This is a genomic window from Amycolatopsis sp. TRM77291 (assembly GCF_054166285.1).
On sequence record NZ_JBSZHF010000001.1, the window covers coordinates 5,954,796 to 6,010,996 of the forward strand.

The 56,201-nt window shown below is 69.6% G+C and carries 54 protein-coding genes and 1 other RNA gene (2 of these 55 cut by a window edge); 19 read left to right on the forward strand and 36 right to left on the reverse strand.

Annotated features, from left to right (window positions below):
* Positions 1–693, forward strand: the 3' portion of a protein-coding gene (gene gabT, locus ACXIZN_RS27280) for a 4-aminobutyrate--2-oxoglutarate transaminase (protein WP_457957772.1). The gene continues 639 nt to the left of window position 1, outside the view; only the last 693 of its 1,332 coding nucleotides appear in the window; its start codon lies off the left edge, out of view; it ends in the stop codon at positions 691–693.
* Positions 690–2,120 carry an aldehyde dehydrogenase family protein gene (locus ACXIZN_RS27285; RefSeq protein ID WP_457957774.1) on the forward strand — a complete coding sequence of 477 codons (1,431 nt, stop codon included), beginning with the start codon at positions 690–692 and terminating at the stop codon, positions 2,118–2,120. Before gabT ends, ACXIZN_RS27285 begins: the two co-directional genes overlap by 4 nt.
* Positions 2,121–2,157: 37 nt before the next feature.
* Here the strand turns inward: ACXIZN_RS27285 and ACXIZN_RS27290 are convergent, their stop codons facing one another.
* Together ACXIZN_RS27290 and ACXIZN_RS27295 are read right to left on the reverse strand one after the other, a co-directional pair.
* The gene (locus tag ACXIZN_RS27290) at positions 2,158–2,919 is read right to left on the reverse strand and encodes a helical backbone metal receptor (RefSeq protein WP_457957776.1); all 762 of its coding nucleotides are present in this window, start codon (positions 2,917–2,919) and stop codon (positions 2,158–2,160) included.
* A complete protein-coding gene (locus ACXIZN_RS27295) occupies positions 2,916–4,325 on the reverse strand; it encodes an RNB domain-containing ribonuclease (RefSeq protein ID WP_457960605.1) in 1,410 nt (469 codons plus the stop codon). The genes ACXIZN_RS27290 and ACXIZN_RS27295 overlap by 4 nt, the downstream gene beginning before the upstream one ends.
* A gap of 134 nt (positions 4,326–4,459) precedes the next feature.
* On the opposite strand from ACXIZN_RS27295, the gene ACXIZN_RS27300 reads away from it, so the two are divergent.
* A complete protein-coding gene (locus tag ACXIZN_RS27300) occupies positions 4,460–5,425 on the forward strand; it encodes an ATP-binding protein (protein WP_457957778.1) in 966 nt (321 codons plus the stop codon).
* A 126-nt stretch (positions 5,426–5,551) separates the two neighbouring features.
* Here the strand turns inward: ACXIZN_RS27300 and ACXIZN_RS27305 are convergent, their stop codons facing one another.
* From ACXIZN_RS27305 to ACXIZN_RS27370, 14 genes are all read right to left on the reverse strand, one after another.
* Positions 5,552–5,749 (reverse strand): hypothetical protein, encoded by a 198-nt coding sequence (locus ACXIZN_RS27305; RefSeq protein WP_016331585.1) that lies wholly within the window; start codon positions 5,747–5,749, stop codon positions 5,552–5,554.
* 34 nt (positions 5,750–5,783) lie between these two features.
* Positions 5,784–6,914: a hypothetical protein gene (locus tag ACXIZN_RS27310; RefSeq protein WP_457957780.1), complete on the reverse strand. Its 1,131-nt coding sequence runs from the start codon at positions 6,912–6,914 to the stop codon at positions 5,784–5,786.
* A 102-nt stretch (positions 6,915–7,016) separates the two neighbouring features.
* Complete coding sequence (locus ACXIZN_RS27315) at positions 7,017–8,015, reverse strand: C40 family peptidase (RefSeq protein WP_378445187.1); 999 nt, start codon at positions 8,013–8,015, stop codon at positions 7,017–7,019.
* Between the two features lie 4 nt (positions 8,016–8,019).
* Positions 8,020–8,616: a hypothetical protein gene (locus tag ACXIZN_RS27320; RefSeq protein ID WP_457957782.1), complete on the reverse strand. Its 597-nt coding sequence runs from the start codon at positions 8,614–8,616 to the stop codon at positions 8,020–8,022.
* Between the two features lie 3 nt (positions 8,617–8,619).
* Complete coding sequence (locus tag ACXIZN_RS27325; protein ID WP_457957784.1) at positions 8,620–10,785, reverse strand: magnesium transporter; 2,166 nt, start codon at positions 10,783–10,785, stop codon at positions 8,620–8,622.
* Complete coding sequence (locus ACXIZN_RS27330) at positions 10,782–13,739, reverse strand: ATP-binding protein (RefSeq protein ID WP_457957786.1); 2,958 nt, start codon at positions 13,737–13,739, stop codon at positions 10,782–10,784. Before ACXIZN_RS27330 ends, ACXIZN_RS27325 begins: the two co-directional genes overlap by 4 nt.
* Before the next feature lie 3 nt (positions 13,740–13,742).
* Positions 13,743–14,219, reverse strand: coding sequence for a hypothetical protein (locus tag ACXIZN_RS27335; RefSeq protein ID WP_091597802.1), 477 nt, complete (start codon positions 14,217–14,219; stop codon positions 13,743–13,745).
* 9 nt (positions 14,220–14,228) lie between these two features.
* Positions 14,229–14,498: a hypothetical protein gene (locus ACXIZN_RS27340; protein ID WP_126736535.1), complete on the reverse strand. Its 270-nt coding sequence runs from the start codon at positions 14,496–14,498 to the stop codon at positions 14,229–14,231.
* A 443-nt stretch (positions 14,499–14,941) separates the two neighbouring features.
* Positions 14,942–15,805, reverse strand: coding sequence for an SCO6745 family protein (locus ACXIZN_RS27345; protein WP_457957789.1), 864 nt, complete (start codon positions 15,803–15,805; stop codon positions 14,942–14,944).
* Positions 15,806–16,161: 356 nt separating this feature from the next.
* Positions 16,162–16,560, reverse strand: an RNA gene (gene rnpB / locus ACXIZN_RS27350) — RNase P RNA component class A.
* A 14-nt stretch (positions 16,561–16,574) separates the two neighbouring features.
* The gene (locus ACXIZN_RS27355; protein ID WP_457957791.1) at positions 16,575–17,096 is read right to left on the reverse strand and encodes a COG4315 family predicted lipoprotein; all 522 of its coding nucleotides are present in this window, start codon (positions 17,094–17,096) and stop codon (positions 16,575–16,577) included.
* Complete coding sequence (locus tag ACXIZN_RS27360; RefSeq protein WP_457957793.1) at positions 17,017–18,300, reverse strand: NAD(P)/FAD-dependent oxidoreductase; 1,284 nt, start codon at positions 18,298–18,300, stop codon at positions 17,017–17,019. Before ACXIZN_RS27360 ends, ACXIZN_RS27355 begins: the two co-directional genes overlap by 80 nt.
* Positions 18,297–19,115 carry a ferredoxin gene (locus ACXIZN_RS27365; RefSeq protein ID WP_457957794.1) on the reverse strand — a complete coding sequence of 273 codons (819 nt, stop codon included), beginning with the start codon at positions 19,113–19,115 and terminating at the stop codon, positions 18,297–18,299. Before ACXIZN_RS27365 ends, ACXIZN_RS27360 begins: the two co-directional genes overlap by 4 nt.
* Positions 19,112–19,762, reverse strand: a complete 651-nt coding sequence (locus ACXIZN_RS27370; protein WP_457957796.1) for a DUF4142 domain-containing protein — start codon at positions 19,760–19,762, stop codon at positions 19,112–19,114. The genes ACXIZN_RS27365 and ACXIZN_RS27370 overlap by 4 nt, the downstream gene beginning before the upstream one ends.
* Positions 19,763–20,008: 246 nt before the next feature.
* On the opposite strand from ACXIZN_RS27370, the gene ACXIZN_RS27375 reads away from it, so the two are divergent.
* From ACXIZN_RS27375 to sfnG, 4 genes are read left to right on the forward strand one after another with little or no spacing between them, the layout of a single operon-like run.
* Positions 20,009–20,563: a sigma-70 family RNA polymerase sigma factor gene (locus ACXIZN_RS27375; protein WP_457960606.1), complete on the forward strand. Its 555-nt coding sequence runs from the start codon at positions 20,009–20,011 to the stop codon at positions 20,561–20,563.
* A complete protein-coding gene (locus tag ACXIZN_RS27380) occupies positions 20,560–20,943 on the forward strand; it encodes a zf-HC2 domain-containing protein (protein WP_126736540.1) in 384 nt (127 codons plus the stop codon). Before ACXIZN_RS27375 ends, ACXIZN_RS27380 begins: the two co-directional genes overlap by 4 nt.
* 31 nt (positions 20,944–20,974) lie before the next feature.
* Entirely contained in the window at positions 20,975–23,809 is a 2,835-nt protein-coding gene (locus ACXIZN_RS27385) for a BREX system ATP-binding domain-containing protein (protein WP_457957797.1), read from the forward strand.
* A gap of 33 nt (positions 23,810–23,842) precedes the next feature.
* A complete protein-coding gene (gene sfnG, locus ACXIZN_RS27390) occupies positions 23,843–24,934 on the forward strand; it encodes a dimethylsulfone monooxygenase SfnG (protein ID WP_457957799.1) in 1,092 nt (363 codons plus the stop codon).
* A gap of 43 nt (positions 24,935–24,977) precedes the next feature.
* Here sfnG and ACXIZN_RS27395 read toward each other — a convergent pair whose 3' ends face one another.
* The 4 genes from ACXIZN_RS27395 to ACXIZN_RS27410 form a co-directional block, all read right to left on the reverse strand.
* On the reverse strand, positions 24,978–26,714 hold the full coding sequence (locus ACXIZN_RS27395) for a hypothetical protein (protein ID WP_457957800.1): 1,737 nt from the start codon (positions 26,712–26,714) through the stop codon (positions 24,978–24,980).
* Positions 26,715–26,828: 114 nt separating this feature from the next.
* Complete coding sequence (locus ACXIZN_RS27400) at positions 26,829–27,950, reverse strand: bifunctional RNase H/acid phosphatase (RefSeq protein ID WP_457957801.1); 1,122 nt, start codon at positions 27,948–27,950, stop codon at positions 26,829–26,831.
* Positions 27,947–28,684: a zinc ribbon domain-containing protein gene (locus tag ACXIZN_RS27405; protein WP_192746495.1), complete on the reverse strand. Its 738-nt coding sequence runs from the start codon at positions 28,682–28,684 to the stop codon at positions 27,947–27,949. The genes ACXIZN_RS27400 and ACXIZN_RS27405 overlap by 4 nt, the downstream gene beginning before the upstream one ends.
* A gap of 16 nt (positions 28,685–28,700) precedes the next feature.
* Positions 28,701–29,522: a Nif3-like dinuclear metal center hexameric protein gene (locus ACXIZN_RS27410; RefSeq protein WP_457957803.1), complete on the reverse strand. Its 822-nt coding sequence runs from the start codon at positions 29,520–29,522 to the stop codon at positions 28,701–28,703.
* A gap of 31 nt (positions 29,523–29,553) precedes the next feature.
* On the opposite strand from ACXIZN_RS27410, the gene ACXIZN_RS27415 reads away from it, so the two are divergent.
* Positions 29,554–30,108 (forward strand): chorismate mutase, encoded by a 555-nt coding sequence (locus ACXIZN_RS27415; RefSeq protein WP_457957805.1) that lies wholly within the window; start codon positions 29,554–29,556, stop codon positions 30,106–30,108.
* 371 nt (positions 30,109–30,479) lie between these two features.
* On the opposite strand, the gene ACXIZN_RS27420 is transcribed toward ACXIZN_RS27415, so the two are convergent.
* A complete protein-coding gene (locus ACXIZN_RS27420) occupies positions 30,480–30,800 on the reverse strand; it encodes a hypothetical protein (protein WP_192746498.1) in 321 nt (106 codons plus the stop codon).
* Between the two features lie 130 nt (positions 30,801–30,930).
* Between ACXIZN_RS27420 and ACXIZN_RS27425 the strand changes: the two genes are divergently transcribed.
* The 3 genes from ACXIZN_RS27425 to ACXIZN_RS27435 are packed head-to-tail and all read left to right on the forward strand — an operon-like array spanning position 30,931 to position 32,912.
* On the forward strand, positions 30,931–31,392 hold the full coding sequence (locus ACXIZN_RS27425) for a low molecular weight protein-tyrosine-phosphatase (RefSeq protein ID WP_126736548.1): 462 nt from the start codon (positions 30,931–30,933) through the stop codon (positions 31,390–31,392).
* A gap of 23 nt (positions 31,393–31,415) precedes the next feature.
* Positions 31,416–32,237: an SURF1 family cytochrome oxidase biogenesis protein gene (locus ACXIZN_RS27430; protein WP_457957806.1), complete on the forward strand. Its 822-nt coding sequence runs from the start codon at positions 31,416–31,418 to the stop codon at positions 32,235–32,237.
* A gap of 54 nt (positions 32,238–32,291) precedes the next feature.
* The gene (locus tag ACXIZN_RS27435) at positions 32,292–32,912 is read left to right on the forward strand and encodes an FMN-binding negative transcriptional regulator (protein WP_457957808.1); all 621 of its coding nucleotides are present in this window, start codon (positions 32,292–32,294) and stop codon (positions 32,910–32,912) included.
* Between the two features lie 319 nt (positions 32,913–33,231).
* Here ACXIZN_RS27435 and ACXIZN_RS27440 read toward each other — a convergent pair whose 3' ends face one another.
* Together ACXIZN_RS27440 and ACXIZN_RS27445 are read right to left on the reverse strand one after the other, a co-directional pair.
* Positions 33,232–34,173, reverse strand: a complete 942-nt coding sequence (locus tag ACXIZN_RS27440; RefSeq protein WP_457957810.1) for a cobalamin biosynthesis protein CobD/CbiB — start codon at positions 34,171–34,173, stop codon at positions 33,232–33,234.
* A gap of 52 nt (positions 34,174–34,225) precedes the next feature.
* On the reverse strand, positions 34,226–34,921 hold the full coding sequence (locus tag ACXIZN_RS27445) for a FadR/GntR family transcriptional regulator (protein ID WP_457957811.1): 696 nt from the start codon (positions 34,919–34,921) through the stop codon (positions 34,226–34,228).
* Positions 34,922–35,024: 103 nt separating this feature from the next.
* Here ACXIZN_RS27445 and ACXIZN_RS27450 point away from each other — a divergent pair, with 103 nt between their 5' ends.
* Genes ACXIZN_RS27450 through ACXIZN_RS27465 form a run of 4 tightly spaced genes read left to right on the forward strand, consistent with a single transcriptional unit; the run spans position 35,025 to position 37,759 of the window.
* Complete coding sequence (locus tag ACXIZN_RS27450) at positions 35,025–35,519, forward strand: gluconokinase (RefSeq protein WP_457957813.1); 495 nt, start codon at positions 35,025–35,027, stop codon at positions 35,517–35,519.
* Complete coding sequence (locus ACXIZN_RS27455) at positions 35,516–36,883, forward strand: GntT/GntP/DsdX family permease (RefSeq protein ID WP_457957815.1); 1,368 nt, start codon at positions 35,516–35,518, stop codon at positions 36,881–36,883. The genes ACXIZN_RS27450 and ACXIZN_RS27455 overlap by 4 nt, the downstream gene beginning before the upstream one ends.
* A 43-nt stretch (positions 36,884–36,926) precedes the next feature.
* Positions 36,927–37,253, forward strand: a complete 327-nt coding sequence (locus ACXIZN_RS27460; protein WP_457957817.1) for an ArsR/SmtB family transcription factor — start codon at positions 36,927–36,929, stop codon at positions 37,251–37,253.
* On the forward strand, positions 37,250–37,759 hold the full coding sequence (locus tag ACXIZN_RS27465) for an SRPBCC family protein (RefSeq protein ID WP_457957818.1): 510 nt from the start codon (positions 37,250–37,252) through the stop codon (positions 37,757–37,759). The genes ACXIZN_RS27460 and ACXIZN_RS27465 overlap by 4 nt, the downstream gene beginning before the upstream one ends.
* A gap of 64 nt (positions 37,760–37,823) precedes the next feature.
* On the opposite strand, the gene ACXIZN_RS27470 is transcribed toward ACXIZN_RS27465, so the two are convergent.
* The 6 genes from ACXIZN_RS27470 to ACXIZN_RS27495 are packed head-to-tail and all read right to left on the reverse strand — an operon-like array spanning position 37,824 to position 44,602.
* Positions 37,824–38,828 (reverse strand): N-acetylglucosamine kinase, encoded by a 1,005-nt coding sequence (locus ACXIZN_RS27470; RefSeq protein ID WP_457957820.1) that lies wholly within the window; start codon positions 38,826–38,828, stop codon positions 37,824–37,826.
* Positions 38,813–40,078 (reverse strand): 6-phospho-beta-glucosidase, encoded by a 1,266-nt coding sequence (locus tag ACXIZN_RS27475; RefSeq protein WP_457957822.1) that lies wholly within the window; start codon positions 40,076–40,078, stop codon positions 38,813–38,815. The genes ACXIZN_RS27470 and ACXIZN_RS27475 overlap by 16 nt, the downstream gene beginning before the upstream one ends.
* Positions 40,075–40,968, reverse strand: coding sequence for a carbohydrate ABC transporter permease (locus ACXIZN_RS27480; protein WP_457957824.1), 894 nt, complete (start codon positions 40,966–40,968; stop codon positions 40,075–40,077). The genes ACXIZN_RS27475 and ACXIZN_RS27480 overlap by 4 nt, the downstream gene beginning before the upstream one ends.
* Positions 40,965–41,954: a carbohydrate ABC transporter permease gene (locus ACXIZN_RS27485; RefSeq protein WP_192746522.1), complete on the reverse strand. Its 990-nt coding sequence runs from the start codon at positions 41,952–41,954 to the stop codon at positions 40,965–40,967. Before ACXIZN_RS27485 ends, ACXIZN_RS27480 begins: the two co-directional genes overlap by 4 nt.
* Positions 41,955–41,958: 4 nt before the next feature.
* The gene (locus ACXIZN_RS27490; protein ID WP_457957826.1) at positions 41,959–43,341 is read right to left on the reverse strand and encodes an extracellular solute-binding protein; all 1,383 of its coding nucleotides are present in this window, start codon (positions 43,339–43,341) and stop codon (positions 41,959–41,961) included.
* A 10-nt stretch (positions 43,342–43,351) separates the two neighbouring features.
* Complete coding sequence (locus ACXIZN_RS27495) at positions 43,352–44,602, reverse strand: ROK family transcriptional regulator (protein ID WP_457960607.1); 1,251 nt, start codon at positions 44,600–44,602, stop codon at positions 43,352–43,354.
* A gap of 288 nt (positions 44,603–44,890) precedes the next feature.
* Between ACXIZN_RS27495 and ACXIZN_RS27500 the strand changes: the two genes are divergently transcribed.
* On the forward strand, positions 44,891–45,274 hold the full coding sequence (locus ACXIZN_RS27500; protein ID WP_457957828.1) for a helix-turn-helix domain-containing protein: 384 nt from the start codon (positions 44,891–44,893) through the stop codon (positions 45,272–45,274).
* Positions 45,271–45,633 carry a hypothetical protein gene (locus tag ACXIZN_RS27505; protein ID WP_457957829.1) on the forward strand — a complete coding sequence of 121 codons (363 nt, stop codon included), beginning with the start codon at positions 45,271–45,273 and terminating at the stop codon, positions 45,631–45,633. Before ACXIZN_RS27500 ends, ACXIZN_RS27505 begins: the two co-directional genes overlap by 4 nt.
* 172 nt (positions 45,634–45,805) lie before the next feature.
* On the opposite strand, the gene ACXIZN_RS27510 is transcribed toward ACXIZN_RS27505, so the two are convergent.
* From ACXIZN_RS27510 to ACXIZN_RS27535, 6 genes are all read right to left on the reverse strand, one after another.
* Positions 45,806–46,054, reverse strand: a complete 249-nt coding sequence (locus tag ACXIZN_RS27510) for a hypothetical protein (RefSeq protein ID WP_257488993.1) — start codon at positions 46,052–46,054, stop codon at positions 45,806–45,808.
* 200 nt (positions 46,055–46,254) lie between these two features.
* The gene (gene nudC / locus ACXIZN_RS27515) at positions 46,255–47,268 is read right to left on the reverse strand and encodes an NAD(+) diphosphatase (RefSeq protein ID WP_457957830.1); all 1,014 of its coding nucleotides are present in this window, start codon (positions 47,266–47,268) and stop codon (positions 46,255–46,257) included.
* Positions 47,268–48,644, reverse strand: coding sequence for a M16 family metallopeptidase (locus ACXIZN_RS27520; RefSeq protein WP_457957832.1), 1,377 nt, complete (start codon positions 48,642–48,644; stop codon positions 47,268–47,270). The genes nudC and ACXIZN_RS27520 overlap by 1 nt, the downstream gene beginning before the upstream one ends.
* Positions 48,641–49,945 (reverse strand): M16 family metallopeptidase, encoded by a 1,305-nt coding sequence (locus ACXIZN_RS27525; RefSeq protein WP_192746527.1) that lies wholly within the window; start codon positions 49,943–49,945, stop codon positions 48,641–48,643. Before ACXIZN_RS27525 ends, ACXIZN_RS27520 begins: the two co-directional genes overlap by 4 nt.
* Before the next feature lie 21 nt (positions 49,946–49,966).
* Positions 49,967–51,574: a DUF2207 family protein gene (locus ACXIZN_RS27530; protein ID WP_457957834.1), complete on the reverse strand. Its 1,608-nt coding sequence runs from the start codon at positions 51,572–51,574 to the stop codon at positions 49,967–49,969.
* Position 51,575: 1 nt separating this feature from the next.
* Complete coding sequence (locus ACXIZN_RS27535; protein WP_457960608.1) at positions 51,576–53,345, reverse strand: DUF2207 domain-containing protein; 1,770 nt, start codon at positions 53,343–53,345, stop codon at positions 51,576–51,578.
* Between the two features lie 228 nt (positions 53,346–53,573).
* Here ACXIZN_RS27535 and ACXIZN_RS27540 point away from each other — a divergent pair, with 228 nt between their 5' ends.
* Entirely contained in the window at positions 53,574–54,830 is a 1,257-nt protein-coding gene (locus tag ACXIZN_RS27540; protein WP_457957835.1) for a neutral zinc metallopeptidase, read from the forward strand.
* A gap of 255 nt (positions 54,831–55,085) precedes the next feature.
* On the opposite strand, the gene ACXIZN_RS27545 is transcribed toward ACXIZN_RS27540, so the two are convergent.
* A complete protein-coding gene (locus ACXIZN_RS27545) occupies positions 55,086–55,985 on the reverse strand; it encodes an RDD family protein (RefSeq protein WP_457957836.1) in 900 nt (299 codons plus the stop codon).
* A 61-nt stretch (positions 55,986–56,046) separates the two neighbouring features.
* Between ACXIZN_RS27545 and ACXIZN_RS27550 the strand changes: the two genes are divergently transcribed.
* On the forward strand, positions 56,047–56,201 hold the 5' portion of the coding sequence (locus tag ACXIZN_RS27550; RefSeq protein ID WP_457957837.1) for a stage II sporulation protein M. The gene runs 853 nt beyond the window's last position; only the first 155 of its 1,008 coding nucleotides appear in the window; it begins with the start codon at positions 56,047–56,049; its stop codon lies off the right edge, out of view.

Sequence of the window (56,201 nt, forward strand, 5' to 3'; positions counted from 1 at the left end):
GGCGACCAGGTCGCGGCCATCGTGCTGGAGCCGGTGCAGGGTGAGGGCGGCTTCATCGAGCCCGCTGCCGGTTTCCTGCCCGCGCTTTCCCGCTGGTGCACCGAAAACGGCGTCGTGTTCGTCGCCGACGAGGTGCAGACCGGCTTCTGCCGCACCGGTGAGTGGTTCGCGTCCACGCACGAGGATGTCGTGCCCGACCTGATCGCCACCGCCAAGGGCATCGCGGGCGGCCTGCCGCTCGCCGCCGTCACCGGCCGCGCGGAACTGCTCGACGCCGTCCCGCCGGGCGGGCTCGGCGGCACCTACGGCGGCAACCCGATCGCGTGCGCCGCGGCCCTCGGCTCGATCGAGGTCATGCGCCAGGAGAACCTCGCGGCGTCGGCGAAGCGCATCGAGAACGCGGTGCTGCCGCGTCTGCGGGCGCTGGCCGAGGAGACCGGCGTGATCGGCGACGTCCGCGGCCGCGGCGCGATGCTGGCCGCCGAGTTCGTCAAGCCGGGCACCACCGAACCCGACGCCGACCTGACCAAGCGGGTCGCGCAGGCCTGCCACCAGGCGGGTGTCGTCGTCCTCACCTGCGGCACCTACGGCAACGTCGTCCGCCTGCTGCCGCCACTGTCCCTGTCCGCCGAACTGCTCGAAGAGGGCCTGTCGGTCCTGGAGCACGCTGTCCGTACGGAGGCCTCCAAGTGACCACCTTCCCCTTCTGGGTAGCCGGAAAGCCGGTCACCAGCGACGAGACCGTCGTCGTCCGTCACTCCTTCGACGGAAGCGAGGCGGGCTCACACCACGTTCCGTCCACTTCGGACATCGAGACCGCCGTGCAGGCGGCGCACGACGTCCAAGACGAGTTCGCGACGCTGCCCGCGCACGTCCGGGCGGGCGCGTTGGACCACGTGTCCCGAGTTTTGGGTGAGCGGTCCGAAGAGCTCGCGCAGCTGATCACCGCCGAGTCGGGCAAGCCGCTGAAGTGGGCGCGCGGCGAGGTCGGGCGCGCGGCGTCGACGTTCCGCTGGGCCGCTGAAGAGGCCCGCCGGTTCTCCGGTGACCTGCAGCGCCTCGACACCGACCCGGGCGGCACCGGGCGGCTCGCGCTGGTCCGCCGCGTGCCGAAGGGCCCGGTGCTGGGCATCACGCCGTTCAACTTCCCGCTGAACCTGGTGGCGCACAAGGTCGCGCCGGCGATCGCGGTGGGCGCGCCGATCGTGCTCAAGCCCGCGCCCGCGACGCCGCTGACCGCGCTGCTGCTCGGCGAGATCCTCGCCGAGACCGATCTGCCCGCCGGAAGCTGGTCGATCCTCCCGGTGAGCAACGAGGAATCGGCCAGGCTGGTTGCCGATCCGCGGCTGCCGGTCGTGTCGTTCACCGGTTCCGTTCCGGTGGGCTGGGGCATCCGGGACAGCGTGCCGCGCAAGCACGTCGCGCTCGAACTCGGCGGCAACGCGGCGGTGCTCGTCTGTCCTGATTGGACGGATCTGGACTTCGCGGCGCAGCGGATCGCGACGTTCGCGATGTACCAGGCCGGCCAGTCGTGCATTTCGGTGCAGCGCGTCTACGCGCACGCCGACGTCTACGACGAGCTTCGGGCGAAGGTGCTGGAGCAGGTGCGCGCGCTCGGGACCGGCAATCCGCGGACGGACGGCGTCGACGTCGGCCCGCTGATCAACACCGACGCCGCCTCCCGGGTGGAATCGTGGATCACGGCGGCCGTCGAAGCGGGCGGCGAACTGCTGACCGGCGGAAAGCGCGACGGCGCGACCGTCGAGCCGACGGTGCTCGCGAACGTCCCGGAGGACGCGTCGGTGATGGCCGACGAGGTCTTCGGGCCGGTCGTCTCGATCACGCGCGTGGACTCGGTGGAGGACGGGGTGCGCCGGATCAACGACTCGCGCTTCGGCCTTCAGGCGGGCGTGTTCACGCGCGACCTGCCGACGGCGTTCGACGTGTCCGCGAAACTGCGTGTCGGCGGCGTGCTCGTCGGCGACGTGCCGAGCTTCCGGGCCGACCAGATGCCCTACGGCGGCGTGAAGGACTCCGGCGTCGGCCGCGAGGGCCCCGCGTCGGCGATGGCGGACTTCACCGAGGAACGCGTCACCGTCCTGACCGGTCTCACCCTCTGACGACCGCATTTAGTCCTCTGGATGCGCTCTACCGCATTCAGAGGACTAAATGCGTGAGGTGGGAGTGCGCTTCAACGAGCGAAGGGCCGTACCAGGTCAGGTAGCGCCCGGAGACCAAGACGTGCTTCGCGCCGGGGAACGCTTCAGGACCGTCGTCCGCGGTGAACTCGTAAGGCTCGTCGGGCAGCACCAGTAGGTTCGCGTCTCCGGCCGCGAAGCGCGCTTGGAGCTCGTCGAGTTTCGGACGTGGGTAGCGCTCTTCGTGGTCCGCGTAGACGTTGCCGATCCCGACGCGATGCAGGACGTCGCCGCCGAAGGTGTCCCTGCCGAGCACGATCCACGGCTTCCGCCAGACCGGCACGACCGCGCGGAACCGCTCCGGCAGCGTCTCCCGCCAGATCTCCTCCGCCTCGACCAGCCAATCCGGTTCGGCGAGGTCGTAGGCTTGGGTCAGGATCCGCCGGATCGACGCGAGCGCGCCGGGCACGGTCGCCGACGCCTCCATCACCCAGACCGGGATCCCGTTGGCACGTAAGCGTTCGACGTCCTCCGGCCGGTTCTCCTCGGAGTTGGCCAGCACCAGATCCGGCTCGAGTTCCAGCACCTTGTCCACGTTCGGGTACTTCGAGCCACCCACCCTCGGGACGTCCAGCTCCACCGGATGGGTGCAGTAGTCCGTGGCGCCCGCGAGCCTTCCCGGCGCGCTCACCTCGACGGCCTCGGTCAGCGACGGCACGAGCGACACCACCCGCGACGCCGGTTCGCGCAGTGGGACGACTTCGCCGAGATCGTCGATCATGCGCGCTCGAAGGACAGTTTCCGCTTGTCGACGTCCACCGCCGTGAGCCGGACGCGGATCCGCTCGCCTTCCGGCGGCTTCTCGCCCGCGCATTTGCCCATCACCGGCGGATTTTCGATCAGGATCTCCGATTTGGCGTCGTCGGCCCGCAGCACGATCGCGTCGAACTCCTCGCCGATGTGCTCGGCCATGACCCAGGCCTCGACCTGGTCGATGCAGGCGCGTTCGACCTTCGCGGCCAGCGTATCGGACGCGGTCATCTGCTCCGGCACCTCCGCGAGCGCCGCGCGGACCCACTCGGGCACTTCGCGGCCCGCGCTCACGGCGAGACAGATCTCGGTGGCGAACCGGTCGACCAGCCGCCGGATCGGCGCGGTGACGTGGGCATACGCGCCGCCGATCCCGGCGTGTGTGGTCAACGCGGGCAGTTCGCCGTCGAACGCGGTGTACCCGGCGCCGCGCAGAAGCCTGGTGGTGTCGGCGAAAAGCGCCATGGACGCGGGCTGACCGGGGTCGAGCGCGGCCAGGAACTCCGACACGCTCTTGCCCTCGGGCCAGTCGATGTTCAGCGCCTGCGCGGACCGGCGCAGCCATTCGACCGCTTCGGCGTCGGGCTGGGGCAGCGTGCGCAGGACCCCGACCCCGGCGCCGATCATGATCTTGGCCGCGGCCATGCCGGTGAGCAGCGAGATCTCGGCGTTCCAGGCGTCGACGTCGTTGCGCGGCCGCTGGATCAGCGCCCAGCCACCGTCGGGATCGCCGCTGATCTCCTGCTCCGGCAGCTGCAGCTCCACCGCTCCGCGCCGGATCGCGAGCTCGCGGCGCAGACGGCCCAGCTCCGGCAGCGCGGCGACCGAGGGATGCGGGTCGCCCGCGTCGATAGCCGCCTGGACGGTCTCGTAGTCGAACTGTTCGGTGGACCGGACCAGCGCGCGGCGGACGTTGGTCGCCGTGGGCTCGCCGTTCGCGTCGACGTCGATGGTCCACAGGACGGCAGGCCGGGTCTCCCCCGGCAGCAGGCTCGCCGCGCCCTCGGACAACACCGGCGGATGAAGCGGGACGTTCCCGTCGGGCAGGTAGAGCGTCTGCCCGCGGCGGCGCGCCTCCTTGTCGAGCGCGCCACCCGGCGGGATGAACGCGGCCAGATCGGCGATCGCGTAGTGGACCCGGAACCCGCCGCCCTCGGCGCGTTCGACCAGCACCGCCTGGTCGAGGTCCTTGGCGCCGGGCGGATCGATGGTGACGAAAGGCAGACCGGTGGCGTCCTCGCGCTCCCCCGCCGACTCGAGGGGATCGACGACCGCCGCCTCCGCCTCGGCGAGCACGTCGGGCCCGAACGACTCCGGCAGCGAGAACTCGGCCCGAAGGTGACCGAAGTCCCCTCCTGCCGCGTGTGTCCTGATCACGAGTGGAGGCACCACCCAACCCTATCCCGATCCGGCGCCGTTGATCGCCCGTTCGGGTGCGGGCCGGTCGGGTGTACGTTACAGGCCGAAATGAAAACCGATACCCTTTTCAAAACGACAGGAAGGGCCGTGGCGTGAAGATCGCGTTCGTCGGGAAGGGCGGCAGCGGGAAGACCACGCTGGCGTCGCTGTTCACCGCGTACCTGGCCGGCGGCGGGAAACCGGTTCTGGCGATCGACGCGGACATCAACCAGCACCTCGCCGTCGCGCTCGGCGCGAGTGAGGAAGAGGCCATCGCGTGGCCGACGCTGGGCGACAACATGGGCCTGATCAAGGAGTACCTGCGCGGCGACAACCCGCGGATCGCGGACGCCGCCTCGATGATCAAGACGACGCCGCCGGGGCGTGGGTCGCGGCTGGTCCGGCCGTTCGAGGACAACCCGATCTTCGAGGCTTGCTTCCGCGAGTTCGGCGGTGTGCGGCTCGGCGTCACCGGGCAGTTCGACGAGGACGATCTGGGCGTCGCCTGCTACCACTCGAAGGTCGGAGCGGCGGAGCTGCTGCTGAACCACATGATCGACGACGCGGGCGAATACGTGGTCATGGACATGACCGCCGGCGCCGACGCGTTCGCGTCCGGGCTGTTCACGCGGTTCGACGTGACGTTCCTGGTGTGCGAGCCGACCGTGCGCAGCGTCGGCGTGTACCGGCAGTACGCCGACTACGCGCGCGACTTCGGGGTGCGGCTGGTCGTCGTGGGCAACAAGGTCACCGAGGACGAGGACATCGAGTTCCTGCGCGAAGAGGTCGGCGACGCCCTGCTGGGCTGGATGGAGAACTCGCGGCACGTCCGCGCCGCCGAACGCGGCCGCGCGCGGCCGATCGGCGAACTCGAGGCGCACAACCTCGCGACGCTGGGCTCGATGCTCGCGACCGTCGACGGCGAGCAGCGCGACTGGGCGCGCTACCAGCGGCAGGGCGTCGAGTTCCACCTCCGCAACGCGCGGGCGTGGGGCAGCGGGCGGGCCGGGGAAGACCTCACCGCGCAGGTGGACCCGGAGTTCGTGCTCGGGCCGGCGCTGGCCCGGCAGGACGCCTGAGCTTCGACGGCTCCGGTGGACGTGATCGGCGTGTCCTGAAGGGCACCTTGGGGACGTTGATCGTCTCGAAGGTGCCCTTCAGGACCTCGCTTCCTGCCAGGATCGGGCGTGCGGGTTGCGAGAGGGTCAGTCGCCGTTCCACTTGGCGTCTTCGGCGTCGGCCTGCCTCGTGCGTTCCTTGGCGATCTCCAGGGCGCGCCGGGCCGTCGCCTCGTCCGGATACGGGCCCAGGAGGTCGATGCTCCGGCCACGTTCCAGGTGCTCGACCTGGTTCGTCTTGGTGTTGAAGTACCAGCCCTGATCCGGGTTCGGGTCGCTCGACATAGGTCAAGCCTGACATCACCCGGACGTCCTGTCATCACTTGCGATAGCGGTAGGGGATCTCCGTGGGATCGCCGGTCGGGCCGAACTCACCGCCCTCGGGCGGGTCGACCTTCGAGCTTTCCGGCACGTTCTCGCCGAGTTCGTCGAACCAGCCCCGGTGCATCTGGACGCCGCGCGGCGGGGTCGCCGGTTCGGGCGCCACGGGGATTCCCGGCGGAGGCGACACCGGCTGCGTCAACGGAGGAGCCGGGGGCATCGCGGACGACGGCGGCGTCACGGGCGGCTCCGGCTCGGCTTGCGAGGGCGCGGCGGCGGACGGGGCTTCCGGAGTGGCAGGAGGCGCGCTCACCGGCGGCGGCGTGTGGTTTCCGGGCGGCGGCTGTGTCCGGGTGGGCTGAGGTAACGGCGGTTGGGCCGACGGCGCCTGAGGCGCGGGTGCTTGGAGCACGGCAGGCTGCTGGGCCGGTGCTTGAGGCGCAGGTGCTTGAGGCGCGGGAGCCTGCGGAGCCGGTGCCTGCGGCGCGGGCGCTCCCTGATTGCCTGGCAACGGCGGCGTGGGCGGCCCCGGAGGCGGCGCGACCGTACGCCACACCGGCGCGGGCCCGATGTTCATCGGAGCCGGAGCGCGAGGCGGCTGCCCGGTCGCGGGCGGCGCGGCCTGCGAAGGCGGCGGGGGCGCCTGACGCTGCGCAGGCTTCGGAATCGGGTCGAGGCACGAGACGAGCACCGTCGTGTTCGCGGGATCCTCGACCTTCCGGCCGCTGCGCTCGCGGTAGATCATCTCGCCTTCGGTGTCCATCTCGACCAGGTAGCCGGCCTCCGCCAGCTGCTCCTCGTCGAGATCGACGAGCTTTTCGTAGCGCGACGGGACCACCCGGTAGATCGGCCAGGCGAGCCGGGCGTTCTCCTGGTGGAACTGGGCCAGCAGGGCGGCCATCTGCTGCTGCCAGGGCAGCGACATCCCCTCGGCCAGCGAACGCGGCAACACGACGTAGCCGGGATCGACACCCGGCCAGCCCTGGTTCAGCTGGTCGGCCAGCGGCGTGCTCGACGCCGGCCGCGCCGCCTGCCGTGCGGGCTGGGCTGTACCGAAAAGATCGCGAGGATCGACCTCCGGGCCGCCTCCCGCCGCGGGCTTGCCTCGCCTTCCGAATTTCCGTGCCACGTTCTTCATCCTCTGCCAGTGTGCGGCCGCGTGCCGGTGGACAGGCCGCCACTTCGGGTGAATCCGATGGTCCCGCGATCGCGATACCACGCGCTCACCATGCTAAACGCCAGGACGGACCGCCTGCGCGACCACTTCGGCCTCGTCGAAGGAGAAGTCGCGGATGTGCACCGGCACGCCGGTCTGCTGCGCTTCGACGATCTTGCCGTCGCCCAGGTACATCATCACGTGGTGGATGGTCGCCGGGTTCGACGGCACGGTGGCGAGGAACAGCAGGTCACCCGGCTGCGCCTGCCGCACCGGCAGCATCGCGCCCGCCTTGTACTGGTCGCGGGAAACCCGCGGCAGGATGATCCCGGCCGACTCGTAGGCCCGCAGCATCAGCCCGGAACAGTCGTAGCTGTTCGGGCCGGTGGCGCCCCAGACGTACGGCTTCCCCTGCTCGGCGAGCGCGAACTTGATGGCCTGCGCGGCCGCCTGGCTCGGCGGTACGACGCTGCCGACGCTCGTGCCGCAGCCGACGACGTCGACGATCTGGCCCTCGTTCTGCACGAGGAGGGCGGCCATCGGCTCCCAGTTGTGGTACCGGTCGGGGAAACCGGAGCGCTCGACGCGCTGCGCGGCGTCGCCGGGCCGCATGTTCTCCCAGTCCGGCACCGCGAGCAGCACGTCGTAGAACTTGTTGACCTGGTACGGCGGGTCGGTGACCTGGGCGACGGTGCCCCAGCCCATCGACGGCCGCATCTGGAAGATGCCGAGCGAGTCGCGGTCGCCGTAGGTCAGGTTCCGCAGCTTGGACTCGGTCATCCCGGCCTGGATCGCCACCTGCCACGCGCGCGGGGACAGCGACCGCTGCTTGCCGATCGAGATGATCAGCGCGACGATCCCCTTCTGCTCTTCGTCCAGCTTGTTGATGTCCGAAGAGCCGCGATCGGTCTGCCCCGGCAGGGTCGGCCCGATCGACGCGTCGCAGGAGGTCTTGACGACCCCGCCCGACTGCGCCTCCACATGGTCGGTCACCACCTTGGTGACCGTGCTCGTGGTGACCACCGCGGCGAAGACCGCGGCGATCAGCACGCCGACGATGAGCCCGATCTTCATCGGGTCAGCCCGCTTGGGTGAACTTGGTGACCCGCCATCCCGGGTTCGTCTTGACGACGGTGACCCGGACCTTGGGCCCGTCCGTCGGGACGTCGACCTCCATCGAACCGGCGAGCGAGGAGACCACCTGCGGCTCCCCGGCCACCCTGGTCGCCTTGATGTTCGCGGGGTCCACCGTCGTCAGTTCCCCGGCGAGGTACTCCTCGGTGGTGTACGGCTTCAAGCCGCTCAGCCATTGCTCGGTCGTCGTTCCGTCGGGATGGTTCGCCCATGCCGTCACCCAATTCTTGGCGACCCGGATACCGTCCTGGTCGGGTGGCGCGGAAGACGGCGGAGGCTGGCTGGTGAGCCTCGGCGGCAACGTCGACGTCACGGTCACCGGCGCCGCGACGCCGGGGCGTGAGGTGGCTGTCGCCGAGGAACCCGGCCTGTTGGCCGTCTGTCCCGGTTTTCCGATGGCCTTCGGCAGGAGGATGCCCAGCGCGGTGAGCAGCACCGCGAGGATCACCAGCGTGCCGACGAGGTGGCGGGGCGAGCGCAACGGCCAGCCCCACAGTCTGCGGTAGACCGCGGTACGCCCGCGGTTGGTCCGGATCGGCATGGGTCACCGGCCCACTGCGTGGTCCGTGTCGCGGACTTCCTCGCGGACCTCGAGCCCGCGCGACGGCCGGTACAGCACGAAGACCGGCTTGCCCGCGACGACTTCGGGGTCGACGCGACGAGGACGCGGTGTCGACGGTCCCGGTTGCACCGGCACGGCGCCCGACTGGTCGGGGATGGCGTAACCGCCGCCCGCGGAGTTCATCCGCGACGGCACCACGACCGGTTCGGGTTCGTCGCTCCAGCGCCGGTCGGCGACCGGTGAGGTGTCGACCCGGCGGCTCGGCACCTGGATCGGGCTCCGCCCGCCGGAGGTGAACATCGAGTCGCCCGGATTGCCCGCGGACGGGTTGTACTGGCCGAACACGGGAACGCCTCCGCCACCACCGGACGGCAGCGCGGGCAGGCCGCCACCACCGCCGACGGCACCCGGCCAAGGCGCTCCCGACCAGGCCGCCGCGGGACGGATCGCGCCGGAACCGTTGTCGAGCCGCTGGGAGCTGGCGAAGATCGTCGCCTCGGGCCGGAACCGCCCGCCGCCGACCGTCGCGCCGACGGGACCGCGGAGGTCGCCGTCGACGACGTCGTCGGTGTCGCGGACGTTCTGCCAGAACGCGTCCTGCGGGGTCGGCTCGTTGTTCTTCTTGCGGAAACGGGAAAAGAGCCCGCCGCGCGGTGAAGGCATCGCGCCGCCGACCATGCCGACGGACATCTCGACCATCTGCCACAGCCGCCGCACGGGACGGCCGACCATGAACAGCAGGACGGTGATGATCGCGGCCAGCGCCATCTTCGTCAGCAGGGACAGCGAGTTCCCCGCGGTGAAGATCGCCTCCAGCAGGAGGGTGTGCACACCGGCCAGCACCGAGAGCACCATGAGGTTGAAGGCGACCGCGCCGACGACCTTCAGGATGCGCTGCATGATCTGCGGCTGGAGCAGCGCGATCAGGCCGATCAGCGGAGCCGTCAGGACGAAGATCCTGATCAGCACCTGTGCGAGCAGCACCGTGGCCTTGGCCAGCAGCTGGAACAGCGAGTAGAAGATCCCCTGGCCCAGCGAAAGGAAACCGGCGCCGACACGGCTGCCGTCCTCACCGGTGAAGTACCCGGTCGCCGGGCCGAGCTTGGTGGAGATGTCCTTGAACGCCGCCTTCTTGGAGTCGACCAGCGCGGCGTCGGCGTCCCCGCCCTGCTGGATCTGACCCCAGGTGAACGCGCGCGCGTCCAGGAGTGCCGGACCGTACTGGATCGCCTGCGGCGAGTCCGGGCTGCCGAATTCGCCGCGGAGCCAGTTGTCGTAGACGACCCGGCAGTGCAGTTCGGTCGGGACCCGGTCCCACGGCTGGCGCGCGGCCACGGCCTCCGGAGTCGCCTGGCACGGCTGCGCGGCGGGCGGCTGCGGCTGGGACGGCGGCGGGGTCTTGGCCTCGTCGATGAACCCGGCCTGGATGTTGGTCGTGGTCTGCACGATCGCGTTGTCGATCGGATCGAGGAATCTCAGCAGCGCCAAGGAGGACGCGGCCAGCCAGACCGCGGCGAGGCCGTACAGCGCCCGTTTGCTGACCGCCGCGAGATCGCCGCGCCAGATGTTGCGGAACAACATGATCGACATGATCAGCGCGGCCAGCCCGAACAGCTGCGCGTAAATGTTGTTGTAGACCTTCTCGGCCCCGGCCTTGACGGCGTTGTACAGCGGGCTGAGCAGGCTGCCCTGCAACACCGTGTAGTGCAGCGAGTTCGTCGCACCGACGATGTTCTTGCCGATGTTGAACAGCTGGTTGCCCGCCCAGGTGTCGATCGTCGAGTTGGGCGAGGTGATACCCGCGAGCGGGCCGCAGTCGGTTTCGAAGGTGTCCCAGACGTGCCCGGCGTACCCGTAGACGTTGTAGGGGCTGCCGCCTTCACCGCGAGCGGTGGCGGGCGGGTCGAGCGCGCCGACCATGCCCGCGCCCGGCCGTTCCGGGTTCGGGGCCTCACCACAGGCCGCCGCCGACGCCGCCGGAGCGGTCGCCACGGCCTGCAGGCCAAGGATCACCATGACGACGAACATCGTCGCGCGGCGGCTCGGTCTGGTCTTGCCGGGCCGCGGCCCCTCTTTGAGACGGCGGCGCAGCGCGTGCCAGCCGGCGGCGAACGCGAGAACGAACGCCAGGGTGAACACCGTGTTCATGCGGCATCCCTGCCGGTGCCACCCTTGCCGGCGCGCGCGTGCTCGCCTTGACCCCCGCCACCGTTATGTCCATTTTGGACCGCGCCCTGGACCTCGCCCGTCTCCGCGGCGAGCGGGTCCGGGGCGCCCAGCATCTGTTCGTCGGTAAGGCCGACCTCGAGTTCGGCCGCGAGTTCGAGGTCTTCCTCGAGCTCGAAGTCGTCCTCCTCCGGCGGCGAAGCCACGAACGGCTTCTCCGCCGGGACGGCGAGCTCGTTGCCCGGCCTGGACGGTTTGGCGTCGGGCGAACCCGGGGTGGTGTCCATGACCCGGCGCAGGTGCTCCAGGTGCGGGCCGGAGAAGTCGACGCGGATCCGCTCCACGCCGCCGGCGCCGTCACCGAAGATGAACTGCCGCGGCTCGACGTCGCGCTGGAGATCGCGTGACGACCCGGGGCGGCGGCCCAGCGCCGCGACGACCTGTTCGTAGCCGACACCGACCGGGACCTTCAGCAGGCGCAGCGCGTCGGCCTGGGCGTCGTCGTCGTCGAGACGGCCGACGAACACCGAGTCCAGCAGCGCCACGAAACCCTGGATCTTCAGGAAGTCCGCGGGGATCTGCGAGGACAGCAGGACACGGACGTTCCACTTTCGCGAGTCACGCGCGAAGCGGTTCATCAGCACGCGGCCGGTCGGGACCTCGGAGAGGAAGAACGCCTCGTCGATCCAGACGCCCTTGCGCAGTTCCTTCGGCTTCTCGTACACCGACCGCTGCGTCAGCCACGCGGCGAGGTTCAGCATCTCGACGCCGAGGGATTCCGCGTCCGTCCAGTACTCGCGCGGGACGCCGTCCTTGGGCAGGGTCAGCCCCGCCATGGTCAGCACGGTCATCCGGTCGTCGCGGGTCTCGGAGTACGGGTCCGCGTCGCTCTCCGGGATGAGCAGCGCCATCCGCTCGCGCATCTCGTCGAGGAAGTCCGCGACGACGACGGCGTGCTCGTGGTGCTCGCTGGAGTCGCGCCGCAGCGCGTCGATGACCTGGCCCGGGTCGGCGTCGAACCGGCCGCCGACCGCGCGGACGGCGCGCAGCAGCACGATCCGGGTCTGCGCCATCCGCGAGACCTCGTACGGCAGGACGCCGGTGAGGACGTCGAGGACGAGACGGCGGCGCGTCGCGCCCGCGAGGGCCTTCTCCCGCCGCCACGAGCGCTCGGGGTCGTCCTCGTCCATGAAGTGCTCGAGCTGAGGCTCGGCGACCACCCGATACGGGTTGAGGATGCCGGGCTGCGCGTTGAGCAGGTTGATCGGCCGGGCGTACGGACGCAGCTCGGGCAGGTCGCACAGGCGCGACAGCGGGCCCGAAGGGTCGAGGATCGTCCAGTGCGCGCCCGCGCGGAGCGTCTTGTAGACGATGCCGCCGCCGAGGAACGACTTACCGCCACCGAGGCCCGCGACCATCGCCGTCAGCCCGGAACCGTCGCGGATCTCCTGCGCCATCCACGGGTCCCACGCCACCGGGCGCCGGGTCGCGGTCACCGTCTCGCCGAGCAGGATGCCGCGGCGGTCGCCCACCTCGGCCGTCGCCGTCGGCACGGACGACGCCGCCCACACGACCGAACCGCGGCGCATGTACGCGGCCGAAGCCAGCGGCTCACCGGGGATGAACTCGCGGGCCAGCGCGTACTGGGCCTCGGGATGTTCGACGGCGATCTTCGGCTTGTAGAGGTCGAGGAGCTGCTGGGCGAGGCGCAGCGCGTCCCGCTCCGTCGGCCCGGACACCGCGAGCCGCCACCACGACCGCACCCGGGTGGCCAGCGCGGTGAAGCCCGACGTCATCTCGTCGTCGATCTCCAGCACCCGGCCCGCCTGGCGCGCCAGCGACTGCGGCGGCTCCAGTTCGTGCTCGTCGGTGTAGTGCTTGACCTGCGAACGCACCTTGTTCATCTGGCGCTGCAGCTCACCGGCGACCTCTTCCGGGCGCCGGACGTAGATCCGCGCGGACACCTCGACCGCGGCGGGCAGCCGGTCCGCATGCTGGATCCACGGGTCGTCGACCTCGGGGATCTGCAGACCGTGCATCTGGCCGACGGTGAGGACGGCGAGATGCCGGGAGACCCCGGCGTTCGACCCCGTGCGGCCACGGACGGTCACCGTGGGCGCGTACGGCTCGGCGTGGAAATCCGCCGCGTCGGTGAAGCTGGCGAGGTCCTCGGGCTCCCAGGCCGCGCCGGGTACCGCGGGCATGTTGCGCGGCGCGGGCAGGCCCAGCGAGCACGAACGGTGCATCAGCCAGGACATCTCCTCGGCGTGCACCGGACGGCCTTCGAGCCCGGCCGAGCCGATCACCTGGTCGAGGTGCTCGACCTCGGAGTCGAGCGCGGCCAGCTCGGCGTCGACGGCCTCCGGCAGGATCTTGCGCAGCACCGGGGCGGCGCTCTCGACCGCGCGGTCGATCATCCGCCTGGTCTGCACCTGGACGCCGAGGTAGACCTCTTTTTCGGCCATCGAACGGCCCATCAGCTGCTGCTGCTCGCCGATGAGGTAGTCGTCGAAGGACAGGGCGCCCTGGACGTCCTGGGGACGGCCGACGGCGTTGTGCACGTGGGCCTCGGCCCACATGCGGATCGGGTACGGCCGGTTGGTCACGCGCAGGTGCAGCCAGCGGCCCTGGAGCTCCGCGTACTGCCCGGCGATGGCCGCGATCAGGTCGCGGCGCTGCGAGTCCGACCGGAACGACCAGCGCTGCGGCGCGAGCCGGTACCAGGCGTACACCTCATAACCGGTGCGTAACAGGTGCCCGTCGATGCTTCGCGCCGCGATGGACGGGGTATAGGAGGGTATGGCCGCCTCGCCGGGCAGCCGCCTTCCCTTGCCGGCCTTCTTGGGCTGCGCGGAGCGGACCTGCTGGGGCGGGTGCCAGGCCCCTTGCTGCAGATCTCGATCACGTTTTCCTCGGCTTCCGCCGCGACCGAACAACGACTACCTCCCGGCCCGAGCCGCGGGGCGGCTCCGACGCGCTCGTGGTGTTCCCTGAGCTCCGGCGCCGCCGCCGTAGCCGTGGTGCTGGTACTGCCGTCTCCTGCGGTGCTTCGGTAGCGGGCGGTTCGCCCGTACCCGGACGCGGGATGCGCTGGCGGCGCCACCCGTGCCCGTGGTCCGTTCTCTTGGTGTGTTGAGCTCTTTCGCCGCCATCGCGGCCACGGCGCCCAGCGGGCGCTCGTGGCTGATCTTGGCCGTGATCAACCTGGTGATCACAATTGTGGCGACGAAGGCCCAGGCGGTCGAGAAGAACCCGAAGCCCCAGCCCGCCCACCGTTCGACGGTGAGCACGAGCAGGAAGACCGGGATACCGACGAGCCACGCGACGTAGCGGGCTCTCCAGGGAAAAGTCGCTTTCGGCGGGCCGAGCCACACGGCGTCGACCCGGTAAACCTCGTCATCGGTCCGGATACGCAACGCGAGCCCTCAGCCTGTGAAGAGGCCGGCGATCCACTGGCCCACGTTGACTCCGGCGCCGCTCACCGCGAGGCCGATGATCGCCAGCGCGATCACGACACCGGCGAGTCGGCGCATGACACCCGCGTTGTCCCCTTTGCCACCGCCCAGCCACAGCAGGAGGAGCGCGACGGCAAGCAGCACCAGGGGGATGATGTTGTCGATCAGCCAGGTGCGGACGTTGCCGGTGCCGAGCTCTCCGCCCTGGGCCAGCGTGTCGAGGGTGGTCATGGTCATCATCGCATTACTCCCGGTGCGCGGAGAGGGGGATCGCGCGGTTCTGGCTCGGTGGTGCTTCGAACATCATGGCGTCACGAGGCGTAGTGGTCAAAGCGCGCTCTGTAGATGTCGTTTTGTCTACAGTTCACAGAGCGAGGCACAGCACCACGACCATCCTCGGTCTCCATCATCGTTGCAAGGGTCGTCTGGATTAACCCCGGCCACCCGTATTTCGCAGTGTGCTGACGGCCTCACTCGCTTGCGAGGCATCTTGCTCACTGTGAGTACGGGTCGGCCGCGGAGATTTCGGCCTCGACCAGTGTGACATGACTCGTTCGGTGGCTTCTCCCGAGTCCGCTGGGTGAACACGTATTCGACAAAAAACATGAGTGCCGATCAAGCGAAAGTCACGCTTCCGTTACCCAAAGCGAAATCAGGGGCGGCATTTTCACTACATAGCGTGATTATCGGCCCGTGGAGAACACATTGGCGGGAAAAGCGCCCGCTTCGACGGCCTGGCGGCTCAAAGGTCCGCACAGCTCGTGAAGCCGTTTCGTCTTTTCCTCGCCGAGGTGCTCCCAAGGCCCCGTCGACGCCGCGTTGGTGGCGACTTCGAGCCGTTCGCGAAGATCGTTCCCGGCCTCAGTCAGGCCGCCCTCGCCATCGAGGATGCCCTGCTCGCGAAGCTTCGCCGCCGCGTCGTCCCACTGCTCGTCGCTCCAGCCGCGGGACGCCTTTGCCGCGTCGGGCAGGAACCCCTTGCCGGTGGCGGTGTGCGTGACGAGGGCGGCGAGCCCGTCGAGCCCGTTGGCGACCAGCGCGGCGATGTGCCCGTCGCCGCGATGCTCGCGCAAGAGGGTGATGGCGTGCCACAGGACGAGATGCGGCTCGCTCGGCCAGTCGAGACCCGCGTGCCCGGCGAACAGGGGACGGCCGTCGACCTGGCAGCCGCCGGTCGCCTCGCGGGCGAGCTCCGCCGCTTCGGCGACCTCTTCGGAACCGAGCGTCTCCTTGCCGAGCAGCCGGGTGAGCGTCGCGTCGACGGCTTCGAACCGGGCCTCGATGATCTTTTCGGGCGTCGCCAGCGTCCACGCCCGCGGGATGTGGCGGGCGACGAGTTCGGGGTTGAAGTTGTAGAAGGTCGCCGCGACCACGCCGGGTCCCACCGCGCCCATGGGCGCCGCGCGGCCCGCGAAATACGTCATGCGCCCTGGGCGGAGACCCACGCCGGTGAGCGCGGCTTCCGTCTCGGGAGCGAAGTAGGTAAGGGAATGCAGTACATCGAACGTTCCGCGGAACCGTCCCGTGACGCGACTCGCTTCACCCATGAGGGGCAGCCTACCGACAAGTAGTGACGGGCGCAGCGTCCGAAGGAGCGGCGGTGGGAGCAAGGGACCTTTGCTATCGCTTCCGCAGGTCGGGCGCCGGTTTCGCCTGGGTTCATGGGCACTCGCGACCGCCTTGGCCCACCGCTCACCGCCGCCGAAGTCCGTGAAGGCCTCCTTCCTTACCCTCAAGGTAGGTAAGGAGGCCTTCACGGGCCTACCGCCCATCTCGGGGAGTACATGAAGGCCCCCTTCCTTGCGCCTGGCGCAAGGAAGGGGGCCTTCATGTACTTGGGCGGCCACAGGGGCGTGCGTGCCCCTCACGGAACGGCGGCGCCCAGCTGTAGGAGAAAGAAGTACGGACGAGCCGGCGTGTAAGCCGGATCCTGTCCCCGCCCCGCCTTGCGGCGGCACGGGTGGCGGCCATCCATCTAGGCCCGCCGTCGCCGGCGGGCTCGAGCGGCCTACCCGCAGGCTCGGGCGGGCAGCCCTCGATCGCCTGCGCAGGAGCCTCGCGGCTCCCTCTTGGCCTTGCTCCGGGTGGGGTTTACCTAGCCGTCCTGGTCACCCAGGACGCTGGTGGTCTCTTACACCACCGTTTCACCCTTACCCCCGCCCGCGAAGCGAGCGGAGGCGGTCTGTTTTCTGTGGCACTGTCCCGCGGGTCGCCCCGGGTTGCCGTTAACAACCACCCTGCCCTGTGGAGTCCGGACTTTCCTCGAACCGGTTTCCCGGCTCGCGGCCGCCCCGCCGACTCGTCCGTCGGCGAATCCTACTGCACGGGTCCGGGCAGGCAGTTCAGGTTGCGCCGCCCGTCGGGCTGGACGACGAACCACAGGTGGTCGGTGCCCTGGCCGGTCCATTCGCCGGGTCGCGCGTTGGCGAACTTGTAGAGCGGCCAGCCCGCCAACGTCACCTGTTCAGCGCCTTCAGGACGCTTGATGGTGTCGACGAGGGCCGGGTCGATGCCGGTCACCGAGGGCGTGCCGCTGGTCGTGACGGGCGTCCACACGACGGCGCAGTCCCCGAGGCACGCGGAACGGGCCTTGTGCGGATCGTCGCGTTCATAGCGGAAGAGGACGGCGCCGGTCTCGTCGAGGACGGCCTGCCCCATCCGGGTCAGGTAGACGGCGGTGAGCCCCGTGCCGGGCGACGGCACCCGCGGGCCGGGGAAGGCTTCGGTGACCGGAGCCTGAGCCGTCCGCGACGCGGGTTCAACCGCCTGCCACCACATCGCGGCCCCCACGACGAGCGCCGCGATGACGACGAGCATGGTCAACCGCGATCGGCGCATCAGGCGTCTCCTTTCCTCCCGGGTGGTTGACGGGGTTCTGCTCCGCGATCTCGTTGGTCCAGTGGAGGACGGCGGACGGGCTGTCGAGGCCGACGACACCGACCAGCCGCCCCTTGCGGACGAATCCGGTGACAGGCCGTTCACCGCCGACGGGTGAAGCGAGCGCGACGGTGTCGGTGCCGAGCTTCGGGATGCCACCCGCCTGGATCCGCATGCCGTGCTGTTCGGACCAGAACCGCGGCACCGGCGCGAACGGACGTGAGGCCTGCGGGCCGGCGAGCAGGTTCTCCGCGGCCGCCCGGCCCATTTCGACGGCGTTGAGCCAGTGTTCGACGCGTCGCGGTGTCTCGTCGAAGCGCAGGTTCGGCCACTGCGCGACGTCACCGGCGGCGACCATGTTGCCCATCCCGAGCACGTGACAGGTGGGCGAGCAGACGACGCCGTCGTCGAGCGGCAGCTTCGAGCCGCGCAGCCACGAGATCGACGGCACGGTCCCGACGGCCACGACGACACACGAGACGTCCAGGATCCAGCCGTCGGACGAGCGCAGCCGCAGGCCGTTCGCCGTGGTCTGCCAGCTGTCGACGGACGCGCCCAGCGCCAGCCGCACCCCTCGCGACCGGTGCAGCGCCGAGAGTTTCTGCCCGATGTGCTTGCCGACGACCTCGCCGAGCAGATGCGCCGACCGGCCGATGATGGTGACCTCCCTGCCGATCTCGCGCAGGCTCGCGGCGACCTCGCAGCCGATGAACCCGCTGCCGAGCACCGCGACGGGCCCGCTGTCGGCGGCCAGGTTGTCGCGCAGTTCCGCGGCGTCGGCCAGTGTCCTGACCACGACCACCCGCGGATGTCCGTGCGGCACACCGGAAAGGCGCCGAGGTTCGACGCCGCTGGCGATGACGAGCCCGTCGTAGGGCAGTTCCTCCGCCCCGGGCAGATGGACGACCTGGCGACCCGGCTGAAGATGGGTCGCCGGGGTGTTGAACCGCCATTCGGCGTCGATCTCGTCGGGCCGGGCGAGCAGCATTTCCGCCGGATGGGTGGCGCCGGTCAGCAGTTGCTTCGACAAGGCCGGGCGGTGGTACGGCAGCTCCGGTTCGTTCCCGACGATCACCAGTTCGCCGTCGAACCGCAGTTCCCGCAACCGTTCCGCGCACCGCAGGCCGGCCAGCCCGCCGCCGACCACGACGATCCGTTCGCTCATCGCCCTGCCCCCTGTAGACCGCTCAGCCGGATCGCTCGCATCGGACAGGCCCTCGCCGCGGCCTGGGCAAGCGGCACCTGTTTGGCGCCGGGTTTCCGGAGGTACCGCAGCTGGCCGTCTCCCTGCAGTTGGAAGACCTTCGGCGCTTCGGCCTGGCAGATGGCGTAGCGGTGGCATTTCTTGTCGTCGACGGAGATCCGGACCGGTTGCGCCCGGCCGGTGCCGCCTTCGAGCAGCCCCAGCCACACCAGCGCCCGCGGCGGGAGCACCCGGAGCACGGTGAGCACCACGGCGGGGGTGAGCACGGTGATCCCGGCGAGCCAGACCGTCGCGAGGTTCCCGTTCGCGGCCGCGCCGAGCCAGGAGTGGATCGCCAGCAGGCCGACCGCGAAGTAGCCGGCCTGATGGAACCGCTGCCCGCGGCGATCGGTCACGCCGCGGCGCACCGCGGCGGTGATCGAGACGGCGACGAACAACTCCAGCCCGACGACACCCGCCGCGTGCCGCGCGACCCCGCCGCCCGCGAACGGGATCAGCAGCGCGAGCACGCCGAACGAGTCGTCGTCGAGGAACAGATAGGACAGTCCGTGGACGGCGCCGGTGGCGAGACTGAACGTCGCGAACACGACGTGACCGCCGCGCAACGCCTCGTGGCCGGTGACACGCCTGATCCAGCCGGTGGCGCTCAGCACGCCCCACACCAGCGTCAGGCACATCGTCACGTAGGCGAACCGGGCCGACAGGGCGGCGATGTCCCGCACCCCGCTGTCGTGCGGCGACGGGACCGGGATCACCGCCAGGAGCGTGGCCGTCATGCTCGCCCGCCTGACACGCCGAGAAACCGCACCAGCCCGAAGGTCGCCCCGCCGGCGATCCCCACCATGAGCATGCCGAGCGCGATGTCGCCGCCGTCGAGGTCGTCGCCACCGCCCGGAACGACCATCAACGAGGTGGTCTCGGCGATTCCGGTGCTTTCGAGCAGCGTCATCTGCCGCATGACGGTGTCGACGGCGGTCTGGGCGAACGACCGCATCGCGTCGTCGCGGGTGGCGGCCCGGACGTGGGAGGCGAGACCGAAGATGCTCCCGTGCGCGGCGCGGGCGCGGTTGACGTAGAGCCGGTCGAAGTCGGGACCGGCGGCACCGGTGATCTCGTCGGCCCACGAGCGCTGTTCTTCGGTGGGCTCGACGGGCAGTTCGACCCGGACCTTCGAAGCGAGTGCTCGGACCTGTGTGCCGAGACGGTCGTGATCGTCGGCGAGTTCGCGGCCGACTTCGCGGACCCGCTGGGCGCTCCCGCGCTGTTCCGCCTGACGGCTGACCGGGCCTTCCCACAAACCGGCTTGGCGTACCCGGACGAGGAGCTCCCGATCATGTGAGTCGATTTCCGCGAAGGCATGGGCCAGCGTTCCCAGCCATATCACCATGCAGCCGATCGCCACTCCGAGAAGTCGATAGATCATTTCACCCGTCCCCGTCCGAGATATGCCTCACTGGGAGTACGGCGAACCGGAGCGGCCGGTTCGATCTCCACCACGGCACTCAGTGTGATGTGCATCACACGACATATTTAGAACCGTTTCCGGCCGATATACGTACCGGACGGCTAATGGTAAATAGAGCACTACTGCACATGGCCCACGGCGATAGTCTGCGCTACGGTGTACGAACCTGTGAAATCCTCCACCGCTGGGGAGGTTGCGAACTTTATGGAAGCAGTGGGCAGAGAATGCCGGCTCGGCGGCGACGCTCGGTCGAGCGAGCTTTCCGACGAGCTGATCGCGTTGCTGTACAAGGATTTCCGGGAAACCCTGTTCAGCCAGGTGATGTACCTGACCGGCCATGATCAACAATGGACCGAAGACGTCGTACAGGAGACACTGATTCGCGCCTGGCAGCATTCCGACACGTTGAACCGTGAGCCGGGAATGCTGCGCGGCTGGCTGCTCACGGTCGCCAAGCGGATCGTGATCGACGGCTGGCGAAACCGGCGCGCGCGCCCGCAGGAGGTGGAGCTGGACAGTTCCGAAAGCGCCGAAATAGCGGATCGGACCGAGCAGTCACTGTCCGCGCTCGTCATTTCCGAAGCGCTACGCTATCTGGACGGCAAATATCAGGCCGTCATCTACGAGACGTATCTGACCGGGCATACGGTCCGGGAGGCGGCGGTGATATTGGGAATCCCGGAGGGAACGGTCAAATCACGGCTGTACGCGGCTATGAGGACATTGCGACGGTCGTTAGGAGAGCTGGGTCCGCGATGACGAAGCGAAAGGTGAAACACACCGATGTGGCGGCGTACGTACTCGGTGTGCTCGACCAAGCCGAGGCTCACGCCTTCGAAACACATTTGAAGGGCTGCGTGCGCTGCGGCCGCCAAGTCGCGGAATTCGCTTCGGTGGAGGACGCGCTGGCCAAGGCCGACCTGAGCTACCTGTCCCCCGTCGCTTCGCGGCGCTGCGGGCGGCTGTCGCTGATCGCGGCCAACCTCGTGGTGGTCTTCCTGGCGTGCGTCGTCGCGGCCCTGATGTCGTCGCAACGGTCGTCCCGCCGGCTTCGGCGGATCTCGTCGGACGCGCGCATCTCGACCCGTGCTCCCCTCGATGACCAGCGATTACTCCCGATACCGCTTACGTTCGAGTAGTCTGCCGCAACCCGACACGAAGGTCTCTACGGTGCATACCGAAGTAAATCCCGAGAGCCCCTTCGGCGGGCCTTCGGTACCGAAGCGCCGCGCCGCAGGGCTGCTGGGCCGAGACAGCGAACTCGGCACGATCACCGGGCTGCTCCGGGCCGCCCTGACCGGCCGGGCCGTCAGCGCGGTGGTGGTCGGCGAGTTCGGCATGGGCAAGTCGTCGATGCTCACCGCGGCGGGCGAGCTCGCGGAAGCGGCCGGGTTCACCGTCGCGATCGCCACCGCGTCCCGGCTGGAGACGCATCTGAGCGGCGGGGTCGGCCGCCAGCTGATCGAGGGGCTCACCCACGCGCCCGCCGTCCCCGGATCACCGAGGCCGCGTGCCCCGCACGCCACCGAATCGCTGCCGGACCGCCGTCCCCGGACCGAAGACGAACAGACCGAGGCGCTCGACGCCTTCTTCCACGCCGTCCGGCACGCGGCCGAACAGGGGCCGGTCTTCCTCGGCATCGACAACATCCACCTCGCCGACCCGTGGTCGATGCGCTGTCTCGCCTACATCCGCCACCGGGTCGAGCACCTGCCGGTGATGGTCGTGCTGACCTCGCTGGTCGGCCATGTGCAGACCGGCGAGGTCGCGCTGCTGGAGATGTCCGGCTGCACTCCGGCGACGATCCTGTTGCGCGGGCTCGGCGCCCGGCACGTCGCCGAGTTCCTCCGGGTCTCTCCCGGGCGGTTCGCCGAGGAATGCCGCGAGGTCACCGGCGGCAACCCGTTCCTGCTCGGCGCGCTGGGCCGCCGTCTGGTCCCGGGGATGGACCTGGACACCGCGGGTTCGGCGATGATCGGCGAGGTGCTGCGGGTCCGCATGCACGAGTACACCGCCGCGCCGAAAATGCTCGAAGCCGTCGCGATCCTCGGCGAGGACGCGAGTTTCGACCTGCTGGCCCAGCTGTCCGGGGTCGACGAGAGCACCGCGATGGAAGCCATCGACACGATGGTGCGCGTGCACCTGCTGAGCAACAGCCACCGGCCGGCACTGACCTACCGGTTCGTCCGCAACTCGGTGCTCGCCGACATGCCCCTCACCACCAGGGCGGTCACCCAGGCCCGTGCGGCACGGCTCCTGCACGACGCGGGTGCCGCGCCGGAGCGTGTCGGCGCGCATCTCCTGGAGGCGACCGCGATCAGGATCCCTTGGGCGGTCGACGTCCTGCGGCTCGCCGCGCGGCACTCGGTGGTCGAGGGGGACCCGGCGCTGTCCATCCGGTTCCTGTCGCGGGCGCTGGAAGAACGGCTCAGCGAACGCAAGCGGATGGCGATCCTGCTGCAGCTCGCGCACGCGGAATTCCACTGCGACCCGGATTCGGCGCCTGCCAGGGTGCGCGAGGCCATCGACCACATCGACGACCGCGAAACCGCGGCCTTCGTCGCGACGGCCATGATTCTTTCGCTGTGCTGCGGCCCGGACGCACGGCTGGCGATCAACTCCGCCGGCCAGTTCGCCGCCCGGCTCGACACGGGCGGGCCCGACGCCGTCTGGCCGTTGCTCTGCATGACCTATCTCGCCGAGGCGGGCAGCAGGCTCGGGCCGCCGCCGGACTTCCGCGATTTCGAGCGGCAATGGGCGCCGCTGAACGATCCCGCCGCGCAGCAGAGCCGGTCGGGGTTGCTCGCGCTCGACGCGGTGCGCAGCGGGAAGTCCTCGGCGGACGCCGTCCGGCATTTCGGGGAGGCGTTGTCCGGCGAGCAGCCCGAACTGTTCGAACAGCCCTATTTCTTCACGCTCGCGACGGCCGCGCTCGCCGACGAGCCCGCGCTCACTGACAAGCTCTGCCAAGTGCTCGACACGAAACGCCTGCCCTGGGACTTCCACGTGCCGAAGGGGGCGCTGGCCACCCTCGCCCGCGGGATCGCCGTGCAGGCGGGCGGCGATCTGGTGCGGGCGAGCGTCCACTACGAATCGCTGGTGCGGCAGTTCGACGAACGCGGCGCCCTCAGCCGGTGCCCGATCGCGGTGCTGTGCGCGGCGAGATTGATCGAGGTCTCGGTCGACCTCGGCCGCCACGACGTCGCGAACGCGGCGCTGGGCAAAATCGATTTCGCGGCCACACAAGCACTTTTCACGCACAACTACCTGCTCTACGCCCGCGGCAGGCTCCGCGCGGCCACCGGCGAGCCGGAGCTCGGCTACGAAGACCTGCGCGGCTGCGGCCGCCGTCTCGAACACCACGGCATGCGCTTCCCCGGCTTCGCCCCCTGGCGCGCGCACGCCGCCCGCACCGCGCTGGCGCTCGGGCGCACCGACGCGGCGGCCCGGCTCGCCGAGGAGGATCTCGACGCCGCCGGGCGCTGGGGATCGCCGAGGATCCTCGGCGGCGCGCTGACCACCGCCGGGCTCGTCCGCGACAACGGCCTCGGCGAGGAGGGCGAACGCCTGCTCACCAAGGCCGTCGACGTCCTCGGCGGATCGCCCGCGAAGCTGGCGCTGGCCGAGGCGCTGACCGAACTCGGCCTGCTCCAGGCCCGGCACGGGCAGGCCGAGAAGGCGATCGGCACGCTGCGGATGGCCACGCAGTCGGGCAAGCACTGCGGGGCGCGGCCGCTCGCGAGACGGGCCGCCGAGGCGTTGCGGGACGCGCGCGCCAGCCTCACCACGGCGAAGGACAACGAACACGGCCTCACCAAACAGGAGTACCGCGTCGCGCTGATGGCGTCACAAGGTCTCACCAACCGGGAGATCGCCGAGGCGCTGCACCTGACCCGTCGCACGGTCGAACTGCATTTGTCCGGGGCCTACCGGAAACTGGGGATCACCGGCCGCACCGAATTGAGTTCCGCGCTCGGCCGGTCCCAGCGCGTGGACGCCGATTGACGATTTCGCCCGCACGGCGGTTCACTCCGCGACATGCCGGGAATCGAATCCGAACCACTCAAATTCGCCTATTGGGTCCCCAATGTGAGCGGCGGCCTGGTCACCAGCGACATCGAGCAGCGCACCGACTGGGGATACGAGTACAACCGGGAACTCGCCGTCCTCGCGGAGAACAGCGGGTTCGAGTACGCGCTGAGCCAGGTCCGCTACACGGCCAGCTACGGTGCCGCCTACCAGCACGAATCAACCGGGTTCAGCCTCGCGCTGCTGCTCGCGACGCAGCGGCTGAAGGTGATCGCGGCGGTCCATCCCGGACTGTGGCATCCCGGGGTGCTGGCGAAGTTCATCGCCAGCGCGGACGTGATCTCCGGCGGTCGCGCGGCGGTCAACGTGGTCAGCGGATGGTTCAAGGACGAATTCACCAACCTCGGCGAACCGTGGCTCGAACACGATGAACGGTATCGCCGTTCCGAAGAGTTCATCCGGGTACTGAAGGAGCTCTGGACCAGCGACCACGCCGAATTCGGCGGCGATTTCTACCGGATCCACGATTTCGACATCAAACCCAAACCGGTCGGACGGCCGCATCCGGAGATCTTCCAGGGCGGCAACTCCACCGCGGCGCGGAAGCTCGCGGGCCGGGTCTCCGACTGGTACTTCAGCAACGGCAAAGACTTCGACGGATTCAGCGAGCAGGTCGCGGAAGTCCGCGGCTACGCGGCCAAGAACGACCATACCGTCCGCTTCGGGCTCAACGGCTTCGTGATCGCACGCGAGACCGAAAGCGAGGCGAAGGCCGTGCTGCGCGAGATCGTCGAGAAGGCGAACACCGAGGCCGTCGAGGGCTTTCGCAACGCCGTCAAGCAGGCGGGAAGCTCCACATCGGACAAGAAGGGGATGTGGGCCGACTCGGAGTTCCAGGATCTGGTGCAGTACAACGACGGTTTCCGCACCGGGCTGATCGGCACGCCCGAGCAGATCGCGGACCGGGCCATCGAATACAAGAAGCGCGGGGCGAACCTGCTGCTGCTCGGCTTCCTGCACTACCTGGAGGACGTCGAGTACTTCGGGAAGCACGTGCTTCCGGTGATCCGGGAGAAGGAGGCGGACCTGGAACGCGTTTAGTCCTCTGGATGCGGTGGACCGCATCCAGAGGACTAAACGCGGGTTACGGGAGGTAGACGGTCTGGCCCGGATGCATGGTCGGGCCGCAGTCCTTGAGCGGGCCGCCGAAGCGGGCCTTCTCGACCTCCGGCATGGTCTTCGCGGCGTAGTCCTGGACGGCCTTCAGCTTGTCCGGGCTGGTGATGGCGTCCTTGCGCACGAAGTCACCGTTCCGCGGGCCGCTGCCCGGGTACACGAAGATCGGCTCGTAGTCGCGGTCGATCCGCGGGTCGACGGTGATGCCGTTGCCCGCGGCCCACGGGCCCCACGAGTGGATGAAGGTCGGCTTGACCTTGTCGAACACGTAGTCGCGCAGGCCGGGCATGTCGCCGTTCTTGACGAAGTCCGCGACGTCCGCCTCGACCAGCCCGGCCATGTCGACCAGGTGCAGACGGCTGGTCATCGACGAGCCGCCGAGGTCGGGCAGCAGCAGCGACGCCTGCTGGAGACCGAGGATGTCGGCCATGGTGTTGAAACCGCGGCCGAAACGGTCGGCGATGAGGCACGCGGGGACCGTCGGGACCTCTTGGAACTTCTTCGACGCCGACGCGAAGCCCATCCCCGACGGGATCGCGGCCGCGACCAGCACGAGCACCACGACGGTGCGCAGCACCGCGCGCGAGCGGCGCATCAGTTCACCGGCGGCCAGCGTTCCCGCCAGCACGCCGAGGATCCAGATCGGGGTCGCGAACCGGTGCTGGCCCATCCAGTCCGGGACCATCACGCCGTACGCGATGATGCCCAGCGCCAGCGGCACCAGCAGCGCGATCAGCGCGCGCCGCCATTCCGCGCGGACCAGCGCGTAACCGATGGTCAGCGCCAGCAGGATCGTCCCGGCGACACCGGCGTAGCCGACCAGTTCGAACGGCTGCTTCAGCGCCGAAAGCCCGGGCAGGCCCTGGCCCTTGGCGATGGACGGGTTCGCCAGCAGCCTGCCGAACTCCGCGATCCGCCAGGCGAGGTACGCCCCGAACGGGATCGCGAACGCGACCACGGACACCACGATCAGCTTGATGCTCTGGCCCAGGAGCGGCTTCCGCAGCTGGAACAGCACGACGAGCGGGTACGCACCGCCGTAGATCAGGCCTTCGGGGCGGGTCAGCGCGGCGAACGCGACCAGGACCCCGGACCAGATCGCGACCTTCGCGGTGAGGACGGTGTCCTTGCGCACGGCCACGAACAGCAGGGCGGCGAGCCAGGCGACGGCCATCCCGAACAGGGAGTTCTCCAGGCCGGAGATGGTCCAGATGACGAACGACGGGATCGCGGCGAGCGTCAGCCCGACGACCAGCGTCGCCAGCCAGGCGAAGCGCGCGAAGATCTGCTTCGCCATGATGTGGCACGCGGCCAGCGTCCCGGCGGTGAACAGGAGCCCCAGCAGCTTCGGGAACATGACGTAGTCGGGGAGGCCGAACAGCATGCCGCTGTCGAAGACACCGACGAGCTTGCCGAGCACCAGCGCGACCAGCCACGTCGAGTTCGACCAGCCCTCGACCGACGGCTGCCCTTGCTGCAGCACCGGGCCGAGCCCGTCGGCGAAGCTGCGCGCGTAGGAGAAGGTGATGGCCGCGTCGTCGACGATCCAGTGGCCGTAGAGGGTGGCGTGCCAGGCCAGCGCCGCCACCCCGGCGAGCACCGCCAGGTACGGCGCGACACGGGCGGCCAGGCCACGACGGGCCGGCGTCTCGGCCGGGTCGGGCACGTCTTTTTCGGAAGCCTCGCTGAGTGCGCTCGCCGTCATGTCCCCGTCTTTGCCTTTTCGCTCACGTGCCGTCGCCCGAAACTGTAGCCAATACCCCATTGGCGGCTTCCGACGCGTCATATCCAGGCGTGATCCGCGCCACACCTTCCCCGATCAGGAAAGATGCGAGATGTCGTTCACCAGCCGCACCGACGCGTTGCCGTCCGGATAGAACTCGACGATCGACAGCGACGCCAGATCCAGATGCAGGCGGAACAGCAGCGACGGCCCGGCGTCCAGGCCCATCCGCAGCAGCGCCTTGATCGGCGTGACATGGCTGACCAGTACGAGCGTCCGGCCGCCGTACTTCGCGATCAGTTCGTCGCGGGCCTTGCGGACCCGCCGGTGCACGCCGTCGAAGCTCTCGCCGCCCGGCGCCGCGATCGAGGTGTCGGAAAGCCAGCTGGTCTGGAATTCGGGGTCGCGGTCCATGGCCTCCTTGAAGGTGAGGCCTTCCCAGTCGCCGAAATCCGTCTCGATCAGCCCGGGGTGGGTCTCGACCCGGCCGCCGAGCGCGTCCGCGATCGCCTGCGCGGTCTGCTGGGTGCGGATCAGCGGTGAGGCGATGATCGGCGCGGCCTCGCCGTCGACGACCAGGCCCTCCATCGCGCCGAGGCGTTTCGCGGCGGCGGCCGCCTGCTGCTTGCCGTGCTCGGTGAGGGGCACGTCGCCCCGGCCGGAGTACCGCTTCTCGACCGACATCGCCGTCTGGCCGTGCCGCACGAGGAGGAGTTTGGTCGGTGTCCCGGTCGCGCCGGTCCAGCCGACCGGGCTGACCCTGTCCTGCTTCACGGTCTTCTTCGGCGCTTCCGCCTGCTTCTCGGCCTCGCGCCCGGCGTCCATCGCCTCGTTCGCGAGCCCGTCCGCGTGGGAGTTCTCCGCGCGCGGGATCCACTCGTAGCGCACGCGCGAGAACCGCGCCGCCAGCTCCTTGGCCTCGGCGTTGAGCGGCTGCATCGACGGGTGCTTGACCTTCCAGCGCCCGGACATCTGCTCCACCACGAGCTTCGAGTCCATCCGGACGTCCACTGTGGACGCTCCGAGCTCGGCGGCCGCGGCGAGCCCGGCGATCAGGCCGCCGTACTCGGCGACGTTGTTGGTCGCGATGCCGACGTACGCCTTGCGCTCGGCGAGCACCTCGCCGGTGGCCGCGTCCTTGACGACCGCGCCGTATCCGGCGGGCCCCGGGTTGCCCCGCGAACCACCGTCGGCCTCGACGAGCACGTGGTCGGTCACAGGCCGGACTCCAGCGTGCGCACCAGGATGGCGCCGCAGTTCTCGCACTGGATGACGTTGTCCTCGGGGGCCGCCTTGATCTCGGCGATCTCGCGGCGGTCGATGTCGAGCTGGCACGCGCCGCAGCGGCGGGCCCGCAGCAGCGCCGCGCCGATGCCCTTCTGCGCACGGACCCGCTCGTACAGCTTCAGCAGGTCTTCCGGGAACCGCGGCAGGAGCTTGGCGCGGTCTTCGTCGCGGCGGGCCTTCGTGGTGTCGAGGTCGGTGAAGTGCTCGTCGCGGCGGCTGACGGCTTCGGCGACCTCGTTCTCGGCCTTCGCGACCTCGGCGCTGGTGCGCTGGGCGTCCAGCTCGAGCGCCTCGCGGCGCTCCATCAGTTCGAGCAGGTCGTCCTCCAGCGCGGACTGGCGCCGGTTGAGGCTGTTCAGCTCGTGCTCGATGTCGGTCATCTGCTTCGCCGCGACGGAACCGGATTCGAGGAGCTTGCGGTCGCGGTCGCCGCGGGCGCGCACCGACTCGATCTCCTTCTCCTGGCGCGCGATCTCGCGGTCGAGGTCGGACGCCGCGGTCTGGACCGAGACCAGCGCGTCACGTCGTTCACGCACCGTCTTCTCGCCCGCGTCGATCTCGGCGATCTCCGGCAGGGTGCGGCGACGGTGGGCGGTACGCGAGAGTTCCGCGTCCACCTTCGCGAGTTCGAGCAGCTGGCGCTGGACGGCGGGATCGGCCTTCACGGTGCTCCTTGGATTGTCAGTGCTCGGTTCGGGTGGCCCGTAGCGTCCACGGGTCGGTGCACCTCGTGGAGACGTGAACGTCGACGTTACCCGCAAACGCGGCACGGACGACGGCCGAGGCTTGCTCGCACCACGGCCATTCGCTCGCCCAGTGCGTGACGCCGACCAGGGCGGGGACTTCGGCGATCTCGGCGAGATGCTCGCCGGCGGGATGATGCCGGAGATCGGCCGTGACGTACGCGTCGACACCGGCCGCGGTGGCGCGCTTGAGATAGCTGTCGCCGGAACCGCCCGAGACCGCGACACGGCGGATCGGCCGTCCGGGATCGCCCGCGCCGTAGACGCCCGGCTCCGTGCGCGGCAAGGCGTTCGCGACGCGTTCGACGAAGGCGGAGAACGGTTCGGGCTCGGGCAGCTCGCCGATTCGCCCGATACCGGTGACGCCGTCCTCGCGGGGGTCGAGCGGGCCGAGGACGGTCAGGCCGATGGCGTCGGCGAGCGCGTCGGAAACGCCGGGCGACGCGGAATCGGCGTTGGTGTGCGCGCAGTAGAGAGCGACTCCGGCGCGGATGAGGCGGTGCACGAGACGCCCTTTGGTGCTGTCGGCCGGCACGCCGTGGACGCCGCGCAGCAGCAACGGGTGGTGCGCGACGATCAGCCGCGCGCCGCTGTCGATCGCCTCTTCGACGGTCTCGTCGACCGGGTCGACACAGAACAGGACCTTGTCCACCTGCTCGGCCGGGTCGCCGCAGACGAGTCCGACGGCGTCCCACGATTCGGCGAGTTCGGGCGGGTACGCCTGCTCCAAGGCGGCGATGACTTCGGCTAGCGCGGGCACCTGGGGATTTTCGCATGTAGCGTTTCCGGGCATGCGACTTCGGGTGCTCTGTGCCGCCTCGCTGCTTCTCGTGCTGCTACCGGCGCCCGCGTCGGCGTCTTCGGGGCTCTGGGAACTGACCGACCTGGCCGCTCAGCGCGTGCAGATCGCCGACAAGGTCGCGGCCGCGAAGTTCGGCACGCCGTCGCCGATCGACGATCCGGTGCGCGAACAGCAGATCCTCGACTCAGTGGCCGCGAAGGCGCCCGGTCTCGGTCTCGATCCGTCCGCTGTGGTGCGGTTCTTCCGCGACCAGATCGAGGCGAACAAGGTCGTGCAGCGCGGCCTGTACGCGCGGTGGACCGAGCACCCCGGCACGCGGCCGCCCGGACGGCCCGATCTGGGGACCGAGGTGCGGCCGGTGATCGACCGGCTGAACGCGGGGCTGCTCACGGAACTCGCGGCCACGCGGGACGCTCGAGCGCGGCGGTCGTGCGATGCGCGGCTCGCGGTCACGGTGCGGCTGACCGACGCGCGGCGCGGGCTGGACCGGCTGCACTCGGGGGCGCTCGCGGAGTCGGTGCGGTCTGCCTGTGTGCGGCGCTGACCTGCGGAAAGGGAGCAAGGGACCTTTGCTACCGCTTCGAGGTGTGTGGATTTAGAGACGTTGAGTGTCCCTATCTCCACACACCCCCTACCGCGGGTAGTGACCGTGTGGATTTTGGTGCGCTGGGTGACCCGACATCCACACAGTGCCCGCCGGGGGAGCAAGGGACCTTTGCTACCGCTTCGGCCGCGGCCCGTGTCGCGAAAGCCACTTTCAGGACGTCAGATGTCCCGAAAGTGGCTTTCGCGATCGCGAAAGCCACTTTCAGGACGTCAGATGTCCCGAAAGTGGCTTTCGCGACATCCCCGAGGTCGATCACCCAGGCCGCTGACCTGCAGAAAGGAAGCAAGGGACCTTTGCTACCGCCCGGCTCAGTCCAGCGCCTTCGCGTCCTTGCTGATCGCCCAGCGGCCGGCCGCGCGCACCACGCGGCCCGTCCACAGCATCGCCCGGTAGGCCTTCGTCGCCTGATCGGGCAAGTCGGGCCGGACGACCTGGTACGGCGCGACGGACGCGCTCGACCGGAGGTGCAACGGCATCCTGGTCATCGCCTCTTTCGGCGATCTCGCCTGGACGAAGTGGTGCTCCGACAGGATCCGCCCGACCTCGTAGGGGTGCGGAAGCTTGACGGTGATGCGGTACCAGCGGAGCCCGGTTGCCGGCGACTCGACGCTGGGTGTTGGTGCGCTCATACGCGACCTTCCTGCGTGTTTCTCTCCAGGAGGTCTACTCCCGCTTCGTCCCGGCTTTCCAGCTTCGCGCGCCCGGCAGCCGTTCGGAGCCGGTGAACGGTCGATCTCCGGCGGCCATCACACTGATCGGGTGCTGCACATCGTCTTCGTCTGTTCCGGCAACATCTGCCGTTCCCCGATGGCCGAGCTCGTCTTCCGCGCGAAGGCCGAGGAAGCGGGTCTCGATCACCTCGTCCAGGTGTCCAGCGCCGGAACCGGCGGCTGGCACGTGGGCGAGGCCGCCGACAAGCGGGCCCGCGCGAAGCTGGCCGAGCACGGTTACCCGACCGGCCACGTCGCGGCCGAGGTCGACCGCGGGCATCTGGCCGCCGACCTGCTGCTCGCGGCGGACGAGAGTCACCTGTCGTTCCTTCGGCGCAAGGTGTCGGACCCGGCGAAGGTCCGCCTGCTGCGCGAGTTCGACCCGTCCGCGCCCGAAGGAGCCGAGGTCCCGGACCCGTACTACGGCGAGGACGACGGTTTCGAGGACGTCCTCGGCATGATCGAGCGGGCCGTTCCCGGCCTGCTCGACTGGGTGCGCGCACACGCCTGAGACCGACCGCTTACCGTGGTGGGGTGCGGTTGAAGTTCCTGCTGAAGCCCGGGTGGCTGGCGTTGACGTTGGTGGTGTTCACCTTCGCCATCACTTGCTTCACCCTGCTGGCACCGTGGCAGTTCTCCCGCAACACCGAGCGCGAGCACCAGAACGCGGCGCTGCGGGAGTCGTTCTCCGGCCAGCCGCGGTCGCTGGACCAGCTGCTTCCCAACGGGGCCGCCCCTGATCAGCGCACCGAATGGCACCTGGTCGCGATGAAGGGAACGTACCTGCCCGAGGGCGAGGTCGTGGCCCGCCTGCGCTCCGTACAGGGCGAAGCGGCGTACGAGGTCCTGACGCCGTTCCGGACCGTCGAGGGCACGGTCGTGCTGGTGGACCGCGGATACGTCCGGCTCGACGACAAGTCGCGCGCGCTCCCCTTCGCCCCGCCTCCCACCGGAACGGTCGACATCGTCACGCGGGCCCGTCACGACGAGAAGGACGGGAAGAACCGCGACGCCTTCGCCGACGAGTCGACGGGCGGGAAGCTGCAGAGCTACGTCGTCGATTCCCAGGTCGTCGCGCGGGCCGCGAAGCTGGACATCCGGCCGGGCTACTTCCAGCTCGACGTGAACCAGCCCGGCGTGCTGGGCGCGCTGCCGCTGCCGCAGACCGACGCCGGGCCGTTCTTCTCCTACGCGCTCCAGTGGATCGCGTTCGGGGCGATGGCGCTGATGGGCTGGCTGTACTTCACCGTCCGCGAGCTGAAGCCCGGCGGCGTGCTGGCCACGGAACGGCCACAGCGGCGCAAGAGCGTCGCGGAGATGCTGGCCGAGGACGAACGCTCCGAAGTGGCCACCTGATCTGGCGCGAAAATGGCCCTTTCATAGGTCCATTCCGCGTGATCCCCTTCGATCATGTTGATTCACCCGTGGGACGCCGCCCACGACGACGCCGAATGGCAGGCCTGGCTCTCCGCACACGATTTCGGCCAGCTGATCGCCGGCGGCGCGGGCCGCGACCTGCCGATCGTCAACCCCGCGCACTTCGTCTACGACGGCGACCGAACGGTCCTGCTGCACCTCGCGCGCCCAAACCCGGTCTGGCCGTTGCTGGAGGAACACCCGCGCGCCCTGCTGTCGGTGATCGACGACCACACCTACATCCGCTCCGATTGGAACACCCCGGCCGACCCGCCGCACGGGGTGCCGACCTCGTACTACGCGTCCGTCCAGCTCGAATGCGACGTCCGGCTGATCGACGACGCCGCGGAGAAGGCCGCGCTCCTCGACCGGCAGCTCGCGCATTTCGAGCCCGGTTCGGACCGGCTGGGGGTGAGCGCCACCGAGGCGCCGGACAAGCGGGTTCTGCCCGGCATCCGCGGGGTCGAGCTGACCGTGACCGGGGTGCGGGCGAAGTTCAAGTTCGGCGGGAACAAGCAGCCCGCCGACCGGTCGCGGATCGACGCGGAGCTCGCGCGGCGCGACGGCCCGATGGACGCACGGGCGCGGGCGCAGCTGGCGCGACGGGAGCGGTAGCAAAGGTCCCCTGCTCTCTTTTCGCAGGTCAGAGCCCCAGGTGGTAGCAAAGGTCCCCTGCTCCCCCGCGCGGCGGCCCCGAGCGCGGGCAGGATCGGAAGAGGATGTCGCGAAGGTGCCCCTTTGGGACGCTCAACGTCTCAAAGGGGCACCTTCGCGACATCAACGCCCGAGTCAGCGCCGCCGTCGCCAAAACCCGACGACACCCGCAAGCACGACCGAGCTGAGCGCGCCCAGCCACCCGACCACCCGCNGCGAAGGTGCCCCTTTGGGACGCTCAACGTCTCAAAGGGGCACCTTCGCGACATCAACGCCCGAGTCAGCGCCGCCGTCGCCAAAACCCGACGACACCCGCAAGCACGACCGAGCTGAGCGCGCCCAGCCACCCGACCACCCGCGAGAGTTCGACGGCCCGCGTCACGTGTCCGGCGTCCGGGTTGCGGCCGATACCGAGCACCGGCAGTTCCTCGACCCCGTGCGGATACACCGTCCGCCCGCCGACCCGGATCTCCAGCGCCCCGGCGAACGCGGCCTCGACACGGCCCGCGTTCGGGCTCGGGTGCGCGGTGGTGTCCCGCCGCCACGCCCGCCACGCACCGCCAGCCGAGCCGCCGACGACCGGTGCCGCGAGCACGGTCAGGCCGGCCGCGACCCGCGTGGGCACCAGGTGGACGACCTCGTCCAGCCGGGCGACGAGCCACCGGTATCGCTCGGGACGTCCGCGTCCGAGGCCGCGCAGCAGGCTGATCGCACGCGAGCCGAGCAGACCGGGGACACCGGCCAGTGCTCCCCACACCAGCGGCGCGATGACGACGTCGGCGGTGTTCTCGGCGAGCGTCTCCACCGAAGCGCGCGAGAGGCCGATGACGCCGAGATCGTCGGCGACACGGGGGTCCAGTGTGGACAGTGTGCCGCGCGCGGTCTCGAGTTCGCCTTCTTCGAGGTCCCGCGCCAGTGACGTGCCGTGCGCGGCCAGGCCGGCGGCGCCGAGGACGGCCCAGGTGGTCACCGCGGTCGTGGTCGCCTGCAGGACGGGGCTGCGCCGTCCGGCGCGTTCGGCGAGGACGCCCGCCAGCACGGCGGAGCCCGCGAGTCCACCGGTCCACAGGATTCCGGCCGCCGGATGCTTCGACCGTACCTTCGCGTCCACCGCCGAAGCCGCCCTGGCGAACACCGTCACCGGACGCCTGGACCGGGGGTCTCCGATCACCCCGTCCGCGGCCACCCCCAACACCAAGCCGATCGCGCGCGCCGCGCTCACGTCGCCCCCCGCATGCAGTATCCCTCGAAGACCTGCAGAGATTACTCGAAGATCATCCGTCCAGGAGGACGGCCATCTCGTCACGCGCCTGGATGACGATGTCGCGCATCGCGCGTTCTGCCCGGCCGGCGTCACCGGCGTCGACGGCCGCGGCGACCTCGACGTGCAGGGCGACGGCTTCGGGTTGCGGCTGCTCCGGCATCAGCCCGTGCCCGGTGCGCCCGGCGAGCACCGCGGCGACGACCGCCGAAAGCTGCGCGAACATCGGATTCCGCGACGCGGACAGCAGGAGATCGTGGAACGCGACGTCGTGCCCGAGGAAGGTTTCGAGGTCCCGCTGACGCGCCGTCTCCTCCAGTCTCTTCGCCAAGGCCCGGAGACGGCCGCCTTCTTCCGGGGTCGCCCGCAGCGCGGCATACCGGGCGGCGCACGGTTCGACGCCGGAACGCAGTTCGGTCAGGGTGCGCAGCGCGGTCTTCCGCTCGGATCCGTCGAGCTGCCAGCGGAGCAGTCTCGGGTCGTAATGGTTCCAGTCGCGCGGCTCGCGCACGATCACCCCGACCCGGCGCTTGCTGCTGGTCAGGCACATCGTTTCGAGGACGCGCACCACCTCGCGCGCCACCGTGCGCGACGCGCCGAACCGTTCTTGGAGCTCCTCCGAGCGCAGGACGGAGCCCGGCGGGAGCTCCCCGTTCGCGATCGCGGAGCCGAGAGCGTCGAGCACTTCGGCATGCCTGTCGTTGCCCACCAGGCGACCATAACGTTCTGACTCGATTAAGTAGTACTTGATGTTGCTTAAGTAGTACTTTTGAGCTGTACTCGTCCCGGCTACAACGACGTGGGAGGTACGGATGACCGTCATCGTGGTGATGGGCGTTTCCGGCTCGGGAAAGACGACCGTGGGCACGGCACTCGCCGAGCATCTCGGCGTCGATTACGCCGAAGCGGACACGTTCCATCCGAAGGCGAACATCGACAAGATGAGCTCCGGCCACCCGCTGAACGACGAAGACCGGCAGCCCTGGCTCGAAGCCATCGCCGACTGGATCTCCGATCACCAGTCCACCGGCGGCGTCGTGACGTCCTCCGCGCTCAAGTACCGCTACCGCGACATCCTGCGCGGCGGTGGCGACGTCTGGTTCCTGCATCTGCACGGCGACCGCGACCTGCTCGCCGACCGGATGAGGACCCGCTCCGGCCATTTCATGCCGGTGTCCCTTTTGGACTCCCAGCTCGCCGACCTCGAACCGTTGCAGCCGGACGAATTCGGCCTCGTCGCCGACATCGCGAAGACGCCGGAAGAGATCGTCGAAACCGCCCTTTCCGCTTTCAAGGACCGCCGATGACCACCACTCTCGCCGCCGCCTGGACCGGACACGACACCCGTCTCATCGGCGCGACGGTGCTCGCCATCGCCGTGATCGTCGTCCTGATCACCAAGGCGAAGCAGCATCCGTTCCTGGCCCTGATCCTCGGCTCCGGCGTGCTCGGGCTCGTCGGGGGCATGCCGGTGGACAAGCTGATCAAGAGCTTCAGTTCCGGCGTCGGTTCCACCGTCGCCTCGGTCGGCGTGCTGATCGCGCTCGGCGCGATGCTCGGCAAACTGCTCGCCGACTCGGGCGGCGCGGACCAGATCGTCGACACCATCCTGCGCCGCGCGGGCGACCGCGCCCTGCCGTGGGCGATGGCGCTGGTGGCCGCGCTGATCGGGCTGCCGATGTTCTTCGAGATCGGCCTGGTCATGCTGATCCCGGTGATCCTGCTGGTCGCCAAGCGCACCGGGAAACCGCTGCTGATGCTGGGAATCCCCGCGCTCGCCGGGCTTTCGGTGCTGCACGGTCTCGTCCCGCCGCACCCCGGGCCGCTCGCCGCCGCGGGCGCGCTGAACGCGAACGTCGGCCTCACCCTGGCCTTCGGCCTGCTCGTCGCGATCCCGACGGTGATCATCGCCGGGCCACTGTTCGGCAAGCTGGCCGCGAAGATGGTCCCCGACGCCGTCGCGCCGGAACGTCTCATCCCGGAATCGTCCTCTTCGGACGGACGACGGCCCGGTTTCCTCGCGACGCTGTCCACCGTGCTGCTGCCCGTCGTGCTGATGATGGGCAAGGCGCTCGCGGACATCCTGCTGGAGAAGGAGAACCACGTCCGCCGCGTGCTCGACTTCATCGGCGACCCGCTGGTGGCACTGCTCGCCGCGGTCCTGCTCGGCATGCTCACCCTCGGCAAGTCCGCGGGCTTCACGCGGGACAAGCTGTCGTCCACGCTGGCGGACTCGCTGCCGCCGATCGCCGGCATCCTCCTGATCGTCGGCGCGGGCGGCGGGTTCAAGCAGACCCTGGTCGACGCCGGGGTCGGCAACGTCATCACCAGCCTCGCCACCGGTGCCAACCTGTCGCCGCTGCTGCTCGGCTGGCTGGTCGCGGTCGCGATCCGGCTCGCGACCGGCTCCGCGACGGTCGCGACCGTGTCCGCCGCCGGCATCGTGGCCCCGCTCGCCGCGACCATGGACCCGTCGCACAGCGCGCTGCTGGTGCTCGCGATCGGTGCCGGTTCGCTGTTCTTCTCCCACGTCAACGACGCCGGGTTCTGGCTGGTCAAGGAGTACTTCGGGCTTTCGGTCGGGCAGACGCTGAAGAGCTGGTCGATCATGGAGACGGTCATCTCGGTGGTCGCGATCGCGCTGATCCTGCCGCTGGGCGCTCTGCTGTAGCCGAGGGTTGACACGTGACCTTTTGGTCACCTATTCTTCCGATGTGCACGACGACGACCTGGTTTTCAAGGCCCTGGCGGATCCGACTCGCCGGTTCCTGCTCGACCAGCTGTTCGCGCGTGACGGCCGCACGCTGACCGATCTCGAGTCCGAAGTGGACATGAGCCGGTTCGGCGTGATGAAGCACTTGAAACTGCTGGAAGAAGCCGGACTTGTCGTCACGCGCAAGGAAGGCCGGGAGAAGAAGCATTTCCTCAACCCGGTACCGATCCGGCAGATCCACGACCGGTGGATCGACAAGTTCACGGAGCGCAACGTGGCCGCGTTGCTCGATCTCAAGGCCGAACTCGAAAACGAGGAGCCCTCATGACCGACACCCAGGTTTACCGCGTCTACATCAAGGCCACCCCGGAGAAGATCTGGGACGCCATCACGAAGCCCGAATGGTCGCGGAAGTACGGCTACACCGGTCTCGTCGACTTCGACCTGCGGCCGGGTGGCAAGCACGCCACCCACCCCACGCCGGAATATGTCGAGGCGGGGTTCACGAACGACCTGGTCGACGGTGAGGTTCTCGAGGTCGACCCACCGCGCAAGCTGGTCATCACCTGGAAGCTGCTGATGGACCCGTCCTTCGACAAGGAGCCGTACACCAAGCTCACCTATGAGATCGAAGAGACGAAGACCGCGGGCACCCGGCTGACCGTCACCCACGACGTCACCGACGCGCCCACGACGGCCGCGCTGGTCAACGGCTCTCAGGAGGACATCAACGCCGGACCGGGCGAGAACGCCGGTGGTGGCTGGCCGTGGATCCTGTCGGACCTCAAGACGCTGCTGGAGACGGACGAGCCGCTCGTCCCCGCCGCTTCTTGAGCCGATGGTCCGTGATTGCCTCCTTCCCTACTCTCAAGGTAGGGAAGGAGGTATTCACGGACATTCAGACCCGTTTGGTGGCGGCCTTGAGAGAGGCCTTCGCGGCGGCAGAAGCACCGATGGTGTCCAGCGCGAACAACGCCGCGCCGACCACCGGGGCGACGTCGACCACCTGGATCGCGGCCTGCGGCGCCACCTTCAGGCACCGCCGCTCAATCTCCGCGATCACCTGCGCGCCGACCCCGGTCAGCACTCCCCCACCGAGGATGACCTCCGGTGCCTCCTCGGTGAGCTCCAGCCGTCGCAGGATGACCGACACCAGGAGGGCGACCTCCTCGACGAACCGGTCGACCACGTCCTGCGCCACCTCGTCGCCGCCCGCCGCGACGGCGAACAGCAGCGGGCACAGGGCGTGGATGGAGTCGGAGTGCAGTTCCCCGAAGTGCAGGCGCTCAACCACTTCCAGCACCGAAGACGTCTTGAAGTGCGCGGTGACGGCGGTTTGCAGAGCCGTGCCGGGGCCTCGGCCGTCCTCGGCGCGGACGGCCCACCACAGCGCCTCCTCGCCGAGCCGGTAGCCGCCGCCCCAGTCGCCGGAGATCTTTCCCAGCGCGGGAAACCGGTGCTCACGGCCGTCGGCGCTGACGCCGGCCCCGTTGATCCCGGCGCCGCACACCACCGCCACGCCCGTCCCGTCGGTACTGCCCGCGCGCAGCAGCGCGAGCGTGTCGTTGCCGACGATCAGCGTGTCGCTCCAGCCGCGCGCGGCCAGCGCGGCGTGCAGGATCGCTTCCTCCTGAGGGAAGTCGAGCCCCGCGAGGTAGGCCGACGTATGTGTCGCGAAAGGACGATCGGCGGGAAGCCCTGCCCCGCGAAGGGCTTCCAGGGCCAGCTTCTCCAGTGCCTGGACGCTGCCGTCGACCCCGATGTTCTGCGGGGACGCACCCGGCCCTCGCGACTGCCCGAGCACCCGTCCGTCGCGGGAGACGATCAGGACGTCGGTCTTGCTGTTGCCGCCGTCGATCGCGACGACGACGTCGGATGAGCCGGCCGTCATGCCCCCGCCCACGGCAGGAACTCGCGGTTGATCCGCACCAGCGAGTCGGCGAGCTGATCGGCCTTGGTGTACTGGCCGACCAGCGGATGCGCGAGCAGCGCGTCGGCCACCCGGTCGCGGCCGCCCTTGATCGCCGCCTCCAGCGCGAGGTGCTCGTACGCGGTCGCGCCGGCGATGAGCCCGGCGAACCGCTGCTCCACCGGCGGTTGCGGGATCGGGCGCGGCCCGTCACCGTCCACAAGGGACGGAACCTCGATGACGGCGTCGTCCGGCAGGAAGTCGAAGGTGCCTTCGTTGCGCACGTTGACGACGTGCTCCTCCGCCGGGCCACCCGAGGTGAGCGCGTGCACGAGCTGCACCGCGGCCTCGGAATAGTAGGCGCCGCCCCGCTTTTCCAGCTGCTCCGGTTTGGTCACCACCTCCGGGTCGAGGTAGACCTTCAGCAGTTCCTCCTCGACGTCGCTGACGACGTCCGCGCGCGGCCGCTCGGTGCGCTGCTTCGCGACCTGCTCGTCGTGCCCGTAGTAGTACTTCAGGTAGTACGACGGCACGACGTTCATCCGCCGCATCCATTCGACCGGCGCGGTGACGTGCTCGCCGAGGAATTCCGCGTGCTCCGCCAGCAGTTCCGGCAGCCGGTCCTCGCCGTCGACGAGCACCTTCCGCTCCCAGCTCAGGTGGTTCAGTCCGGTGTGGACGAGTTTGACGTCGTCGACGCCGGCGCCGAGCAGATGCGCGAACGTGCGCTGGAGGTGGATCGCGACGTTGCACAGCCCCACGGCGCGGTGGCCCTCGTTCAGCAGCGCACGGGTGACGATGCCGACGGGGTTGGTGAAGTTGACGATCCACGTGTCGTCACCGGCGATCTTCCGCACCCGGTCGGCGATGTCGAGCACCACCGGAACGGTGCGCAGCGCCTTCGCGAGGCCGCCCGCACCCGTGGTCTCCTGCCCGACACAGCCGCAGGCGTGCGGGAACGTCTCGTCCCCGCGACGCGCGCGCTGCCCGCCGACCCGCAGCTGGATCAGCACCGCCGACGCCCCGTCGACGCCCTCTTCGAGACTCGACGTGGTGCGGACCCGCGCCGGATGCCCGGCGTGGCTCAGCAATCGATTGCTGAAGTCCCCGACCGCCTCCACCCGGTACGCGTCCGGATCGATCAGCACGATCTCGTCGACGTCCAAAGTGGACCGCCGTCCGGCGATCCCGTCGATCAGTTCGGGCGTGTAAGTGGACCCACCACCGACGACTGCCAGTTTCATCCCTTGACCCCTGTGAATGTGATGCCCTTGACGAAGGACTTCTGCGCGAACACGAACAACACGATCACCGGCAGCATGATCAGCGCGGTGGCCGCCATGGTGAGGTTCCATTCCACGTGGTGCATGCCGCGGAACGACGCGATCGCCAGGGAGAGCGGCCAGCTGTCCCTGGTCTCGCCCGTGTAGAGCAGCGGACCGAAATAGTCGTTCCAGGTGAACAGGAAGCAGAACATCGCGGTGGCCGCGATCCCCGGCTTCGCCATCGGGATCAGGACCTTGACCATCGCCTTGAACTCGTTGCAGCCGTCGATCTTCGCCGCTTCGAGGTAGTCCTTCGGAATGGTGAGGAAGAACTGCCGCAGCAGGAAGATCGAGAACGCGTCGAAGAAGAAGTACGGCGCGATCAACGGGATCAGCGTCCCGGTGAACCCGAGCCGCACCCACAGGTCGTACAACGGCACGACGGTGACCTGCGGGGGCAGCATCATCGCGGCGACGGTCAGCATGAAGAACAGGTTCTGCCCGCGGAACTTCAGCTTCGAAAGCGCGTACGCGGCCGGGATCGCCGAGACGAGCGCCCCGACGGTGGCCAGTGTCGAATACAGCATGCTGTTGCCGAAGTACTGCAGCAGCGGCGCCTTTTCGAACACCTCGATGAAGTTCTCGAAATGCCATTCCTTCGGCCAGAAGTTCGACGAAAGCGCCTGGTCGCTGGACATCACCGCGGTGAGGAACACGAACAGGATGGGCAGCATGAAGATCACGCCCATCGCGATGCCCACGCTGTGTGTCGCGATCCAGTAGAGCTTCTTGTCCCATTGGCGCCGCATCCGCACCTTCGGCGGTTCGGACGCCGGGGCGGTGTGCCTGGGCTCGGCCAGAGTGGTCATCCGCCCTCCTCCTGATGCTGGGACTTACGCAGCTGCCGGACCAGAATCCAGGTGAACCCGGCCGAGACGACGAACAGCAGGACCGCCATCGCCGCCGCGTAACCCATGTTGAAGTACCGGAAACCCTGGACGTACAGCCAAACCGGATAGGTCAGCGTCGAGTTCTGTGGTGCGCCGATGAACTTCGTGTTGCCCGCGACGTCCGCCGCTCCCGCCGCGGCCGATCCCGCGACGATCGCCTGCGTGAAGAACTGCAACGCGAAGATGATCGAGTTGACGATGCCGAACAGCAGCACCGGCGAGATCGAGGGCAGCGTGACGTGCCAGAACCGGCGGACCGGCCCGGCGCCGTCGAGTTCCGCGGCCTCGTACTGCTCCTGCGGCACGTCGAGCAGCGCCGCCAGGATGATGATCATCAGCTCGCCCGAACCCCACATCACCAGCAGGGTCAACGCCGGCTTCGACATCGCCGGATCGTTGAACCACAGGCCGCCGTCGATGCCGACGAAGTCCAGGAACGCGTTGACCGGGCCGTATTCCGGGTTGAACAGGAACACGAACGCCAGGGTCGCCGCGGCGGGCGGGGCCAGCGAAGGCAGATAGCACAGCGTCCTGACCAGGCCGACGCCCGATTTCAGCCGGGAGATGACCGAGGCCACGCCGAGCGCGAACACCACCCGGCACACGGTCAGGACGATCACCAGCCACAACGTGTTGTACGCGGCGGTACCGACCAGCGGCTCACTGGTGAACATCCGGACGTAGTTGTCGAAGCCGATGAACTCCGGCGCGTTGATCAGGTCGTACCGGGTGAACGAGTAGTACACCGTGGCGATCAGCGGGTACCCGAAGAAGATCAGGAAACCCAGCATCGCCGGGGCGATGAAGTAGAAGACGGTGCGACGGCGGCGCGCCGCGTTCCCCTTCCGCGTCCGGGTGGACGCGGAAGGGGAGGCGACCGCCCTGGAATCCAGGGTCGAAGTCATGCGATCAGCCGCCGGCGCGCTTCTGGGCCAGCTCGTCGTTGATCTGAGCGTCGACCTGCTTCAGACCCGCGACCATGTCCGGGACGTTGCCCGCCTGCCACTTCTCGGCGAAGTCGTTGACCGCCTTGAGGTGCGCGTCGCCGATCGGCGTCGACGGGTTCGGCGTGAGCTTGCCGCCGTTGTACAGGTCGAGGAACGTCTTGAACTCCGGCGTGACCTCGAGCTTCGGGTCGGTCAGCGCGGCCTTGGTGCTCGGGACGTTCTTCAGGCCGTTCGACAGCTCGACCAGCGTCGACGTGTCGAGGGTGACCTGCTTGATCAGTTCCCAAGCCGCGCCGGGGTTCTTGGCGCCCTTGGGGATCGCGATGATCGTGCCCGTGGTGAACGCGCCGCCGTAGCGGTCGGGCTTGCTGTCGAGCACCGGCGGGGCCGCGGTGCCGAACTTGAGCTCCGGCGCCTGGTCCTTGATGAACGCGGTGCGGTACTCACCGTCGATCATCATCGCGAGCTTGCCGCGCTGGAAACCGTGGTCCGCCGAGTACTCCTCGCCGAGACCGGCCTTGAACTGCTCGACCTTGGCGTGGCCGCCGTAGAAGTCCACCAGCTGCTTCTGGAAGTCGAACATCGCCTTCCACTCGGGGCTGTCGGCGAGGTGCGACTGGCCGTCGGGGCCGAGGTAGCTGGCGCCGAAGTTCGGGGCCCAGTACTGCGCCATGTTGGCGTAGAACGGCATCGACGGCAGGAAACCGGCGACCTTGATGGAGCCGTCCGCGTTGAACTCGGTCAGCTTCTTGGTGGCCTCGAACAGTTCCGAGGTCGTCTTCGGCGGCGACGTGACGCCCTTCGCCGCGAACATGTCCTTGTTGTAGTAGAAGCCGTAGACATCGGCGAGCAGCGGCATGGCGCAGCGCTTGCCCTGGAACTCGGTGTAACTGCGGACCGCGTCGGGGATCTGCGTCAGGTCGATCTTGTCGCGGTCGATGTAGGGCTTGAGATCCTGGAAGCTGCCCGTCGAGCACCACGCGCCGAGGTTGTCGGTGAAGAACGAGATCGCCACGTCCGGCGGGTTGCCACCGCGGATGGACTGGGTGATCTTGTCGTCGTCCTGCTGGCCCTCGTGCTTGATCTCGATGTTCGGGAACTTCGCCTTGAGCTTGTTGAGCCCGGCGGTGACCACGTTGTACTCGCGGTCGGTGAACTTGCTGTAGACGGTCAGTGTGAGCTTCGCGTCCGCGGCGGGGGCGGCCGCCGCGTCGCCCGCCCCACCGTTCGGGCCGCTTGCGGCGCCCGAACAAGCGGACACCAGTGCGGCGACGGTGACCGCGCCGAGCACTATCGAGCCGCGCCAACGGCGGCCACTTCTCCGAACCTGGGTCGTGGAACTCATGACCCTCCTCCTAGTTGGTTGGGGCGGGAGACGGTGGTTCTGTTCGTGAATCCGGGATCGCCACGATCGGATTGGGCTCTCCCGCCCCGGACCGCCCGGGCCCGAGGAGCGAAGGGGTGTTGACGCCGAAGACGTCCCGGCGGACGGTGGCGAGCGCCGATTGGAGCGCGCCCGCCCGGACCGCGTTGCCCTGCACCGAAGCGACCCCGACGGGGGTGCGAGGCAGGACCAGTTCGTGCAGCCTTTTCGCGACCAGCGCGGCGAACTCGTCGCCACCCGCCCGGCTGGTGTCACCGGAAAGGAGTACGAGTTCGGGGTCGACGACAGCGATCAGTCCGGCGGCTCCGCCCGCGACACGGCGGGCGAGGTCGTCGAGGAAGGCTTCGTTGTGGCTTTCGCGCGCCTTGGTGACGGCGTCCGCGCCGGCTTCGGCCTCGATGCCGTGCGCGGCGGCCAGCTCGACGACGGCCGGAGAGGCGACCAGATCGCCGAAACGATCTCCCGCGCGCGGCTTTTCCTTCGGCGTGGCAACGGAAACCGGATCGGGCACGCGCATCCAGTCGATCTCGCCGCCACCGCCGGTCGCGCCGCGCAGCAACCTGCGGCCGACCACCACCGCACCGCCGACGCCGTCGCTGAGCCAGATCATCACGAAGTCGTCGAGGCCGACGGCCTGGCCGACCGTCATCTCCACGATCGCGACGAGGTTGACGTCGTTCTCGATGGTGACCTCGACGCCGAGCTCCCGGCTGAGCCTGCGCGGCACGTCGAAACCGAGCCAGCCGGGGATGTGGGGCGCCGAGGAGAGCAAGCCGGTGCGGGGATCGAAGGCACCCTGCGCGCCGATGACGACGTGGCGGAGATCGGTGGCGGCGAGCCCGGCGCTGTTCGCGACGCTGGTGAGCGCCGCGCCGAACGTGCCGACGACGTCCGCGCCCTCGTGGACCGGCAGCGGGACCTGGTACTCGGCGAGCACCGCGCCCGTGACGTCGGCGACCACGAAGTCGGCCTGCTGCGGCGTCAAGTCCACGGCCGCGACGTAGGCGACTCCGCCGTTGACCTGCCAGAGCTGCGCCCTCGGCCCGCGGCCCCCGCCGCGGACGCCCGCCTTGGTGACGACGTCGTCCTGTTCGAGGCGCGTGAGCAGCTGCGCCGTCGCGGGCTTCGACAGGCCGATGGCGACTTCGAGCTCGGAGCGCGTCAGAGGGCCGTCCCTGAGGAGGACCTCGATGGCCGCGCGATCGTTGATCTCGCGCAGCATTCGCGGACTGCCGGCTCGCACTTGGGTTCGCTCCCGACTTCGTTAGGAAACTTTACAGACGGTTTCCGGGGACTGTAGTGAGCCGAGCCACAGCCGTCAACGGCGCGGGGAAACGGGGAGGTAACGCTTGGCGTGTTCCGCACAGTGGGTATGGGTACCGGTGCGGAGGGTTGCCACACACGATCACCTGCGGGACCGATTGGACGACACGCGTGTCGTCCCCTCAGGCAGGCAAGACGGCCATCGGAGTTCTTGACCGGCCATTCTTGAATGACTATTCTCAAACCTATGGCCCGACCACGCCAGTTCGACGAGAAGACAGCGATCGAAGCCGCGGCGGCGGTCTTCCGGCAGCGGGGATACCACGCGACCTCGGTCGATCACCTCGTCGAGGCGACGGGTGTCCACCGGGGGAGCCTGTACGGCGCGTTCGGCAGCAAGCACGGTCTGTTCGCCCGGGTGCTGGAGCACGTCGCCGCCGACCGGCACGACAGCGCCGGACGGCTCGACGTCCTGCTGGTCGCCCTGCTCGAACTCGCGCCCGAGGACGAGCGGTTGCGCGCGCGGGTCCGGGCCGTCATCGAGGACCGCGGGACGACCCCGGACGAGCTGGGAAGACGGCTGATGGCCCGCGCCGGATTGCCGGACATCGACAACGGAGGAACGACATGAGCAACAACCGCGTCACCATCACCGGAGACCGCCTGGTGGTCGAACCGGTGGGGATCGACAAGATCTGGTCATTCACCCGGCGGCTCGAAGTCCCGCTCGCCCACGTGCGCGGTGCGACGCACGATCCGGGAATGCGTGACGAGCCGAAGGGGTGGCGCGGTCCGGGTCTCCACCTACCCGGGAAGCTCTGCGGCACCTTTCACGCCGACGGTGACCGGCAGTTCTGGAACGTCTCCGGCTTCGACCGCACGGTCGTCATCACCCTCGACGAGGCCGAGGACTTCAACCGGCTGGTGCTCACGGTCGACGATCCCGCCGGGACCGTCACCGCCGTCAACAACGCGATCGCGGTCGCGTGAAGACCCGCTTGCGTACATGAAGGCCTATCCGGGGCGGTAATCGGGCCTGCCTGTCGAAGTCATCTGCCCACAAGGGAAACCGATCCCCCCAATTTGTGACCTTGGAGACGTCCGAAGGGCCGCTCAGGAGGTTCGACGCTCCCGAGCGGCCCTTCAGCTGCGCGGTGGTTGATCAGAAGTTGGGCTGCACGTACAGGTCGTACGCCCAGGGGATCACGTTGGAGGGATAGCACATCCAGCCATCCCAGTCCCCGGCGATCTGGCCGTGGTGACCGCTGATCCCGCACTCCTCTTGGTTCGGATACGTTTTGAAGTACTCGTAATCCGAGGCCTGCGCCGCTCCCGCGGTCACGGCGCTGAACGAAACGAAGGCCGCGACAGCGGCTCCGGCGACGGCGAACCGTCGCAAGGTGTTCTTCATGTCTTCCCCAGTGTCCCAACTTGATGATCACGAAACGGACAGCAGGAGATTAGCGGACACCGGGATCCCGCGTGATCAAACGCAGAACTCGCGTGATCGAAGGCGTAACTCGCGTGCTTGGAGACGTAACTCGTCCAAGCACGCGAGTTACGCGTTCAAACACGTGAGTTACGCCTTCAAGCACGCGAGTTACGCCCGGGTCAGACGCCCGCCCAGGCCGCCAGCATCACGCGCGCGATCGACGAGTTCCCCGGCAGCACCAGCTGCCGGGTGCCGCCGGCGATCGGCGTCGGCACGGCGCCCGCGTTCCGCAGCTGGCTGTTCGCGAAGGCGGCCCGCACCTCCTCGCGCGAAACCCAGAACGCCTCTTCGATCTCGCCCTCCGCGGGCACGATCGTCGACGAGATGTCGGCCCGCGCGGTGAAGCCGAGCATGATCGACCGCGGGAACGGCCACGGCTGGCTGCCGAGATAACGCACATCGCGCACCTCGACGCCGACCTCTTCGCGGATCTCCCGCTCGACACAACCTTCGAGCGATTCCCCCGCCTCGACGAAACCGGCGAGGATCGAGTACCGGTCCGGCGGCCAGATCGGCTGCCGCGCCAGCAGGACGTGTTCGCCGTTGACGCCGGCGTCGTCGTGCACGAGACAGATCACCGCCGGGTCGGTGCGCGGGTACTCCTCCCGGCCGCAGCCGGTGCACTTGCTCGCCCAGCCCAGCTGGATCAGCTCGGTCGGGCTGCCGCAGCGCGTGCAGAACTTCGCCTGCCGCCGCCAGGCCTGCAGCGCCTGCGCGGTGGTGAACAGCCCGGCCGATGTGTCGTCGAGCAGGTCACCGTAGCCGCGCAGGTCGACCCAGATCTCGCCGTCGCGGCGCTGGACCTGTTCGATGACGCCCCAGCTGCCCGCCATTTCGACGGTCTCCGTCTCCCCGGCGGGGCGGCCGGGCATCGACCAGTAGTCGGTGCCCTGCCACTCCCCCAGGAAGACCGCGTCCGCGGGCGGCTCGGTGCCGAAGTCCTGCGGCTTGCGGGTCGCGAGCGTGCCGGAACCTTCCACCACCGGGGTGCGCGCGTGCTCGTCGAGCAGCACGACCCGGGCGTTCGGCCAGCGCTCGGCGAGCCTGTCCGGGTCGGTGCGCAAGGATTCCTGACGGTCCGCAGTGGAGCGCGAAAGCGTCGGGAGCGCTCCCAACCCGAACGGCGTCTCCATCAGGAGGGCTCCCCGACGGTCACGTCGCCCAGCGCCGTCAGCTTCGGCGCGAGGACCTCGGCGTCGCCGACGACGACCCCGGTGAACCGCTTGGGCGCGAAGAACTCCAGCGCCGCGTTCGCCACGTCTTCGGCGGTGACCGCGGCGAGCCGCTCCGGGTGCCCGGCGAGCCACTCGACGCCCAGCCCCGTCGCGGCGAGCGCGGACAGCTGCGCGGCCAGGCCACCCTGCGACGACGCCGCCGTGACCAGCGAACCGATCGCGTACTGGCGCACCGACTCGACCTCGTCGGCGGTCGGCGGCACGAGACCGAGCCTGGCCAGCTCGTACCGCGTCTCCAGGAGCGCGGCCGCGGTCGCGTCGGTCGCGGTGTCCGCGTCGACGTTCACCACGGCGGTCTGGTCGGTGAACTCGAAACCGGAGTGCGCGCTGTAGGTGTAACCCTTGTCCTCGCGGATGTTCTCGACCAGCCGCGACGAGAAGTACCCGCCGTACACGAGGTTCGCCAGCTGCAGCGCTGGGTACCGCGGGTCCGTGCGCGACACGGTCTGCGCGGACAGCCGGATCTGTGACTGCACGGCACCGGCCCGCGGCACCAGCAGGACGTTGCCGCCGACGAGGTCGGGCAGCACGGGCAGGCGGACGGCGGAGCGGTCCGAAGCCCAGCCGCCGAACGCCTTCTCCAGGTCGCCGATGACGGTCTCCGGGTCGATGTCGCCGACGATCACCAGCACGGATCCCCGCGGCAGCACCGAAGCCCGGTGCAGCGCGCGGACCTGTTCCGGCGTCACGACCGCCACGTCTTCGGCCTGCGGGACCTCGCGCACGGCCGGGTGGTCGCCGTAGCGGTGCTTCTGCAGCGCCTCGCGGGCGATCGTCCTCGGCTGCGTGCGGGAGACGGCGATCCGCTCGATGAGCCGCTCGCGTTCCCGCTCGACCTCGGCGTCCGCGTACGACGCGCCGGTGAGCGAGTCGGCGAGGACGTCGAGCATCGTCGGCAGGCCGTCGGCCAGCGAGGTACCGGTGATGATCAGACGCTCCGGGTCGACACCGGAGGCGAGGTCGCCGCCGATCAGCGCCAGGTCCGCGTCGATCTCGATGCGGTCGCGGCGGGCGGTGCCGGTCAGCAGGGTTTCGGCCAGTACCTCGGCGGTCGCCGGGTGCAGCTTGTCTTCACCGGCGAACGGGATCCAGACGCGCAGCTCGACCAGCGGCACGGTGGGCTTGCGGACGGCGAGCACCCGCAGCCCGTTGCTCAGCGTGGTGTCCACATGGGACAGATCGGCGGCGGCGCGCTGTGTCCCCAGCGAAGGGACCGGACGCGGCCCGGTGGCCGTGCGGCCGATCTCCTCGGCGGTGCGGTGCGGTGCGCTCACTGCTCGGTACCTTCCTGGTCTGAAGATCCACTACCCGGGCGGACGACGAGCACGGCGCGCGAATCCGGCCGCAGCGCCTTCGCCGCCGCCGAAACGGCCTCCCCGGTGATCGCCGAGATCTTCTCGGCGAGCCGGTACACCAGCGAAGCGTCGCCGTACAGCAGCTCGAACGAGCCGAGGGCCAGCGTGCGGGACACCAGCTTGTCGTGCTCGGAGTGCAGGCTCGCGGCCCAGCGCGCGGTGACCTTCTTGATCTCCTGGTCTTCCGGCGGCGTGGCCGCCAGCTTCTCCAGTTCCTCGTCCAGCGCGGCGAGGACCTGGTCGGTGCCGACCTCGTGCGGGTGGATCGCGGTGATGGTGAACGTGTCCGGGTCGCGGGCCTCGAACGGGCCGAACAGCCCGGCGCCCGCGCCGATGTCGACGACCAGCGGCTCCCGGTGCACCAGGCGCTGCTGCAGGCGGGAACCGTCGCCGTCGGTCAGCACGCCGGCGAGCACGAGGTTCGCCAGGTAGCCGTCGAGGTCGTTGATCGGATCCGGCATGCGGTAGCCGACGCCGACCGCGGGCAGCGGGGCGTGCGGGTCCACGTGCTCGCCGCGCAGCTCGCCCTCGGGGGCGGGCTCGGCGAACGACGGGCGCTGCGGCGCGGGCCGGTGCGGCACGTCGCCGAAGTGCTTCTCGATCAGCTCGCGGGCCTCCTCGACGGTGAAGTCACCGGCGACGGTCAGCACCGCGTTCGCGGGCGAGTAGTAGGTGTCGAAGAAGGCGGCGCAGTCGTCCAGGGTGGCCTGTTCGAGATCCTCGAACCCGCCGTAACCGTTGTGCGCGTTGGGGAACGTGGAGTACAGCACCGGCGGGAGCAGGATCCACGGGAACCCGCCGTACGGCCGGTTCAGCACGTTGAGGCGGATCTCCTCCTTGACCACGTCGATCTGGTTGGCCAGGTTCTCCTGCGTCAGCTTCGGCGCCCGCATCCTGTCCGCTTCGAGGAACAGGGCGCGCTCGAGAGCCGCGGCGGGGAGGACCTCGAAGTAGTCCGTGTAGTCCGGATGGGTGGAGCCGTTGAAGCTGCCACCACTCGACTGGACGTACCGGAAGTGCGCGAGCTTCTCCAGGCTCTCGCTCCCCTGGAACATCAAATGCTCGAAGAGGTGCGCGAAACCGGTGCGCCCTTCGGGCTCGGAACGGAAGCCCACGTCGTAGTGGACGCTGACACCCACCACCGGAGCGGTCGCGTCGGGCGCGAGCACCACGCGCAGACCGTTGTCGAGGGTGAATCGGACAAGCTCGGGATCGGCCATGCGCACCACCCTACGGGCTACTCAGGCCTCCAGGCGACGACCCTGGCGGGTCGCGGCGAAGGTTCCCACTAGCGCGGCCGTGAAGTCGCTCACCCGCTCGATCGGGACTTCCTCGCCGTCTTCCTTGCCGTACCAGTAGATCTTGGGCGGCCCCTTGAGCGCGGCGAATCCGGAGACCCACCGTTCTTGTTCGCCGAGAGCGAGCGCGTACGGCAACGCCCGGGAAAGAAGCACCTCGCGTTCGAGCTTCGGGACGTCCGTCGCCTCGGTCGCCAGCAGCGCGTCGCGGACGCCGAGCAGCCGTCGGTGCAGCACGACGCCGGCGCCGGTGCGCACCGGCAGCCACCGGGCGGCGACGGCGAGTACCGCGCCCGCGGCGATGACGATCAGTCCGAGCTGGGCGTAACCGACGGTCAGGGCCAGCAGGACGGTGAGGAACAGCCCGTAGAAGCAGATCCGCAGGCCGACGCGGGTCAGCCTGCCGGGCAGCCGCGAGTACCAGCGGCGTTCGACCACGCTGTCGGCCAGCGCCTCGCGCACCGTTTCGATCCCGATCCGCGCCGACTGGATCTCCGACAGAAGCACGGACTCGCGTTCGCCGGGCAGCAGCGCGTCGAAGACCGCGCGTTCGTAAGCGGTCAGCTGGTCGTCCGGCGGGTTGCGGCGCACGAGCCGCCAGCCGGTCAGCTCGCCTGGCTCCTCACTCACCCAGAGGTAGTTCCGGACGACGAGGTCGACGACCGTCGCGGCGAGGTCGACGGCGTCGGCGCGACCCGTGAGGACGGTCCCGACCTGGCCGGGCAGCACACCGTCGGGTGAAGCGAACGCGGCGTGTTCGTCCTTCCCGGTGAGCAGCCGGACCGGGAGCGCGTCTCCAGGGTGCTCGTCCCGCCTCCGCAGCAGGATCAGCGCCACCGCGGCCGCGACCAGCGCGAGCGCGAAGCCGAACCAGGCCCAGCCGACCGGAGCGGTGAGCACGAACGCCCCGGCGAAGGTCTTCGACGGCTCCAGGCGCGCGTTCGCCGGGACGGTCCCGCCGGGTAGCTCGACCGAGATCTCCATCCGCTGCCCGGCCACGAGGTTCTGCTGGCTGAACCTGGTCAGCCCGGAATGCGCGATCTGGGCGGTACCGCAGCGCGCGCGAGACCCCTCGGGCCCGGCGTGACAGGTGACGGCGTCCGGGACGGACGGCGCGGCGAAGCTCGCCCGCACGAGTTCGAGCCGGGAGTCCCAGCCGCCCGCGAGCTGCCAGCTCACGCGGTTCAGGCCGTCGGCTTCGGAGACCGCACCGTCCACTGTGTACCGGACGACCGAGGTTCCGCCCTTGAGCTTGACGGTGAACTCGTCGTCGGTCAGCTCGGCGTTGCCCGCGCCCTCGATGACGACGTCGCGGATGCCGATGATCCGGTCACGGTTGTTCGGTGCCGCGGTGCGGAGCGGGATCCGGCGGGTCATCGTCGCCTCGCTCGGCACGGATACCGCCTCGACGACCGAGAGCGCGCCGTCGCGTTCCACCTTGAGCGAGATCTCCGCGCTGTTCGGCAGCGAGGGCAGCTGCGGTTCGCCTTGTGCTCCCGCCGGTGCCGCGCCCAGCACCAGCAGGAGACCGACCAGCAAGCAGATCTTCACGTCAGGCGGGGACCGGTTCCGGGCGAAGCGAGCGCAGGTGCCCGGATTCGGCGAGCAGACCGTCCAAAGCGGACAGGAACGACGGCAGGTGCGCGGCGAACCGGCGCAGGTCCCGATCGCCTTCGAGGCCGCCGAACCAGTACAGCCCGGCCGAACCGTCCGCCGACGGGTCGAGCCCTTCGAACGTCCGGAGCCAGCGCTCGGCGTCGCCGAGCACGATTGCGTACGGCAGCGACCGCGAGAACACCATTTCCCGGTCCGCCACCGGAATGTCGGCGACCTTGACGGTGTGCAGGTACTCGAGCAGCCCGCGCACCTGGCCGACCAGGCGCCTGCCGCGTGAGGTCCGCGGCGGCACCCACGAAGCGCCCAGCAGCGCGGCGACGCCGGCGAGCACGGCCGCGACGCCGAGCAGCGCGTGCCCGACGGTGAAGGTCAGGACGGCGGTGCCCACTAGGCCGAGCGCGATCAGGCCGAGCCCCGCCCAGGTGAGTTTGCTCTTGCCCTTGTCCGGACGGCGCGAGAACCAGCCCTTGCGCACCACGTCGGCGTACATCGCCTCGCCCGCGACACGGAGATCGACGGTGCCGCGGCCGCGCAGTTCCGACAGCAGCACGGAATCGGTGCCCTCGGGCAGGATCGCGGTGTAGATCTCGCGCTCGAAGGCGGCGAGGTGCTCGTCCGGCGCGTTGCGGCGCGCGATCCGCCAGTCGACCGTGCCCGCGCCGCGGACTTCGGCGATCCACAGGTAGTTGCGGACGGCGAGGTCGACCACCGTGCCGCTGACGTCCACGACGTCGACCGTCTCGTCGACGACCGTGCCGACCTGTCCCGGCAGGACACCGTCGGGCGAGGCGAACGAGACCCTATCTCCTTCGCGCATGAGGACGTCGACCGGACCGGTGCCCGCGGTGAGGGCGGCCTTGTCGCGGCGGCGCAGCAGCCAGATGGCGACCGCGCCGAGCACCAGGATCAGTGCCAGCGCACCGAAACCGAGGCCGGCGAGGGTGGTGAGGGCGAACGCGCCGCCGACCGTGGCGATCTGCTCGAACCGCGCGTTCGCGGGTACCGTGCCCGCCGGGAGCTGGACGGCGATGTCGACCCGCTCACCCGCCGGGAGTTTGTCCTGCTCGACGCGGACGACGCCGCTGTGGTCGGTCTCCGCGAGCGAACACTGCCTGTCCGAACCGAGCGGCCCGGCGAAACAGTCCACTGTGGGCGTTTCACGCGTCGGCGCGCTGAACGAGGCGGACACCCGGGACAGCTCGCCGTCCCAGCCGCTCGCGACCTGCCAGCGGACCTGCTGCGCGCCACCGGCGTCGGCGACCGCTCCGTCCACTTTGTACTTGAGGGTGGCCGCGCCGCCGTCGAAGGTGGCGACCAGCTGTTCGCCGTTCGGCTCCGCCTTTCCCGCGCCCTCGACCGAGACGTCACGGACGACGTACACGCGGTCCTGCTCCTCACCGGCGGGAACCCGCAAGGGAATCCGGCGTACGAGGTGCTGTCCACCCGGGACGGTCACCTGCTCGGTGATCGACAGCGAACCGTCGCGTTCCACCTTCACCGCGACGTTCGCGGCCGGGCCGCTCGGCGGCTGGAGCAGCCCGAGCTGACCGCGCGCGCCGATCGGCGGCGGCTTCGGCAACTGTGGCGCGTTGGTCAGCGAAGGGCCCGCCGCGGGCGCCTCCGGAACGTTCGTATCCGACGGCGGGGCCATCAAGGCCGAGCTCGCCGCGACGGCCACGACCGCCGTCCCCCATTTCGTCAACACAGCCACACACTCTAGGGCAGCCGATCTATGCTGACCGCCGAAACGCCGAATCCGCCACCTGGGCGAACGGCGTTGCCGAACACATGGGGGATCCACTCGATGAACCAGCAGCCGCCCGGCCCGCCTGATCCGCGGCGCCGGCCGACTCCGCCGCCACGTCCGCCTCAGGGCGGCCGTCCGCTTCCGCCGCCGGGAGCGCGTCCGCTGCCGCCTCGCGGTGGCCCGCCGATGCCTCCGCCGAACCGGCCGGGTCCCGTCCCGCCCGGTCGTCCCCGGCCGCCGGTTTCGCAGCCGCCGCCGTTCCGGCCGGGTCCGCCGAGTGGTGGCCTGCCGCTGCCCCCGCCGGGCGCGGCTCCCCTGCCGCCGCCTCGGATCGGCGCACCGGTCCCGTTCCAGCCCGGCGCGGCCGGCCCGCCGCAGCTTCCGTACGGCCCGCGTTTCGCGCAGCCCGCGTTCGCTCCTTACGGGGGTTACCAAGCCAAGAAGTCGAACGGCGGGGTGATCGCGGCGGTCGCGATCGTGGCCCTGATGGCGGTGATGGGCGGGCTGCTCATGGTGGTCACCATCGCAGGCGGCGGGTCGAGCCAAGTCGCGGACGTCGGATACTCCAGCTATCCCACGACCTCCACTTCGGACTACACGACGACCACCACGTCCAGTGACACGTCGACCACGAGCACCCGTTCGCGCGAGACGACCGCCTCACGCGAAACTTCGGCGGGCTCGACCCGCGAGACGTCGGCCAGCCGCGCGCCGTCCGGCCCGCGGCCGCACCTCAAACTGGCGGACAACCCGCTGTGGCTCGATTCCCGGGTCGGCTTGCCGAACCAGCCGTGCAACCTCGCGCGCTGGGCGAACAACCCGGACGCGGCGGCGGCCTTCTTCGAAAGCGCGCGGCCCTGTCTGGACAGCGTCTGGCAGCAGGTCATGGACTACACGAAGCTGCCGTTCCGGGTCCCGACCGTGAAGTACCCGTCCGGCAAGAACTGGTCGAGCCCCTGCGGCGACGCCAGCAATGGTTCCGTGGCGGCGTTCTACTGCTCGCAGAACGAGACGCTTTACATGCCGTACGAAGGCCTCCAGGTCTCCCAGTACGGGAGCCGGCCGGGGGTCTATCTGGCCGTCTTCGCCCATGAATACGCGCACCACATCCAAGCGCTTTCCGGTATTTCGGAGGCCTATTGGACCGCCCGCTACGAAGCGGGCACGGACTCGGCGGCAGGGCTGGAGATGTCTCGGCGCAACGAGCTTTCGGCGCAGTGTCTTTCCGGGACGTTCCTGGGTTCGACGGTGGGCCGAGGCGGCTCGGTCGACCAGGCGATGTACCGCGACGCCTGGCAGACCCAGGACCGCGGCGACCACAACGGCGGCCCGCGCGACCACGGTTCCGACGCGCACGCGGTCTCGTGGTGGCAGCACGGCGCGCAGAAGAACCGGATGTTCGAGTGCAACACCTGGGCGGCCAAGCCGGCCGACGTCTCCTGACCGCGCTGTGGTTTTGTGGGCCGGCTGAAGTCCGTGAAGGCCTCCTTCCCTACTCTCAGGGTAGGTGGGNGCGGTCTCGTGGTGGCAGCACGGCGCGCAGAAGAACCGGATGTTCGAGTGCAACACCTGGGCGGCCAAGCCGGCCGACGTCTCCTGACCGCGCTGTGGTTTTGTGGGCCGGCTGAAGTCCGTGAAGGCCTCCTTCCCTACTCTCAGGGTAGGGAAGGAGGCCTTCACGGACTTGGGGACGACAGGTCAGCCCGGCGGCGCGAAGGGGTTCTCCGGAGCCGGCTCCGAGCGGGCTTCCGGCGCGGGAACAGCCGGTTGCGGCGGAGCCGACGGCTGCGGATAGACCTGAACCGGCGCGGCGGGCACCGCCTGCCCGTACTGGGCCGCCGGCTGCAGTTTCGCCTGATCCCGCCGCCGCCGTTCGGCCAGCACAGCCGACAGGTACGCCCAGGACGGCACCCCCGGCGGCACCGGCGCTCCGATCGCGGCCGCGACCTGCTGGGCGAGCCCGTACCCGAGCGCCTCGACCGCTTCGGGACGGAGCTCGCTCGTCCGGCTCAGGTACTGCCGGACGGCGAGCGCGAGGTCGTTCGAAAGCCGGGTCAGGTCCAGCTGCGAGGCCCAGTACGCCAGCTGCGGCGGCATCCCGACGTACGGCGTCCTGGCGGCGGGCATCCGTTCCCGGATCACCAGCGTGCCGGCGAGGTAGTCGCCGACGCGGCGGCCGTTGGGCGACAGCAGCGACGTGACCACCGCCACGACGCCGAGCATCCCGAGCGCCCAGAAGTCGATGAAGAACCCGGCGAGCCCGCGGACCAGCGCGTGCCGGAACCGCACCGGGCCGCCGTCGGTGCGGACCACCCGCAGGCCGAGCGCCATCTTCCCGAGGGTGCGGCCGCGGCTCAGCGTCTCGCAGATCACCGGGTAGCCGACCATGATCAGCACGACGGTCACCAGGAACAGGGTCAGCGCCAGCGCTTCGTCACCGAACGCGGCGACCTGGCTCAGCACCAGCATCGCGACGATCAGGGCGATGAGCTGGAGGGCGACGTCGAGCATCATGGCGAGCCCGCGGCTGGCCAGTTTCGCCGCACGGACGTCCAGGACGACGGCCTCGCCGGTGACGAGTTCGGACTCTTGTTCCACCGGGCAAGCGTAGTGACGAATAGGCTGGGCGACCAAGGACGATCGCCGGGAGGGCTCCGAGTTGGATGTGGACGTGTTCGTCGCCGCGCATCAGGCCGAATGGAACCGGCTGCGCGAGCTCGTCGGCCGCGCCGGGAAGCTCAGCGGCCCGGACGCCGACGAGCTGGTGACGCTGTACCAGCGCGTCGCGACACATCTGTCGATCATCCGCTCGGT

Bases quoted from the DNA above. Each gene is read 5' to 3' on its own strand.
- ACXIZN_RS27510 (WP_257488993.1), bottom strand. From the start codon at position 46,054: ATGAAGAACACCTTGCGACGGTTCGCCGTCGCCGGAGCCGCTGTCGCG.
- ACXIZN_RS27290 (WP_457957776.1), bottom strand. From the start codon at position 2,919: ATGATCGACGATCTCGGCGAAGTCGTCCCACTGCGCGAACCGGCGTCG.
- ACXIZN_RS27305 (WP_016331585.1), bottom strand. From the start codon at position 5,749: ATGTCGAGCGACCCGAACCCGGATCAGGGCTGGTACTTCAACACCAAG.
- ACXIZN_RS27355 (WP_457957791.1), bottom strand. From the start codon at position 17,096: ATGCGCCGATCGCGGTTGACCATGCTCGTCGTCATCGCGGCGCTCGTC.
- ACXIZN_RS27345 (WP_457957789.1), bottom strand. From the start codon at position 15,805: ATGGGTGAAGCGAGTCGCGTCACGGGACGGTTCCGCGGAACGTTCGAT.
- ACXIZN_RS27500 (WP_457957828.1), top strand. From the start codon at position 44,891: ATGGCCCGACCACGCCAGTTCGACGAGAAGACAGCGATCGAAGCCGCG.
- ACXIZN_RS27485 (WP_192746522.1), bottom strand. From the start codon at position 41,954: ATGACTTCGACCCTGGATTCCAGGGCGGTCGCCTCCCCTTCCGCGTCC.
- ACXIZN_RS27365 (WP_457957794.1), bottom strand. From the start codon at position 19,115: ATGACGGCCACGCTCCTGGCGGTGATCCCGGTCCCGTCGCCGCACGAC.
- ACXIZN_RS27450 (WP_457957813.1), top strand. From the start codon at position 35,025: ATGACCGTCATCGTGGTGATGGGCGTTTCCGGCTCGGGAAAGACGACC.
- ACXIZN_RS27505 (WP_457957829.1), top strand. From the start codon at position 45,271: ATGAGCAACAACCGCGTCACCATCACCGGAGACCGCCTGGTGGTCGAA.
- ACXIZN_RS27325 (WP_457957784.1), bottom strand. From the start codon at position 10,785: ATGAACACGGTGTTCACCCTGGCGTTCGTTCTCGCGTTCGCCGCCGGC.
- ACXIZN_RS27540 (WP_457957835.1), top strand. From the start codon at position 53,574: ATGCCTCCGCCGAACCGGCCGGGTCCCGTCCCGCCCGGTCGTCCCCGG.
- ACXIZN_RS27480 (WP_457957824.1), bottom strand. From the start codon at position 40,968: ATGACCACTCTGGCCGAGCCCAGGCACACCGCCCCGGCGTCCGAACCG.
- ACXIZN_RS27395 (WP_457957800.1), bottom strand. From the start codon at position 26,714: ATGACGGCGAGCGCACTCAGCGAGGCTTCCGAAAAAGACGTGCCCGAC.
- ACXIZN_RS27495 (WP_457960607.1), bottom strand. From the start codon at position 44,602: ATGCTGCGCGAGATCAACGATCGCGCGGCCATCGAGGTCCTCCTCAGG.
- ACXIZN_RS27525 (WP_192746527.1), bottom strand. From the start codon at position 49,945: ATGGCCGATCCCGAGCTTGTCCGATTCACCCTCGACAACGGTCTGCGC.
- ACXIZN_RS27435 (WP_457957808.1), top strand. From the start codon at position 32,292: ATGTTGATTCACCCGTGGGACGCCGCCCACGACGACGCCGAATGGCAG.
- ACXIZN_RS27420 (WP_192746498.1), bottom strand. From the start codon at position 30,800: ATGAGCGCACCAACACCCAGCGTCGAGTCGCCGGCAACCGGGCTCCGC.
- ACXIZN_RS27320 (WP_457957782.1), bottom strand. From the start codon at position 8,616: ATGCCGATCCGGACCAACCGCGGGCGTACCGCGGTCTACCGCAGACTG.
- ACXIZN_RS27340 (WP_126736535.1), bottom strand. From the start codon at position 14,498: ATGATGACCATGACCACCCTCGACACGCTGGCCCAGGGCGGAGAGCTC.
- ACXIZN_RS27380 (WP_126736540.1), top strand. From the start codon at position 20,560: ATGACGAAGCGAAAGGTGAAACACACCGATGTGGCGGCGTACGTACTC.
- ACXIZN_RS27315 (WP_378445187.1), bottom strand. From the start codon at position 8,015: ATGAAGATCGGGCTCATCGTCGGCGTGCTGATCGCCGCGGTCTTCGCC.
- ACXIZN_RS27370 (WP_457957796.1), bottom strand. From the start codon at position 19,762: ATGATCTATCGACTTCTCGGAGTGGCGATCGGCTGCATGGTGATATGG.
- ACXIZN_RS27415 (WP_457957805.1), top strand. From the start codon at position 29,554: ATGCGACTTCGGGTGCTCTGTGCCGCCTCGCTGCTTCTCGTGCTGCTA.
- ACXIZN_RS27455 (WP_457957815.1), top strand. From the start codon at position 35,516: ATGACCACCACTCTCGCCGCCGCCTGGACCGGACACGACACCCGTCTC.
- nudC (WP_457957830.1), bottom strand. From the start codon at position 47,268: ATGGAGACGCCGTTCGGGTTGGGAGCGCTCCCGACGCTTTCGCGCTCC.
- ACXIZN_RS27490 (WP_457957826.1), bottom strand. From the start codon at position 43,341: ATGAGTTCCACGACCCAGGTTCGGAGAAGTGGCCGCCGTTGGCGCGGC.
- ACXIZN_RS27360 (WP_457957793.1), bottom strand. From the start codon at position 18,300: ATGAGCGAACGGATCGTCGTGGTCGGCGGCGGGCTGGCCGGCCTGCGG.
- ACXIZN_RS27465 (WP_457957818.1), top strand. From the start codon at position 37,250: ATGACCGACACCCAGGTTTACCGCGTCTACATCAAGGCCACCCCGGAG.
- sfnG (WP_457957799.1), top strand. From the start codon at position 23,843: ATGCCGGGAATCGAATCCGAACCACTCAAATTCGCCTATTGGGTCCCC.
- ACXIZN_RS27475 (WP_457957822.1), bottom strand. From the start codon at position 40,078: ATGAAACTGGCAGTCGTCGGTGGTGGGTCCACTTACACGCCCGAACTG.
- ACXIZN_RS27375 (WP_457960606.1), top strand. From the start codon at position 20,009: ATGGAAGCAGTGGGCAGAGAATGCCGGCTCGGCGGCGACGCTCGGTCG.